The following is a 45077-nucleotide window of genomic DNA, read 5'->3' as shown; positions in this document are numbered from 1 at the left end:
GTCTTCACCCCGCTCGCCCGCCTGCTGCACTGGCTGATGGCGATCCTGATCCTGGCCATGCTGTTCATCGGTGCCGGCATGGTGGTGGAGATCAGCCCCTGGCACACCACCCTGGTGGCCGTGCACAAACCGCTGGGTGTCGCCCTGCTGGTGCTCGCCGTGCTGAGGCTGGGCGTACGCCTGCGCCGGCCGGCACCGCCACTGCCGACCGACATGCCGGCCTGGCAGCAACGCCTGGCCCACGCCTCCCATGTGCTGCTCTACGGCCTGATGCTGGCCATGCCCCTGGTGGGCTGGGGCATGCTCTCCGCCGGCGGTTACCCGGTGCAGCTGGGCAGCGCCCTGCAGTTGCCGGCCATCGCCCCGCACGACGTCCAGCTCTACGCAGTACTGCGCAGCGCCCACCGCTGGCTCGCCTACCTGTTGCTGGCCTGCGTCCTGGCGCACCTGGGCGCCGCGCTGTTCCACGGCCTGGTCCGTCGCGACGGCGTGCTCGGCAGCATGCTCGGGGGCCGCTGAACGGCGTGATCCAGCCCAAACCAATCCAGACGGCCGTGGTCTAGGAGTTGTACGCACCACCCATTCCCGACGCGGCAGGCCGGCAAGCGGCCTGTCGCGGAATGGGCGGTGCCTAGCCTTCACCCTGGAGAACCTCCGTGAGCCGCACCCCCTGCCTTCTGATCACCCTGCTGTGCTGCGCCGGCAACGCCCTGGCGTCCAGCGACGATGCCTGGAAACAGCACGACCGCCGCGTGCTGGCGGCCTGCACCGCCGTCAGCAAACTCAAGGATGCAAAGCCCGCCGGCCAGACCGTGGTGTTCGACGACCGCCTCGGCCTCACCGCGCTGATGATCACCGGGCGCTACCCCCAGCCGCACATGAAAGGGCGTAGCGGCAACGAGCTGTGCCTGTACGCCCGCAAGACCGGCAACGCCTACATCAGCGAAGCCGATCGCCTGGTGGGCAGCGGCACGCCCTGAGCCCAGGGTCGCCCTGGCGACGGGCGTGCTCTATCATCGCGGCCTTTTCACAGCACCCGAGCCGCACCATGAGCGAACCGACCACCCTCCTCGACACCCTCGGCAACAGCGACATGCTGGAGATCGACGGCCTGCATGCCTGGCAATTCGACCTGGTCGACGGGGCCCTGCGCATCGAATGCATCGACGGCCGCGACCGTCGCGTCTGGCAATTCAGTGCCGAGCAGGTGCAGCAGGCCCGCGCCGAGGCCGATGGCAGCTGGCGGATCGACAGCGACCAAGGCGAGCATCACCTGTTGTGCATGGAGGCTTTCAGCGGCAGCAATGACGACGATGAAGAAGACGAGGACGAGGCGCCCGAGCAGGCCTGAACAGGCCTGAACAGGCTCAGCTCACCACGTTGCGCAGGTAGCGCAGGGGCGCCGTGCCCAGGTTCGAGTAGGCATAGGGCTGGCTGCTGGCGAACACATGGAAGTCCCCGGCGAGGACCGTCACCGGCCCCTCCGGCAGTTCCAGCGTCAGCTCCCCCTCGATGACGTAGACCATCTCCCGCCAGCCCTCGGCATCCGCTTCCGAGGCGTAGCGCTCGCCCGGCTCCAGGGCCCAGGACCACAGCTCCACCTCGCGCCGCGCCGGGGCGCTGGCCAGCAGCACGGCGCGGCTGCGCGGGTCCTGGCCGACCCAGGCCACCGCTTCGATGCGCGAGCGATCCGGGCGGCTCGGCGCCTGCACCAGGTCGGGGAACAGCACCCCCAGGGCCTCGGCAATGCGGTCCAGGGTCGCCAGGCTGACGTTCACATCCCCGGCCTCGATGCCGACGATCATCCGCCGGCTCACCCCGGACTCCGAAGCGAGCGCATCCTGGCTCATGCCCAGCGCCTTGCGCAGACGGCGAACGTTCTCGGAGACGTGTTCCAGTACGTTGGGTCGGTCCATGGGCTTGGGCAATATATTGCTCATTGAGATGAATTTGCGCATTATGTTGCACATCCCGGCGCACCACAAGCACGCGCCCTTCCCTGCCTGATCCGGAAAACCATGACCCAGTCCCGCAACCTGGCCGCGACGCTCCTGCCCGTCGGCGTGCTGATCATCGCCATGACCTCCGTGCAGAGCGGCGCGTCCCTGGCCAAGAGCCTGTTCCCCCTCATCGGCGCCGAAGGCACCACCACCCTGCGCCTGGTGTTCGCCGCGATCTTCCTGATCCTGGTGCTGCGCCCGTGGCGCGCCCGCATCAACACCGGCGCCCTGGGCAGCGTGGTGGCCTATGGCGTGGCCCTGGGCTTCATGAACCTGCTGTTCTACATGTCCCTGCGCACGGTGCCCCTGGGCGTGGCGGTGGCACTGGAGTTCACCGGGCCGCTGGCGGTGGCGATCTTCTCCTCGCGGCGCCTGCTGGACTTCGTCTGGATCGCCCTGGCGGTGGCCGGCCTGCTGCTGCTCCTGCCGGTGGGCGCCAACGCCAGCGGCATCGACCCGCTGGGCGCGGCCTACGCCCTCGGCGCCGGCGTGTGCTGGGGGCTGTACATCATCTTCGGCCAGCGCGCCGGGGCCGACCACGGCATGCAGAGCGCCTGCCTGGGGGTGATCGTCGCCGCCTTCGCCGCCGCCCCCTTCGGCGTGGTCCATGCCGGCACCGACCTGCTCAACCTGGCCCTGATCCCCACCGCGCTGGGGGTGGCGCTGCTCTCCACGGCCATCCCCTACACCCTGGAGATGTACGCCCTGCAACGCATGCCGGCGCGGACCTTCGGCACCCTGATGAGCATCGAGCCGGCCCTGGGGGCGCTCTCCGGGCTGCTGTTCCTCGGTGAAAAGCTGACACTGCTGCAGTGGGCCGCCATCGGCGCCATCATCCTCGCCTCGGTGGGTACCACCGCGAGCATGAAGCGCAAGGAAGAAGTGCAGGGGCTGATTCCTGCCGACTGAGCGCAAACCCCTTGCCGAGCGAAGCCCTCCTGCGCAAGGCTATCGCCCTGCCTTGCGCCCTCACAGGATCGTCCATGAACAAGTTCCCCTACGTTTCCACCGGCTGCCGCCCGGTCAACTGGCAGCTGGACCAGATCGTCAGCGAGTTGCGCAGCGCCCGCGAAGAATGGCGCAGCCGCAACGGTCGCAGCCAGGATCGCGGCGGACGTGAGCTGCCCTCGCGCACCACCATCGGCCAGATCATCGAAGCCATCAGCGGCGCGCTCTTCCCCATGCGCCTCGGCCCGGCGGACCTGCGCGAGGAAAGCGAAGACTTCTACGTCGGCCACACCCTGGACGTGGCGCTCAACGCCCTGGCCGGCGAGGTACGCCGCGAGCTGGGCTACACCGCCCGGCAGAACAGCACCAGCGCCGCCGACATCGAGTGCGAGGCCATCACCATCGTCCAGGGTTTCGCCGCCGCCCTGCCGCAACTGCGCCGCCTGCTGGACAGCGACGTGCTGGCCGCCTTCCAGGGCGACCCGGCCGCCCGCAGCGTCGACGAAGTGCTGCTGTGCTACCCCGGCATCCACGCGGTCATCCACCACCGCCTGGCGCACTACTTCTACAAGAACGGCCTGCCGCTGGTGGCGCGCATCATCGCCGAGATCGCCCACTCGGCCACCGGCATCGACATCCACCCCGGCGCCACCATCGGCAAGAGCTTCTTCATCGACCACGGCACCGGCGTGGTGATCGGCGAAACGGCGATCATCGGCGAGCGCGTGCGCATCTACCAGGCGGTGACCCTGGGCGCCAAGCGCTTCCCCGCGGACGAATCGGGCAACCTGCAGAAGGGCCAGCCCCGCCATCCCATCGTCGAGGACGACGTGGTGATCTACGCCGGCGCCACCATCCTCGGGCGCATCACCATCGGCAAGGGTTCGGTCATCGGCGGCAACGTCTGGCTGACCCGCAGCGTGCCGGCCGACAGCAACATCACCCAGGCCAGCCTGCAGAGCGACTGCGGCGCCTGAGATGCCCAGCCCCGTAAGGAAAGAACCCCGCTTGCGCGGGGTTCTGCACATCAGGCCGAGGTTTCCCGCGGCACGAACAGGCGGCGAGTCAGCATCAGGTGGAGGATGAAGGCAATCAAAGCGGCCAGCGGGATCGCCATCAGCGCGCGGGTGATACTGGAGCCCAAATCGGCCTGTTTCTGTAATACCTCAAGGCGACCGAAACGGGACGGTTCGGCATTGGCGTAGGCAACCTTCACCGAGGCGCCCTCCTTGAGGTAAGGCGAGGCATTGGAGGCTGAGGTCTCGAAGATGCCGTCATAGGCCTTGCCGGCCACCTCGAAGACATAGTGGAAGTGGTAGGTCTCGCTGGTACGACCGCGACGATGACGCTCCTCGGTCACGGTATCCAGGTTCACCGGCGCCATCACCTCGGAATGGTCCTTGAGAATGGCGTTGGCATCGAAGTAGTTGAGGATCGCGGTAACGATGAGGTAGCCGGCGCCAATCAAGGCGGCGAAGCTTAGCAGGACCATCGAGACCTTGCTGAGGCCACGGTGGGTTTCGGGCGAAATCTTGAAGCTGATCATGGTGTTCCTTCCGGTTGGTTGCAGTGTCCTGGCATGCAACGGATGGAGTGACCAATGGACTTATCCACCCGAGGTAACCATGGAAAGATGCACGGCACCGGAGCAAGCAGCACGCACGCGCTGCAGCACGGCCCCATCCTTCCATGGAAAGTCAGTAGCACTAGGCTAGCATCCAGCTTCAAGGGAGTCCCTTGATTGAAGTCACATCCTGATACATTTGTTGCAAGGCCGATGGCAGGCCGCTGCGCGACAGGGATCGCACTGTCGTCAATGGGCCATGGACGGAACGCTGAGCCTCCACTTCATCCAGTTCAGATAGCCGTTCTAGAGGTACCGATGTGAGCACCACGGCTGACCGATTCTCTTCCCTGCTGCATCTGGTGCGCCTGCACTTCGGCGTTGGCGCCGTTGTGCTCATCGAGCCCGACGGTCCGCTCGCCTGCGACGGTATCGACCAGCAAAAGGCCACGCGCGCGCTGGTTTCCGGTACCCCGCAACTGGTAGGCCGCTGCCCCATCGCCGATGGCGGCGAACTGCTGCTGTTCGACGACCAACCCCGCGAGGTGAACCCGGTCGCACTGGCAGAATTCGCCAACCTGGCGAGCGAATTGCTCACCCGGCACCGCGAAGTATCGGATATGAGTGAATGCCTGCGGGTGCTGAAGGAAAACGAACAGCGCCTGGCCCTGGCCGTGGCCGGCAGCGGCACCGGCATCTGGGACCGCGACGTGGTCAACGGGCGCATCCACTACTCACCGGGCTGGAAGTCCATGCTCGGCTACGCCGTCGGGGAAATCAGCGACCGCATCGAGGACAGCTACGGCCGCATCCACCCCGATGACCTGGACTATGTGCGCCGCACCATGCTCGACCACTTCGAGCAGCGCACCCCCGACTACCAGGTGGAACACCGCCTGCAACGCAAGGACGGCAGCTATATCTGGGTCAGCAGCCGCGGCAAGGTGGTCGAGCGCGACGAACAGGGCCGTGCCCTGCGGATGATCGGCACCACCACCGACATCACCGAGATGAAGCGCATGGCCCGCCGGCTGGAACAGAACATCGAACTGCTGACGGACCTCACCAACGAGATCCCCGGCATGGTCTTCCAGTACCTGCGCCACCCCGACGGCAGCGGCGAATACCGCTACGTCAGCGCCGGCAGCCTGGACATCTACGGCCTCTCTCCCGAACAGGTGAAGGTCGGGCGCGAACGCATCCTCGCGCTGATCCACCCCGACGACCTGCCGGGCTACCTCAACGCCCTGGAAACCTCCGCCATGGCCCTCACCCCCTGGCACCGGGAATACCGCGTGTGCCTGGCCAGCGGCGAAGTGGGCTGGCGCCTGGGCAATGCCCACCCCAAGCGCCTGGGCGATGGCAGCGTGCTCTGGCACGGCTTCATCACCGACATCAGCGAGCAAAAGCGCATCGAGGCCGAGCTGCAGGCCCTGGCCATCACCGACTTCCTCACCCAACTGCCCAACCGCCGGCACTTCATGACCCGTCTGGAAGAGCAGCTGGCCCGCCTGCAACGGCCCGGCAACAGCGGCGCAGCACTGCTGATGTTCGACCTGGACCACTTCAAGGGCATCAACGACCGCTGGGGGCACAGCGCCGGCGACGAGGCCCTGCGCCACTTCGCCGCCCTGCTCAGCGAGCAGATGCGCCGGGTCGACTTCGCCGGGCGCATGGGCGGCGAAGAGTTCGCCGTGGTGCTCAACGACGCCGACCACCGCAGCGCCATGGTCTTCGCCCAACGCCTGCAGCAGCGCCTGGAAGACGTGCCGCTGCTGTACCAGGGCGAACGCATCCCCCTGACGGTGAGCATCGGCATCACCACCCTGGGCACCGACGACATCACCGCCGCCGGCGCCCTGTCCCGCAGCGACATGGCCCTGTACCGGGCCAAGGCGGAAGGCCGCAACCGCATCGAGGTGCACTGACGCACCATCCGTCCGGACGCCGCATGGCAGCTTGACCGCCTTCGGGGAGTGAAATTACTGTATTTATATACAGTAATTTCCGACACACCCTCCCATGTCCACCGTCGTCGCCCTCGACCGCCTGTTCAACGAGCGCCGCCTCTGGCGCGGCCAGGCCACGCCCGCTGCACCTGCCAGCCGCTACCCCAGCGGGCACGCCGCGCTGGACGCCGTACTGCCTGGCGGCGGCTGGCCGGAAGCGGCCCTGAGCGAGCTGCTGGTGGGCCTGCCCGGTGTCGGCGAACTGAGCCTGCTGCTGCCCACCCTTGCCCGCCTCAGCCAGGCCGGTGAGCGCATCGTGCTGGTGGGGCCGCCCCACCTGCCCTACCCGCCCGCCTGGCAGGCCGCCGGGGTGGACCTGGGTCAGCTCAGCCTGGTCCAGGCCCAGGGTCGGGATGCCCTGTGGGCCGCCGAGCAGTGCCTGCGCTCCGGCAGCTGCGGCGCCGTGCTGGCCTGGCCGGACCGGGCCGACGACCGCGCCCTGCGTCGCCTGCAGGTGGCCGCCGAAAGCGGCCAGACCCTGGCCTTCGCCTACCGCTCCCTGGGGGAAGCCCAGACCCCCTCGCCCGCCGCCCTGCGCCTGGCCATCGAAGCCAACCCGGCGCGCCTGCGGGTGATCAAGTGCCGGGGCGGCCAGCCCAGTGCCCGACCGATCCCGCTGGATGCGCGGGTGGGACCCTGACCGTGCGCTGGGCCTGCATCCTCTTGCCCCAGTTGGCGCTGGACGGCGTGCTGCGCGGCCGGGATGACCGCCAGACGCCGCTGGTGCTGCTCACCGGTCCCGCCCAGCGGCGCATCCTGCAGGCGGTCAGCGAGCCGGCGCGGGCCCTGGGGCTGCGCCCGGGGATGGCCCTGAGCGCCGCCCAGGCCCTGACCTCAGGCTTCGAACAGGCCGAGTACGACACCGAGGCCATCGAGCGCTGGCGCCTGTTCCTCGCCGCCTGGGCCTACGGCTTCAGCTCCCAGGTCAGCCTGCACTACCCACGCTGCCTGCTGCTGGAGGTGCACAGCAGCCTGGGTCTGTTCGGCCCCTGGCCACGCTTCGAGGCCCGCCTGCGGGCCGAGCTGCAAGCCCTGGGCTTTCGCCACCGCATCACCCTGGCGCCCAACCCGGCGGCTGCACGCGCCCTGGCCAACGTGCACGACGGCCTGGCCGTGGACGACCCGGCCCTGCCCTCGGCCATCGGCGCGCTGCCGCTCGCCCGCATCGGCCTGGAGCCGTCGCAGTCCACCGCCCTGGCCCGCATGGGCCTGCGCCAGGTGACACAGGTGCTGGCCCTGCCGCGCAACGAACTGGCACGACGCTTCCCGGACGGGGTGCTGCAGCACCTCGACACCCTGCTCGGCCGACAGCCCCAGGCGCTGGCCTTCTACCGCCCGGCGGACCGCTTCAGCACCCGCATCGAGCTGAACTTCGAGGTGGAGTCCGCTCAGGCTCTGCTCTTCCCCCTGCGCCGCATGACCGCCGACCTGGCTGCCTACCTGGCCAGCCGCGACCAGGGTGTGCAGCGCTTCAGCCTGTACCTGGAACACCGCACGGGCGCGCCGACCCTCGTCGAGGTGGGCCTGCTGAATGCCGAACGCGAGGCGGCCCTGCTGCTGGAGTTCGCCCGCGGCCGCCTGGAGGCCCTGCAGCTCCCCAGCCCGGTCATCGCCCTGCGCCTGGACGCGGAAGACCTGCCGGCTTTCGTGCCGGACCGTTACAGCCTGTTCGATGACCGCCCCCAGCAGAGCCTCGGCTGGGAGCAACTGCGCGAACGCCTGCGCGCGCGCCTGGGCGACGACGCCGTGCAGGGCCTGATGACCCAGGCCGACCACCGCCCCGAACGGGCCTGGCGCCCGGGCTTCGTGCCCCTGGCGACCCCGCTGCCGGCCACGGGGCCACGCCCGGCCTGGCTGCTGGCCGCGCCCCAGCCCCTGCCGGAGGGCTCGGTGCGCCTGCTGGGCGGGCCCGAGCGCATCGAGTCCGGCTGGTGGGACGGTGACGACATCCGCCGCGACTACTACCGCGTGCTGACCCACCGGGGCCAGCAGGGCTGGGCCTTTCGTCCGCTGGGTGAAACAGGCCCGCTGCAGTTGCAGGGCTGGTTCGCATGAACGCGCCGGACTACGCCGAGCTGCACTGCCTGTCCAACTTCAGCTTCCAGCGCGGTGCCTCCAGCGCAGCGGAACTCTTCGAGCGCGCCCGGCAACTGGGCTACCGCGCCCTGGCGATCACCGACGAATGCACCCTGGCCGGTGCCGTGCGGGCCTGGCAGGCCGCCAAGGCCACGGACGTGGCGCTGATCCTCGGCAGCGAGCTGCAAGGGCCCGACGGTGAGCGCCTGGTGCTGCTGGTGGAGGACATCGCCGGCTACCAGGCGCTGTGCCAGTTGATCACCCGCGCCCGCCGACGGGCGCAGAAAGGCGACTACCGCCTGCTGGACGCGGACTTCGAAGTGCCCCTGGAGGGATTGCTGGCGATCTGGTTGCCCACGCCGACCAGTTGCCCCGAGGCCGGCCAGCGCTGGCTGGCGCGCTTCCCCGGCCGGCTGTGGCTGGGCGTCGAGCTGCACCGGGGGGCGGACGACGACGTCCGGCTGCAACGTCACCTTCACCTGGCCCGCCAGCTGGCGATACCGGCGGTAGCCTGTGGCGACGTGCACATGCATGCCCGGGGCCGGCGCGCCCTGCAGGACTGCATGACCGCCATCCGCCATCACCTGCCTGTCGCCGAGGCCGGGGCACGCCTGTTTCCCAACGGGGAGCGGCACCTGCGCCGCCGCGAGGAGCTGGCCGCGCTCTACCCGCCCGAGCTGATGGCCGAGACCCTGCGCATCGCCGAACGCTGCCGCTTCGACCTGGGCCAATTGAAGTACCACTACCCCCGCGAGCTGGTGCCGGAGGGCCATACGCCCGCCACCTGGCTGCGCCAGCTGGTGGAAGACGGCGCGCGCTGGCGCTGGCCAGGCGGTGCCAGCGAGAAGGTCCGCACCCAGGTCGAGCATGAGCTGGCCCTGATCACCGAGCTGGGCTACGAAAGCTACTTCCTCACCGTCCACGACATCGTCCGCTTCGCCCGGGAGCAGGCCATCCTCTGCCAGGGCCGGGGCTCGGCGGCCAACTCGGTGGTGTGCTTCGTGCTCGGCATCACCGAACTGGACCCGGCCCACAGCCGCCTGCTGTTCGAGCGCTTTCTCTCCCGCGAGCGCAAGGAGCCGCCGGACATCGATGTCGACTTCGAGCACGAGCGCCGGGAAGAGGTCATCCAGTACGTGTTCCGCCGCTACGGCCGTGATCGGGCCGCGCTGACCGCCGTGGTCAACACCTACCACGCCGCCGGTGCGGTGCGTGACGTGGCCAAGGCCCTCGGGCTGCCGGCCGATGCCATCAACGCCCTGGCCACCTGCTGTGGCCGCTGGAGCGACCACCTGCCCACCGAGGCACGCCTGCGCGAGGCGGGCTTCGACCCGGGCAGCCCGCTGCTGCACCGCATCCTGGTGCTGTGCGGCGAGCTGATCGGCTTCCCCCGCCACCTGTCCCAGCACCCGGGAGGCTTCGTCATCTCCGAGCACCCGCTGCCGACGCTGGTGCCGGTGGAGAACGCCAGCATGGCCGAGCGCACGGTGATCCAGTGGGACAAGGACGACCTCGATGCCGTCGGCCTGCTCAAGGTGGACGTACTGGCCCTGGGCATGCTCAGCGCCCTGCGCCGCTGCTTCGACCTGCTGGCCGCCTACCGGGGCCAGCGCTGGACCCTGGCCAGCCTGCCCCGGGAAGACGCGGCCACCTACGCGATGATCAGCAAGGCCGACACCGTGGGGGTGTTCCAGATCGAGTCGCGCGCGCAGATGGCCATGTTGCCGCGCCTGCGGCCGCAGACCTTCTACGACCTGGTGATCCAGGTGGCCATCGTCCGCCCCGGCCCGATCCAGGGCGACATGGTCCACCCTTACCTGCGGCGGCGTAACGGCGAGGAAAAGGTGGAGTACCCCTCCAAGGAGCTGATCCCGGTCTTCGAGCGAACCCTGGGGGTGCCACTGTTCCAGGAGCAGGTCATGGAGCTGGCGGTGGTGGCGGCGGAATACACCCCCGGGGAAGCGGACCAGCTGCGCCGGGCGATGGCCGCCTGGAAGCGTCATGGCGGGCTGGAGCCACACCGCATCCGGCTGACCGAGCGGATGCTGAAGAAGGGCTACACCCCCGAGTTCACCGCGCGCATCTTCGAGCAGATCAAGGGCTTCGGCAGCTATGGCTTTCCCGAGTCCCACGCGGCCAGCTTCGCCCTGCTCACCTACGCCAGCTGCTGGCTCAAGTGCCACGAGCCGGCAGCCTACGCCTGCGCCCTGGTGAACAGCTGGCCGATGGGCTTCTACAGCCCCGACCAGGTGCTGCAGGACGCGCGCCGCCACGGCATCCGCGTGCGCCCGGTGGACGTGCGCTACAGCGACTGGGATTGCAGCCTGGAGGACGAGGGCGAGCCGCAGCCGGCCATCCGTCTTGGCCTGCGCTTGGTGAAAGGCTTCCGCCAGGACGACGCCGAGGCCATCGGACAGGCACGCCGGCAAGCCCCCTTCCAGGACGTGACCGACCTGTGCCTGCGCGCCCGCCTGGATGCCCGCGCCCGTGAGCGGCTGGCCGATGCCGGCGCCCTGCGGGCACTGGCCGGGCACCGCCACCGAGCGCGCTGGGCCATTGCCGCCGTGGAGCCGCAGCTGCCGCTGTTCGCCGCCCTGCCCGCTCCGGTCGAAGCGCCGGTGGCCCTGCCGCTGCCCAGCGTCGGCGAGAACCTGATGGCCGACTACGCCACCCTCGGCACCACCCTGGGGCCCCACCCGCTGACGCTGCTGCGCGGTGCCCTGCGTGCCCAGCGCTGCCGCAGTTCGCGGGAGCTGGCCGAGGTGGAATCGGGGCGCCCCATCAGCGTCGCGGGCCTGGTGGTCGGCCGGCAGCGCCCGCAAACCGCCAGCGGAGTGACCTTCGTCACCCTGGAGGACGAGTTCGGCATGATCAACGTGGTGGTCTGGCGCGACCTGGCCGAACGCCAACGCCAGGCCTTGCTGCGCTCGCAGCTGATGCGGGTGGACGGTCACTTCGAGTGTGCGGACGGGGTGCGCCACGTGATCGCCGGACGCCTGCGGGACCTGTCCGAGCTGTTGACCGGGCTGGATGTGCGCAGCCGGGACTTCCACTGAGCAGAAGCCCGGCTGGGGGGCTGGCGCCCCGTGAAGGGGCGCCGAACGGATCAGTCGGTGCCGTACTTCGGCGAACGCGGACCGTAGAGCAGGCCACCGTTGTAACCGGTGGAAAGCAGCCGGGCACTGGTGATGCCGGCGATGGGATAGGCGGCATCCTCGACGGAGCTGTTGATGATCTGCTTGACGGCTGCGGTGACCAGCATGCCGACCAGGCCGCCCCCGTTGTTGTTGTTGCCCTCTTCGCTGGAGGCACTGGCCGAGCCGGTCCACAGGGTGGTGCCGGTCTTCAGGTCCACCAGGCGGGCGCTGGCGGTGACGATGGCCGCGCTGCTGAACACCATGTACTGGGTGCCGTACTGGGTGACGGTGATGTACAGCGCCGCATCGGCCCCGTAGACCTCATGCAGCTTGGCCGGCGGCAGTTGGTGGATATCGCCCGGGGAAGTCAGGCCGTTCTGGCGGAAGGTCTCGTCCACCAGGGCCACCGGCAGCACGTAGTAACCGGCCTCGGCCAGCGGGTAGGTGACCTGGGACATCATGCCGTAGGTGGCCTTGACGTCCGGCGACTCGTTCAGCGGCGGCAGCACCAGGATCGAGCGCGGGCGGGCCTCCTTGTAGGCGGAGTAGTCGACGCTCTTCTGGGTCGAGGCGCAGCCGGTCACCAGGGCGCCGAGGACACAGCAGACCAGCAGTCGGGACAGGTGACGAAGGCTCATTGCGCACCTCCCTTGGCGTTCTTCAGCAGCATGTCCATGTAGGTGGCGGACTCGGGGAACAGCGCCTTCTCGGTCTCGAACTCACGCACCATCTGGTCATCCTTGCCGATGCTGGAATACAGCAGGCCGAGCTGGGCGTGGTAGCCCGGCGGTACGGCACCGTTCTTGGCCTTGATCTTCTGCAGGTCGGCTTCCAGCGCCTCCACCTGGGCTTCCTTGGACTCGCCCTTGAAGTACTGGTTGACCTGGGTCTGGTAACCCTCCCACTGGTAGAGGGTCTTGGGCCCGCTGCAGCCGGCCAGCATGGCGCTCGCCAGCAGCAGTGCGGCGAGCGAGGTGTTCATCGGTTTCATTGCATGACGTCCTTGTTTCAGTTCTGCGGTTTCCAGGCGCCGCTGTCGACGGCCGCGACCAGCTTGTTGACGGCTTCGCGCATGGCCAGATCGAGCACCTTGCCGTTGAGGGTGGAGTCGTAGCTGGCGGTGCCGCCGAAGCCGATCACTTCACGGTTGGACAGGGCATATTCGCCCGCACCCTGAGTGGAATAGACGACTTCGGAGGTGGAGATGTTGACGATGTTCAGCGCCACCTTGGCGTAGGCGATCTGGGTCTTGCCACGGCCAAGGATGCCGAACAGCTGGTGATCGCCCACTTCCTTGCGGCCGAACTCGGTGACATCACCGGTCACCACGTAGTCGGCACCCTTCAGGCGCTGGGCCTGGCCCTTGATGGCGGCTTCCTGCTGGATCTCGCTCATGTTGTCGCGGTCCAGCACGTTGAAGCGGTTGGTCTGCTGCAGGTGGGTGATGAGGATGGTCTTGGCCTGGCCACCGAGGCGGTCGACGCCGTCGGAGAAGATGCCGCGCATGTAGCTGGAGCGGTTGTCGAACTTGCCGACGGCGATGGGTGCGCGCGGGCCGCTGTAGGGACGGTTGACGCTTTCGACCTGCTGCACCGCGACGGCGGTGGAGGTTTCGGTGGCGCAGCCGGACAGGCCGGCCAGGGCCATGGCTGCCAGGACCGGCAGCAGGGCACGCTTCGAGACGATGCTCATGGAGACTCTCCTTGTTTTAAAAGCCAAGGCCTTCGCCACCGGCAGACCGGGCGAAGACCGAAATAATGAGGGGGAGCGGCCGCAACCGGCTCATCGGGCAGGACGCGCCAACGAGGGTGCGATCAATAACGGGGAAAGGCGTGAAAAACGACGACATCCGATGTCCTGCGACTGCGACAACTCCTGGATTCACCCCGCCGCCAATGGCTTGCGGGGCAAGGCCTGGGCCGGGCGCGCGGAGATTAATGGCATTTGGCTTTTACGCGCAGCACCTGCCGACGGACGGCTTGATAGCACGGCTTGCGGGGTGTTGTCGCGGGTGACGCGGCAGTGCTGTGACGGACTTGCCGGCGCGGCATCGCGTGGTCGGAAATCTCCGTGCTAGGATCGCGCGCCGCGCGCAATGCCTGTTGCGTTATCCGGAAAGATTCAGGGACGAATGCATGAAAATCGGAACGTTTATCAAAGTCGGTGCCTGGACAGCAGCCCTGTTCTTCGGCGTGAAGGAAATCCTGACCTTGCAAAGCTGGACCGAAACCAGTGCGACGGTCACGACCATTTCCTACTCGCGCCACTCCGACTCGAAGCGCCTGGGCGGCGGCTACTACACCGTCTTTATCGATGTGGCCTATGAAGTAAATGGCACCCGCTACACCGACCGCAGCAGCACCGACATCAGCCTTGCCAGCCTGCAGACCTATCTAAAACTGTACAAACCTGGGACCCGGATGAAACTCAAGTACGACCCCAAGGAGCCTTGGGAGTCGGAAGTCATCACGCCAGGCTGGCGGGGCTGAGCACCTCCTCCAGAGGCTTGGCGAAGCGGCTCGCTCCTTCCGACTCACCACCATCCCCACCCTTCACAGATCGATTGCCCAGTCTGCGACTATGCTTGCCGACGAGGTAATCCGCTGGACAACAAGGAGATGGAACGATGAGAAAGACAATGCATGTGCTGGCCGGAACCGCACTGATCCTGATGAGTGTCGGCGCATCGGCCAGTGATGTCGGCTTCGGGATCGGCATCAGCTACGTGTTTGGCGAAGGCCCTGCCCTGGGGATCAATGCCTTCTCGAACGACGAGGACAACGAAGCCATTGTCTCGGTAGGCCTCGATTACGTGTTCTCCAGTCAGTCGATCCGCCCGAACATCGGCGTCGGCTACCAGGGGGAAGGCTATTACGGCGATGCCAACGTGGGTTACTCGCTGGAGAAACAGACCGTGGACTTCGGACTGGGCGGTGGCTGGTCCAACTCCGACGACCACAAGAAACACCGGCCAGAACCGGCACCGCCCGTGATTATCTGACCAGCGCCCGGCACGTAGACTCTCCCTGGGCCCGGCGTCAAGCCCAGGGACACACCGAAAAGCCCGCCATTGCGGGCTTTGCATCAGCGCCAACTGCCAGGCTGCTGGACCAATGGCGAAGTGTTGGACGCATCCTTGCAGGCGTGGTAAGCAATGGCCTGGGATTTCTCGTCAGGCTTGACCGGAAATCCGGCCTCCTCTCCGTTGTATCCCCACTCGCCCAACGCGCAATCGACCCACAAAACCTCCGTGCCGCTGCTTCCATTGTCGAGTTCTATCACTGCCTGGGACTCCGCCAGCAGCTCGACCGAGACCACCTTCAGCCCGCCGCCGATCAGCTCCTCTGCAGACGCAGTGACAGGAATCAGAGCCGCCGCAACAGCCACCAAGAGCACAATACGCATCGATCACCCCTCCATGGTCTGGAGCAATGACTGTAGTAGAGCGCAGCCCATGCAGATGCTGCCTAACGAGATAAAGCGCGAATCGCGCTCTCACGACGAGAGGCTTGCTCCAAGAAGCTGCTTTCAATCGATGACTCGGGATTCTTGATAAACTGCGCGCCCTTCGCGCCAGACACGGATCTGAGCGGTGCAACCCACACTGCCGTCTTTCCGTTTCCGTGAGTGATCGTGCCCATTTCCCTATTTGCTACACGGCGAATTTGACTTGCTACCTGTAGCGAGCGCGGCCCGATAACAAGCGGAAACGGGGTAAAACGGGCAGAAATCAGACGTACCCAAATGCCCCTAGAATCAAGCTCTACGCCAGTAACCACGCGCCCTGCGCTGTCCCGCCGCTTCTCCGTGGCACCGATGATGGACTGGACCGACCGGCATTGCCGCTTCTTCCTCCGCCAACTGTCCCGGCACGCGCTGCTGTACACGGAGATGGTGACCACCGGCGCGATCCTGCATGGGGATCGCGCTCGCTTCCTCCGTCATGACGAGCAGGAGCATCCGCTGGCGCTGCAGCTGGGCGGTAGCGTGCCGGCCGACCTGGCAGCCTGCGCGCGGCTGGCGCAGGAAGCGGGTTACGACGAGGTGAACCTCAACGTCGGCTGCCCCAGCGACCGGGTGCAGAACAACATGATCGGCGCGTGCCTGATGGGGCATCCGGCGCTGGTGGCCGACTGCGTGAAGGCCATGCGCGATGCGGTGGAGATCCCGGTGACGGTCAAGCACCGCATCGGCATCAATGGCCGCGACAGCTACGAGGCGCTCTGCGATTTCGTCGGGCAGGTGCGGGAGGCCGGCTGCCGGAGCTTCACCGTGCATGCTCGCATCGCCATCCTCGAAGGCCTTTCACCAAAGGAGAACCGCGAGATCCCGCCGCTGCGCTACGACGTGGCCGCTCAGTTGAAACGGGACTTCCCGGACCTGGAGATCATCCTCAACGGCGGCATCAAGACCCTCGATGAGTGCGAGGCGCACCTGACTACCTTCGATGGAGTGATGCTGGGCCGCGAGGCCTACCACAACCCCTACCTGCTGGCGTCGGTGGACGGGCGCCTGTTCGGCTCGGAGGCCCAGCCGATCACCCGCGCCGCCGCACTGGAGGCCATGCGCCCCTACATCGAGCGGCACATCGCCGAGGGCGGGCAGATGCATCACATCACCCGCCACGTGCTGGGCCTGGCCCAGGGATTCCCGGGGGCACGGCGCTTCCGCCAACTGCTCTCGGTGGACGTGCACAAGACCCAGGCGCCGCTGGAACTGCTCGATCAGGCCATCGACCTGCTGCGCGGCCACTGAGCCGCGTTCTGCGGGGCCAGGGCATAGCCCTTGTGCCCCTCCGGCACCACCAGGCCGCTTTCCAGCATCCGCCCCAGTACCTGGCGCACGCTGACCAGGGAGAGCGGCTCGCCAGCGGCGTTCAGCCGCTGGTGCAGCAGGCGGGTGGAGATGCCGCCGTCTTCGTTCTGCGCATCGCAGAGTATCTCCAGCACCTTCAGGCGCGGCAGGCTGGCCTTCAGGCCGGCGTCCTGCAGCATCTGGCGCAATCGGGAATGGTCGCTGTGGGGCATGGCGAAGCTCCTTCTGGTCTGTTGCCTGTGGCGTGTCGGCACCGAGGCGGCCTTCCTGCGCCACCCCACCCGCTCAGCGGGCCCTCATCAATAAAGACGAACCAGCACGAAAAACCCGCAAGGAAATACGGAATTTTTTTCGCGGCCATGGTCTGACGAACGTGGCGGCAGCACCGCCATGAAATTCCCCTGGCCGCCCGTTGAGCCCGCCCGGGCTGCTCAGGTAAGGTCACGCAACCTGCAACGACAAGGCCTCGTCATGACTTCCAAGCTGGACCAACTGAAGCAGTTCACCACCGTGGTGGCCGACACCGGCGACCTGGATGCCATCGCCCGTCTCAAGCCGGTGGATGCCACCACCAACCCCTCGCTGCTGCTCAAGGCAGCAGCCCTGCCCCGCTACGCCGATCTGCTGGACCAGGCCGTGGCGGGAAGCGCTGGCGACCTGGGGCTGGCATGCGACCGTTTCGGGGTGGCCGTGGGCCAGGAGATCCTCAAGGTGATTCCGGGGCGTATCTCCACCGAAGTGGACGCGCGCCTGTCCTTCGATACCGAGGCGACCCTGCGCCGCGCCGAGCGTCTGGTGGAGCTGTATGACAAGGCCGGCATCGGCCGCGAACGCGTGCTGATCAAGATCGCCTCCACCTGGGAAGGCATTCGCGCCGCCGAGCGCCTGGAGCGCAGCGGCATCCAGACCAACCTGACCCTGCTGTTCAACTTCGCCCAGGCGGTCGCCTGCGCCGAGGCCGGGGTGTTCCTGATCTCCCCCTTCGTCGGGCGCATCTACGACTGGTACAAGAAGGCCGAAGGCCGCGACTACGCAGGCGCCGAGGACCCGGGCGTGCAGTCAGTCTCGCGCATCTACCGCTACTACAAGGCCCACGGCTACGAGACGGTGGTAATGGGTGCCAGCTTCCGCAACCTGGGGCAGATCGAGGCACTGGCTGGCTGCGACCGCCTGACCATCAGCCCGGACCTGCTGCAGAAGCTGGCCGAAGATGACGGCCAGGTGGTCCGCCAGCTGAGCGCCGAGGGCGCGGCAGAACCGCGCCAGACACTGGATCAGCCGGCCTTCCGCTGGCAGTTCAACGAAGACGCGATGGCCACCGAGAAGCTGGCCGAGGGCATCCGCCTGTTCGCCCGGGATCAGGAAAAGCTCGAAGCCCTGCTCAAGGCACGCGCCTGATACGAAAGCGCCTGGCTGCAACGGCCAGGCGCATCAGGTTCAAGCGGGGAAGGTTGAAAGGTCAGCTGCGCTCGAGCGCGCTGACCAGGTCATGGAAGGCTTCGCGGTTAGACTCGTTCAGCCCCATCAGGATGCGGTGTGCTTCGAGCACCTTGGTGCGCACCACGTCCTCGGTCTGGTCCTGGGGCGGCAGGTCCTCCAGGCACTCAGGGCACGGCAGCGGTTTGTCGACGATGTTGAACACCTGATCGAAGCCCATCGACTGCAACAGCCGGGTGATGTCCGGGTGGGTGGTGACGACGGTGGGCAAGAGCCCGACCTTCTGCCGGGAGAGGATCGACAGCTTGGCCAGCAGGCCCAGGGTGGTGCTGTCGATGCTGCGCGTTTCGGTCAGGTCGATGACGATCGCCGAAAAGTTAAGTGCGGAGAAGATCTTCTCGATAGTGGCGTCCAGGGCCGAACACAGGGTCAGGCGGATTTCACCGACGAACTTCAGGACAAAGGTGCCGTCCTGCTCGGCAAACTGGATTTTACCGGTACTCATGCAAGGTTCCTGCTCAACACCAGCAAGGCGATATCATCTGGCATATCCCCCAGGTTGGCCAGGCCAAAGGCCTTCTTGAGGCCATCCAGGGATCCACCGGCTGCCTGCACGATTTCCGGCAGGGCAGCTTCTTTCTCTTTGAGCGTGTCGCCCGGCAAAAGGTCCAGGATGCCGTCGGACATCAGCGTCAGGCTGAACGAGGCCGGCAGGTCCATCACCTGGTCCTCGTAGCTCGCTTCCTCGAACAGGCCGACGGGCAGGCCGCGCCCGGTGAGGTAATGCGCCTGGCCTGTGCTGTACAGCACAGGCAGGGGCAGGTGCCCGCCGATGCTGTAGGTCAGCTTGCCGCTCTCCTCGTCGATCACCCCGCCCAGCATGGTCACGTGCTTGCCCAGCTTGCAGTTGATCAGGCCACGGTTGATGTGGCCGAGCACCTCGGAGGGCTTGAACTCCGGCAAGGTACCGCCACGGCGCGACTCGTAGAGCAGCCGGGTGGTCATGAACTTGAGCAGGACGGTGACGAAGGCGGACGAGGCGCCATGGCCGGAGACATCCGCCAGGTAGAAGGCAATGCGCCGCTCGTCGACCCGGAAATAGTCGACGAAGTCCCCCGACAGGTAGAGGGACGGGATGATCTGGTGGGCGAAGTGCAACCCGTCCACCGTCCAGGGCGTGACCGGCAGCATGTTCATCTGCACCTGGCGCCCGGCGTTCTGGTCTTCCTGCAGCAGGTGCAGGCTGGCCTGGAGTTCGCGGTTGGCGGCTTCCAGCTCCTCGCGGTAGCGCTGGTTCTCCAGCCGCAGGGCGTGGCGATCCAGCGCGCGGCGTACGGAGTGCTCCAGCACCGCCAGGTCTTCCAGGGGCTTGATCAGGTAGTCCGCCGCCCCGAGGCGCAGGGCCTCGACGGCGTCGCTCATCACACCGGCCCCGGACACGACGATCACCGGCGTGTCGGTTTCCAGCTGGTTGATGCGGCGGATGAGTTCCAGCCCGTCGACCTGGGGCATGCGCAGGTCGCAGATGATCAGATCGGGATGTTCCTGCTCGAAGACCTGCAACCCCTGCAGACCATTACCTGCCTGCAGGACGTTGAAACCACTGTCTTCCAGATAGGCTGCGAGGCTGGTGCGGACAACCTCGTCGTCGTCGATGATCAGCAGCTTGGCACTGGTATTGTGCATGGAGTATCCAGGCAAACGGCGCCGGGGGTGGGCTGGTTGAGGCACCGACCTAGGCCGGATGCGGGTAAGGGGTTCGCTTCAAGGCGCAGACGGTACTCCCATCCGCAGGGCGATTCAAGCGTGCGCCGATTGTCGAAACCTGCCTTTACACATGAAAAGAGCGGGAGTTATAAGAGGCCGGGGTCAGTCCATCCAATACCAGAGGACAGCAGATAATGAGTCAGAACGATCATCGTTCTTACAGCGAGAAGCGCGACTTCATCCGCATGCAGGTCGAGGCGCAGGTCGTTCTGCACCATGGAGGCCGCGAGTACCCGGCCCTGTGCCGCGACCTGTCGAGCACCGGCATGCAACTGGAAGCCGATGCCCACCTGTCGATAGGTGACAAGGTGCGCGTCCACATCCCGTCCGACCACGCCGAGCTCAAGGGCCTGGACGCCGAAGCCGAGGTGGTTCGCATATCGGCCGGCGACGATGGGCGCATGTCCATCGGCCTCGCCATCACCTCGATGAGCTGATCGGCGCACATAGAAAGAAGGCGGCCCATTGGCCGCCTTTTTCATACCCGCAAAACGAGGGAGGCGATCAGAAATCGTCCTCAACCTCGCCGTCGCGCACCTTGAACTCGCGGTTCTGCAGGTAGGCGTTGCGGATGAACACGTACTTGTCGCCGGTGATCATCTTCTCGGCCGACAGCAGGCTGGAACGGGTGTCCACGGTATTCACCCCGAGGATCACGTTACGGGTCGGCACGTGGTCGATGTAGGGATAGGGCGTGGTGTAGCTGTCCACGAAGCGCGCAGGCGCATCGCGCAGGGTGCTCGGCCCCAACAGCGGCAGCACCACGTACGGGCCGCTGCCCACGCCCCAGGCGCCCAGGGTCTGACCGAAGTCCTCGTCGCTGCGCTGCAGCCCCATGCGGGTCGCCACGTCGAACACGCCAAGCACGCCGAAGGTGGTGTTGAAGATCAGCCGGCTGGTGTCCACGCCCGCCGCGTGCAGCTTGCCCTGCAGCAGGTCGTTGGCCAGGTTGCCGACGTCACCGACGTTGCGGAAGACGTTGTGCACGCCGTCTTCCACGAACTGCGGCGTCACGTACTGGTAGCCCTGGGCGATCGGCTTCAGGGCGTAGGTGTCGACCGTGTCGTTGAAGCTGAACACCGCGCGGTTGACGCCCTCCCACGGGTCTTCATCCGCAGCCTGGACCACCAGCGGCAGCGCCACCAGGCCGGCGACCGCCAGCAGGCGGCCCATTCGATCGAGCCAACCCGCACCGATCATTCGCATTGCAGTCTCTCCTAGGGAAAAGTAGTGTGGCGCCCCCAGCGGGCCGCCCGACAAGGCGCGCAGTATACGGCCATTGAATGGCCAATAGGCAGCATAGGTAACGCGACCAATGGCGGAAAAGAATTTACTCCATGTAGCGCACATCCCCGTGCGCTGGGGCGATATGGACAGCTACGGCCACGTCAACAACACCCTCTATATCCAGTACCTGGAAGAAGCCCGCGTCGCCTGGTTCGAGCGCCACGGCATCGCCATGAACCACGTGGCCCAGGGTCCGGTGGTGCTGCAGACCCTGCACACCTACCTGCGCCCCGTCGTGCACCCGGCCACCGTGGTGGTGGAGCTCTACGCCGGCACGCTGGGCAACTCCAGCCTGGTGGTCGAGCACCGCCTGGGCACCCTGGAGGCACCTGGCGTGGTCCATGGCGAAGGCCACTGCAAACTGGTCTGGGTCGACCACGCCAGCAACCGCCCGGTCCCTGTGCCGGAAGCCCTGCGGCGCATCTTCCAGGGCCCGCCGACCGTCACGGAACCGTAACCTGCGCGTCATCCCGGGCAGCTAGGCTGGAAGAGCCCACGTCAGGATGACCCACCMATGCCCAGCACCCCGCCGCCCCCTTTCACCGCCCTGCTCCTCGGCCTGACCGGCTGCCTGGTGGACTTCGGCTCCCGGACCCTGCCCCTGGCCCTGCAGCGCACCGTTGTGCGCCACACCGACGGGCAGCTGGATGAGGTTGCCCCCCTTGCCCCGACCGACCAGTTGGAAGCGCTGCTGAAGCGCCGCCCCCGCCCAGCAGAGCGGGCCCGGCTGCAGGATGCCCTGGTCGAGGCCGCCCATGAGCGTGCTGAACCGGCACCGGGCCTGGACGCCCTCCTCGACCGCCTGGCCAGTCAGAACATCCCCGCAGCCTGGCTGGACGAACTGCCCGAACACGTCACCACGGTGCTGGCCCAGTCGCTGCCCGACTCGCTCCCACCGGCCCAGGCCGGCACCGGGCGCCCCTGGCCAGCCCCGGACAGCTGCTGGAACGCCCTCACCGGCCTCGGCGTCGAACGCCTGGAAGGCTGCGTGCTGGTCAGCGGCGAACCCCGCCTGCTCCAGGCCGGCCTCAACGCCGGGCTGTGGACCGTCGGCCTCGCCGCCAGTGGCCGACTCTGCGGCCACGCCCTGGGGGACTGGCAGGCACTGCCGGCCAACGAGCGCGACGCCCGGCGCGCCCGCGCCACCCTGGAGCTGTATCGCCTCGGCGCCCATTCGGTGATCGACCACCTCGGCGAGCTGCCCGACTGCCTCGACGACCTGGCGAGCCGCCGGCAGAAGGGCGAGAAGCCCTGACCCCGTTTTGTAACGGCATTGATCACGATCAGGCAGCGCCGCCCCGCCTGGATTAATCTCACAGGCACCGGGACCTTTTGCCGTCAGACGGCGGTCCACTCCTGAGTCATGTCAAAAGGGAGAACACCATGTCCGAACGCCTGCAGCAGCAACTGAGCGAACTGCGCGACCAACTGGCCCAAGACACCCCGATGGATGCGGAAGAGCGCGCCCACCTCAACGGCCTGATCCGCGACATCGAACTGAAGCTGGCGAACGAGGCCCACACTCCGGAAGACAGCCTGGTGGACGGCGTCAACCTGGCCGTCGAGCGTTTCGAGCTGAGCCACCCGACCCTGGCCGGCACGTTGCGCAACATCATGCAGAGCCTGGTCAGCATGGGCATCTGACCCCCCACCCCGAATGCAGGAACCCCGGCCAGGTGCCGGGGTTCTTCGTTTCAGCTTGCCGCTGGGCGCAGCCCGGAATGAGTTACTGCCGCACCAGCCGACCGTTGTCCGGGCTGATGGGGTGCGTGCTGCGGTAGGGGTTGATGTCCAGCCCGCCGCGGCGCACATAGCGTGCCTGCACCGTCAGGTGCTCGGGCTCGAGCAGGCGCAGCAGGTCGAGGAAGACACGCTCGACGCACTGCTCATGGAAGTCGCAATGCTGGCGGAAGCTCACCAGGTAGGCCAGGAAGCTGGCGTGGTCCAGGCGAGCCCCCTTGTACTGCACCACCAGCGTGCCCCAGTCCGGCTGGCCAGTGACCGGGCAGTTGGATTTCAGCAGGTGGCTGTGCAGTGCCTCCTCCACCAACTCGGCGGCATCGGCGCGCAGCAGCTCCGGTTGCGGATGGTCGTAGTGGTCAATGCTCACATCCAGGTCATCGATGCAGGTGCCGGCGGCGCGGGCCACACCCTCGACCTCCACCTCCGCCAGGCTGCGCACGCGCACCTTCACCTCGGCCCCTGCCGCGGCCGACAGGTCCTTCTCCAGCACCGCCACCAGTTCCGCAGCCGTGGCAAAGGCGCTCTGGTTGAGGGAGTTGAGGTAAAGCTTGAAGGACTTCGACTCGATGATGTTCGGCGAATCGGCCGGGATGGCGAACTCGCCGATGGCCACCACCGGCTTGCCCGACGGGGTCAGCCACGACAGCTCGTAGCAGTTCCAGAAATCCACGCCCTTATAAGGAAGGGTCTCCGCCGTCAGCCCCAGCTCGTTCCACTTCGCCACGCGGGAAATGGGGAACAGCAGCTGCGGGCTGTAGGTGCTGATGTACTCACTGGACTTGCCCAGCGGCGAGTGTTCGGCGGGATGCTGCATGAGAGGCGACCTGGCGGGGGAGAAAACCGCGCAATTGTATACAGCCCGGGCCTGCCGCAAAACCTCGGCGACACGCCCGGCCCCTTACAGCCAGAAGCGCAGCCCCAGCACCCAGGCGCCCTCCTCGTCCGGCTCGCCGGCTGCGCGGAGCCAGTCCCCGCTGCGGCCTTGGGTACGCTCCCACTCATAACCCAGGTAAGGCGAGAACGCCGGCGTCACCCGCCAGTGCAGGCGCAACCCCGCCTCCAGCGTGCCGCTGCCGGCGCCGCGATCCAGGTCGCGGTCGTCCGCCAGGGCCAGGTCGTATTCCAGCCGGGGCTCCAGCACCAGCCGTTGGGTCAGCAGCACCTGGTATTCCGCCTCCAGGCGCAGCGAGGGATCACCCCGTTCGCTCACCAGCAGGTTGCCCTCCACCTCGAACCACTGCGGTGCCAGCCCCTTGATCCCCACCAGCGCATGGCTGCGCGCCGGCCCCGGCTGGTCGTCATGGGCCACGCCCGCCTGCCAGTCGAAGAAGTCGCTGAACATCCGCCGGTACAGCAGCTCGGTGTGGCTCGACGTGGTCGGCCCCCCGGCATCCCGGGCGCCTTCGTTCTTCAGCACCAGCTTGTGGGTGTCGGTGCCGTACCAGCCCTCCAGCTCCCAGGCCAGCTGGGTGTCGTTGCCGTGGAAGCGCTGCTCCAGGCGATCGAACCCCAGGTAGCCGACCGGCATGGCATCCATCTCCATCGCCCAGGACAACGGGCTGGCCAATGCCGCCAGCAACCCCCATTCAATGACCCGCATGAGCAGCCTCCTCCATCGGTTGCATGGCCTCGCCCAGGGAGCGGCTGCTGCCATCGGGCGCCTCGACGATCACCTTGCGGAACATGCCGCTGGCCATGTGGTAGATCAGGTGGCAGTGAAACGCCCACTGGCCGATGGCATCGGCCGGCACGTCCACTTCCAGCGTGCTGCCGGGCGCCACGTTGACCACGTGCTTGAGCGGGTTGAGCCGGCCGTTGCCCTTGTCCAGCTGCATCCACATGCCGTGCAGGTGCATCGGGTGGTTCATCATCGTCTGGTTGACGAAGCGGAAGCGCACCCGCTCACCGTAGCGCAGGCGGATGGGCTCAGCCTCGGAGTATTTCACCCCGTCGAAGGACCAGAAGTAGCGCTCCATGTTGCCGGTGAGCTTCAGTTCGATGGTGCGGTCCGGCGCGCGGTAGCGGGCATCCGGGCGCATCGCCTTGAGATCGCCGTAGACCAGCACCCGCCCGCCCTCCACCGGCTCGGGAGCGATGCCGCTGCCCGGCGCGTAATCCGGGTTGCCACCGGCGGCCGGCATCCCGTGGCCCATGGCGGCATGGTCCATCCCGGCCATTTCTGCATCGCCCATGCCCGCCATCGCACCGTGGTCCATCCCCGGCATGGCGTGATCCATGCCCATGTCGGCCATGCTCAGCAGGCGCGGTGGCCCCAGGGTAGGCACCTCGGCCACCATGCCCGGCCGGGGCGCCAGGGTGGCGCGGGCGTAGCCACGGCGGTCCATGGAGGCGGCGAACAGCGTATAGGCCCGATCCTCGCGGGGCTGCACGATCACGTCATAGGTCTCGGCCACCGCCAGTCGCACCTGGTCCACCGTCACCGGCAGCACGTCGTTGCCATCCGCCTGCACCACCGTCATCGGCAGGCCGGGGATGCGCAGGTCGTAGTAGCTCATACCCGAGGCGTTGATGATGCGCAGGCGCACCCGCTCGCCTTGCTTGAACAGCGCCGTCCAGTTCTGCTCCGCGTCGCGGCCGTTGACCAGGAAGCGAAACCCGCTGACATCGGCGATGTCCGTCGGCGACATGCGCATGTCGCCCCAGCTCCAGCGGTCCTTGAGGGTCGCCCAGACGCCATCGCGGGCGGCATCTGTGAAGAAGTCCCCCAGGGTGCGCTTGTGGTCGTTGTAGTACTCGGCGTCCTTCTTCAGGTTGGCGAGGGTGCGCTCGGGCTTTTCGTCCTGCCAGTCGAACAGCATCACCGTGTACTCGCGGTCGTAGCGGTACGGCTCGCGCCCGCTCGGCTCGATCACCAGCGGCCCGTACAGCCCCTCCTGCTCCTGAAAGTCACTGTGGGCGTGGTACCAGTAGGTGCCCGACTGCTGCACGCGGAAGCGGTAGGTGAAGGTCTGCCCGGGCTTGATGCCCGGGAAGCTGATGCCCGGCACGCCGTCCTGGTCGTAGGGCACGATCAGCCCGTGCCAGTGCAGCGAAGTGTCGCGGTCCAGGCGGTTGGTCACGCGGATCTGCACCTCCTCGCCTTCCTTGAAACGCAGCTCCGGCGCGGGCGACTGGCCGTTGATGGTCAACGCCGGCCGGCTGCCATCGCTCAAGGCCACGCGCCCCTCATCGATCACCAGCTCATAGGTGCCGGCCCCGGCGTCGGCTGCCAGGGCCAGCAAGCCGGCGCCCATCAGCGCACGCATCAGGGCTTGACCTCGACCTTGCCGACCATGCCGGCCTGGTAGTGGCCGGGAATGTTGCAGGCGAACTCCAGCCCGGTGGCCTGGGTGAAGGTCCAGGTCAGCTCGGCCGTCTTGCCCGGTTCCACCAGCACGCTGTTGGGGTCGTCGTGCTTCATCATCGCCCCGTGATCCATGCCAGCCATGTCCATGCCGGCCATGTCGTGCCCCATCTGGCTGTGATCCATGGCGCCCATGTCGTGCTTCATGTTCATGCCGGTGGGGGTGAGCATCCCCATCTGCTGCATCTTCAGCATTTCCTGCTGGTGGCGGGCATGCATGGCCGCATCGCCGAGGTTGAACTCGTGGAGCAGGCTGCCGGTGTTCTTCAGCACGAAGCGCACCGTCTCGCCCGCCTTCACCTGCAGGCTGGCGGGCTCGTAATACATGTCACCCAGGGTGATCTCCACGGTACGGCCGGCATCGGCCGCCTTGGCCGGGTGGCCGAACGCGAAGGTGGCGGCACCGTCGGCCAGCACGGGCAGGCTGAGGAACAGGCCGCAGGCGAGAACAAGGGCGGATCGTTTCATGACAGGGTCTCCTGATGGACAGGCCCCCATCCTGCCGCCCTGCCACTGGCGCCTGGCTTACCGGCACATTACAACTTTGTCAGCCAGGCCCACCGCACCGGCCCGGCACGGTATAAAGGAACCCCCACGACACAGGCCCGCCATGAAACTGCTCATCGTCGAAGACGAACCCAAGACCGGTCAGTACCTGCGCCAGGGGCTGGGCGAAGCCGGCTTCCTGGTCGACCTGGCCAGCGACGGCATCGCCGGCCAGCACCTGGCGCTGACCGGCGACCACGACCTGATCATCCTCGACGTGATGCTCCCCGGCCGCGACGGCTGGCAGGTGCTGCGCACCCTGCGCGAAGCCGGCCTGGAGACGCCCGTGCTGTTCCTCACCGCCCGCGATGCCGTCGAGGATCGCGTGCGCGGCCTGGAGCTGGGCGCCGACGACTACCTGGTCAAGCCCTTCGCCTTCGCCGAACTGCTGGCGCGGGTGCGCACCCTGTTGCGCCGGGGCACCACCGGCCAGCAGGACACCAGCCTGCAACTGGCGGACCTGCGCCTCGACCTGCTGCGCCGCCGGGTGGAGCGTGGCGGCCAGCGCATCGACCTCACCGCCAAGGAGTTCGCCCTGCTGGAACTGCTGCTGCGGCGCCAGGGCGAAGTGCTGCCCAAGTCGCTGATCGCCTCCCAGGTCTGGGACATGAACTTCGACAGCGACACCAACGTCATCGAAGTCGCCATCCGCCGCCTGCGGGCCAAGGTGGACGACGCCTGGCCCACCCGCCTGATCCACACCGTGCGCGGCATGGGCTACGTGCTCGAGGCGCGGGACGCCTGATGCGCCTTTCCCTCGGCGCCCGCCTCAGCCTGCTGTTCGCCGCAGCCACCGCCAGCGTCTCGCTCATCGCCGGCGCCCTGTTCGACCGGGCCAGCGAAGCGCACTTCCTCGAACTGGACAACCAGTTGCTGGCCAGCCGCGCCGAAGCCCTGCGCAGCCTGCTCGGCCCGGTGGGCAGCGCCGAAGCCCTCGCCGCGCGGGAAGACGACCTGCACGCCGAGCTGCAACGCCAGCCCGACCTCGCCCTGCGCATCCTCGGCCCCCAGGGCGAGCTGTGGTTCGACAGCCAGGCCGTCGCCGCCCACGCCCAGCATGGCGAGACCGCCTGGCGCGCCTACGGCACCGAACTGCTCCCCGGCCAAGCCGACAGCCCGCGCCTGGACCTGCGGCTGGACATCACCCACCACCAGCACTTCCTCGAACGCATGCAGCGGCTGATCTGGCTCACCGTCGGCCTCAGCGCCCTGGCCACCGCATTGCTCGGTGCCTGGGCCGTACGCAGCGGCCTGCGCCCCCTGCGGCAGATGGCCGAGGTGGCCGCCGGCATCTCCGCCCACTCCCTCACCACCCGCCTCGACCCGGCCAACGTGCCGGCCGAGCTGAGCGACCTGGTGAGCGCCTTCAACGCCATGCTGGCGCGCCTGGAAGACGCCTTCCAGCGGCTCTCCGCCTTCTCCGGCGACATCGCCCACGAGCTGCGCACCCCGCTGTCCAACCTGCTGACCCAGACCCAGGTCACCCTCGCCCAGCCCCGCGACCTGGCCACCTACCGCGAAGCCCTGCACTCCAACCTGGAGGAGCTGCAGCACCTGGCGCAAATGGTCAACGACATGCTGTTCCTGGCCAAGGCCGAGCACGGCCTGCTCACCACCCGCCGCGAGCCCCTGGTACTGGCCGACGAGCTGGAGGCACTGGCCGAGTTCTTCGCCCCCCTGGCCGAGGAAGGCGGCATCCGCCTCACCTGCTCCGGCAATGGCCGCCTGGAGGGCGACCGCGCCATGCTGCGCCGCGCCCTCTCCAACCTGCTGGACAACGCCCTGCGCTTCACCCCGGCCGGCGGCGCCATCGAACTCAGCGCCTGCCCCGCCGGCCCCTCGCTGCGCCTGGAGGTGGCCAACCAGGGCCCGGCCATCCCCGCCGAACTGCAACCGCGCCTGTTCGACCGCTTCTTCCGCGCCGACCCGGCCCGCCGCGAAGGCCAGGCCGAGCATGCCGGGCTCGGCCTGGCCATCACCCGCTCCATCGTCCGCGCCCACGGCGGCGAAGTCCGCTGCGTGAGCGCGGACGGCTGGACACGCTTCCAGATGGACTTCCCCGTCACAACCACGACCGCATCGCAGAACTGAGCAGTGCTACCCCTCGTAGCAGCGTCTACTCTGGGATAATCGCCGGTCGGCGAAGGACTGCCTGGCCCTGCCACACCCTGCCGAACCGTCACCTCCCGGCCATGTACCGGACGGGGCGATACCATGAGAACCGCGCCTGTCGGTGCTGCCACGAGCGGCACCGTCCAGCCGGCACTGTCCGCATGTCGCGGCCACCTACTGTCTGCCCAGAACAAAAAAGGCACACACCATGATCAAGAAGTACATCGCTGCCCTGACCTGCGCGCTTACCCTCGCCAGCGGCCACGCCCTCGCGGCGGAAACCGGCCCCATCACCATCCGCTTCTCCCATGTCGTCGCCGACGACACCCCGAAGGGCCAGGGCGCCTTGCTGTTCAAGCAGTTGGTGGAGAAACGCCTGCCCGGCCTGGTGAAGGTCGAGGTCTACCCCAACTCCACGTTGTTCGGCGATGCCGACGAGCTGCAGGCCCTGCAGGACGGCAAGGTGGACATGCTCGCCCCCTCCCTGGCCAAGTTCGACCAGTACACCAAGCAGCTGCAGCTGTTCGACCTGCCCTTCCTGTTCGATGACCAGGACGCGGTCAACCGCTTCCAGAAGCGTGCCAAGGGCCGCCAGCTGCTGCGCGCCATGGAAGACAAGAACATCATCGGCCTGGCTTTCTGGCACAACGGCATGAAGCAGCTTTCCGCCAACCGCCCGCTGCACACCCCGGCGGATGCCAAGGGCCTGGCCTTCCGCATCCAGGCATCCAACGTGCTGGAGTCGCAGTTCGCCCAGATCGGCGCCAAGGCCGTGCCCATGCCCTTCGCCCAGACCTTCGACGCGCTCAAGGGTGGCCAGGTACAGGGCACCGAGAACACCTGGTCGAACTTCGCCAGCCAGAACCTCGACACCGTGCAGCCCTACATCATCGAGACCAACCACGGCGCCCTGGACTACATGCTGGTGAGCAACTCGCGCTTCTGGTTCGCCATTCCGCACCAGACCCGCACCGAGCTGGAAGCCATCATCGACGAGGTCACCTTCGCCGTGAACAACGCCGCCGCCCAGCAGAACCAGGCGGACCGCCAGCGCATCCAGGCGGCCGGCAAGGCCCAGATCATCACCCTCACCCCCGAGGAGCGCGCGGCCTGGCGTGCCGCCATGAAGCCGGTCTGGGACCAGTACACCCCCGACATCGGCGAAGACATCGTCAAGGCCGCCCAGGTGGTCAACCGCAAGTCCCGCTGACCCCCTCGCCCGGCCGGCACTCGCCGCGCCGGGCCTACCCCGCTGCTGCCCAACCCTCGGCAGCGCTCGATCCGCCCCCGTCACCCACCAGACAGCATGCAGGCCGTAGGCTCTGTACGAAAAGTCGTCGAGCGAAGGTCAGGCAAGGCGAAAACGCTCGAAGAAGCGCAGTTTACGTGCTGTAAATGAGCATTCTGAGAGCGTTTTCAACGCAGCATCACCGATGCGCAGGCACTTGTCGTACAAAGCCTAGCGGGTCGGCAGGTCCTTATCATCCGCATCCACCTGCTCCAACCCGGCCCGATCCCAGCCACCGCCCATGGCGGCGATGAGCTGCACACTGGCGGTGAGGCGGCTGCCGGTGAGGGTGAGCACGCTGCGCTCGTTGGACAGCGCCGTGGCCTGGCTGCTGACCACGCTGCTGTAGTCCTGCGTGCCGGCCTTGTACTGGTTGCTGACCAGGCGCAGGGCCTCACGGGCGGCGTCCAGCGCCTGCTGCTGCACCCCGCTCTCCTCTTCCAGCACGGCCAGTTGCACCAGGTAGTCCTCCACCTCGCGGAAGCTGGTGAGCACGGTCTGCCGGTAGGTGGCGACGGTCTGGTCATAGCTGGCCTCGGCCTGCTCCACCTGGGAGCGGATGCGGCCGCCGTCGAACAGGTTGAGGGCGAACTCGGGGCCGATGGACCAGAAGCGGTTGGGCGTGGTGATCCAGTCGTGCAGGCTGCTGGTGCGGTAGCCGCCGCTGGCGGTGAGGTTGAGGCTCGGGTAGTACGCGGCCTTGGCCACGCCGATCTGGGCGTTGGCGGCCATGACCTTGCGCTCGGCCGAAGCCACGTCGGGGCGGCGCTCCAGCAACTGGCTCGGCACCAGGGCCGGAACCGCCGGCAGGCTGGGGATGCCCTCCACCTCCGCCAGGCTGAAGGCCGACGGCGGCTCGCCGATCAGCACAGCGATGGCGTTCTCCAGCTGCGCCCGCTGGTACTTCAGGTCGATGGCCTGGGCCTCGGTGCTTCTCAGCTGGGTGGTGGCCTGGGCTACGTCGGCACGGGTGACGATGCCGGCGCGGAACTGGTTCTCGGTGAGCTTCAGGGCACGCTTGTAGGCCTCGACGGTGGCGTCCAGCAGGCGCTTCTGGGCGTCGAGCACGCGCAACTGCAGGTAGCTCTGCGCCAGCTGCGACTGCTGGCTGAGACGCACGGCCGCCAGGTCGGCGGCGCTGGCCTGGAGGCTGGCGTCGTCCGCCTCCAGCTGGCGGCGCAGCTTGCCCCACAGGTCCAGCTCCCAGCTCACGCCCAGGGTGGCGCTGTAGCTGTTGGAGATGGCGCCGCTGCCCCCGCCGCTGCTGACGGTGGAGCCGTCGGACAGGCGCACGGTGCTGCTGCTGCCGCCCTGGCCGGAGCGGGTCTTGCTGGCGTTGGCGTTCACCGAGGGGAAGAACGAGGCACTCGCGCCACGGGCCAGCGCCTGGGCCTGGCGGTACTGGGCGACGGACTGGGCGAGGGTCTGGTTGGAACGCTCCAGGCGCTGCTGCAGGTCGTTCAGCACCGGGTCGTTGTACAGCTCCCACCAGGCGCCACGGGCCAGGGTGTCGGCCGGCGCGGCGGCCTTCCAGCCCTCCACGTGCTTGAACTGGGCAGCGCTGGCTGCGTCCGGGCGCTGGTAGTCGGGGCCCACGGCGCAGCCGGCCAGGGCGACCGCAAGGGCCAGGGCCGGGAACAGAAGGCGGGCATGGGGGTTCATAGCGGTGTCTCCAGCGAAGCGTCGGTGCGCACGCCGCGCCAGCGGTTGAAGCGATGGCGCAGGCGGTCGAGGTACAGGTAGACCACGGGGGTGGTGTAGAGGGTGAGGATCTGGCTCAGCACCAGGCCGCCGATGATGGTCACACCCAGCGGCTGGCGCATCTCCGCGCCCTCGGCGCCGCCGATCAGCAACGGCACGGCACCGAGGATGGCCGCCAGGGTGGTCATCAGGATCGGCCGCAGGCGCAGCAGGCAGGCGCGGTGGATGGATTCCGCCGGCGACAGGCCGTCGTTGCGCTCCAGTTGCAGCGCCAGGTCGATCATCAGGATGGCGTTCTTCTTGACGATGCCGATGAGCAGGAACAGCCCCAGCAGCGAGATCAGGCTGAACTCGCCGCCCAGCAGCTGGATGGTCAGCAGCGCGCCCACCCCCGCCGACGGCAGCGTCGAGAGGATGGTCAGCGGGTGGATGTAGCTCTCGTAGAGAATGCCCAGCACCAGGTACACCAGCAGCAGCGCGGCGAGGATCATCCACGGCTGGTTCTGCTGGCTGCTGGCGAAGGCGTCGGCGGTGCCGCCCAGGCGCGCGATCACGCTGCTGGGCATGCCGATGGCCGCCACCGCCCGTTCGATGGCCACGGTGGCCTGGTCCAGGCTCACCCCCGGCGCCAGGTCGAAGGAGATGCTCTCCGAGGCGAACTGGCCCTCGTGGTTGACCCGGTCGTTCTCCAGGCTGCGCTCGTAGCGGGCGATGGCCGAGAGCGGCACGCGCTGGCCGTCGGCGGTGATCACCTGTACCTGCTCCAGGGTCGACGGGTCCTGGGCGTACTTCGGGTTCACCTCCATCACCACCTGGTACTGGTTGAGGGTGTCGTAGATGGTGGAGATCTGCCGCTGGCTGTAGGCGTTGTTGAGCACCGTGGTGACCATCGCCATGTCGATGCCCAGGCGCTTGGCCGCGTCCCGGTCCACCTTCAGGGTCACCTGCTGGGCGCCCTCGCCTTCCCGCGCGTCAATGGCGGTCAGCTCAGGCAGGGATTTCAACGCGTCGGTCACCTTGGGCAGCCAGGTGCGCAGGTCGGCCAGCTCGCCGGCCTGCAGCACGTACTCGTACTGGGAGCTGCGCTGCTCGCGGGAGCCGCCGGTCATGATGTCCTGGTCGGCCATCAGCATCAGCCGGCCGCCGGGCACCTGGGGCATTTCCTTGCGCAGCCGCTCGATCACCTTCTGGGCAGAAAGCTGGCGCTCCTTGATCGGCTTCAGCCGCACGATCATGAAGGCGTTGTTGATGCCGCCGCTGCCACCGATGAAACCGGCCACGCTCTCCACCGCCGGGTCCTTGAGCACCGCGCGGCGGAAGGTTTCCATCTTCGGCTGCATCACGCTGAACGACAGGCCGTCATCACCCCGTATGAAGCCGATCAACTGGCCGGTGTCCTGCTGCGGCAGGAAGGTCTTGGGCACGATCACGTAGAGCGCGACGTTGAGGCCGATGGTCACCAGCAGGCTGGCCAGGGTCAGGCGTGGGTGGCGCAGGGCCCAGCCGAGGCTCACGTCATAGAGCCGCGTCATGCGCTGGTGGATGGCCTCGCTCCAGCGTTGCATGCGGCTGTCGGCATTCGGCACGTGGGGCTTGAGCCAGCGCGCGCAGAGCATCGGCGTGAGCGTCAGCGACACCAGCAGCGACACCAGGATGGCCGCCGTCAGGGTCAGCGAGAACTCGCGGAACATGCGGTCGATGATGCCGCCCATGAACAGGATGGAGACGAACACCACCACCAGCGACAGGTTCATCGACAGCAGGGTGAAGCCCACCTCGCGGGTGCCCTGCAGCGCCGCCTTGAACGGCGGCATGCCCTCGTTGATGTGCCGGGCGATGTTCTCCAGCACCACGATGGCGTCGTCCACCACCAGCCCGGCAGCGAGGATCAGCGCCATCAGCGACAGCACGTTGAGGGAGAAGCCGCACAGGTACATCACCGCGAAGGTGCCCACCAGCGACACCGGCACCGCCAGCGCCGGGATCAGCGAGGCGCGCAGGCTGCCGAGGAACAGGTAGACGACCAGTATCACCAGCGCCACGGCGATCAGCAGGGTGCGCTCGGCCTCGTGCAGGGTCGCGCGGATCACCGGTGAGCGGTCCATGGCCAGGTTCAGCTTGACGCTGGCCGGCAGCACCGCCTGCAACGCCGGCAACTGGGCCTTGATGCTTTCGATGGTCTCGATGATGTTGGCGCCGGCCTGGCGGTTGATCACCAGCAGCACCGCGTCCTGGTCATTGAAGAAGCCGCTGTTGTAACGGTCCTCCACGGCGTCGCGCACCTTGGCCACATCGCCCAGGCGCAGGGCCGCGCCGTCCTGGTAGCGGAGGATCAGCGGCGCATAGTCGGCGGCCTTCTCCAGCTGGTCGCTGGCGCCCACCTGCCAGTGGCGCTCGGCGTCTTCCACCGCGCCCTTGGGGCGGCGCTGGTTGGCGGCGGCGATGGTCTTGCGCACGTCATCCAGGGCGATGCCGTACTGGTTGAGCAACTGCGGCTCCAGCTCCACCCGCACCGCCGGCAGCGAACTGCCGCCGATCTGCACCTCGCCCACGCCCTTAACCTGGGACAGGCTCTGGGCCAGGATGGTCGAGGCCAGGTCGTACAGCTGGCCCTTCTCCAGCACGTCGGAGGTCAGCGACAGCACCATGATCGGCGCCTGGGAGGGGTTGACCTTCTTGTAGGTGGGCATGCTGCGCATGCCGCTGGGCAACAGGTTGCGCGAGGCGTTGATGGCCGCCTGCACGTCGCGGGCGGCGCCGTTGATGTCCCGGTCCAGGTCGAACTGGATGATGATCCGCGTCGAGCCCTGGCTGGTGCGGCTGGTCATCTGGGTGATGCCCGAGAGCGTGCCCAGGGAGCGTTCCAGCGGCGTGGTGACGCTGGAGGCCATGATCTCCGGGCTGGCGCCGGGCAGGCTGGCCTGCACGGTGATCACCGGGAAGTCCATCTGCGGCAGCGGGGAGACCGGCAACAGGCCGAAGCTCATGCCGCCCAGCAGCATGATCGCCAGGCTCAGCAGCAGGGTCGCCACCGGCCGGCGGATGAAGGGAGCGGACAGGTTCACGGCGCCGCTCCGGCCGGGGCAGCCGGCACGAGACGCATCATGCCGCCACCCCTGCCGCGCTGCGGCCGGTGAAGCGCCGTGAGAGGCGGTCGAAGAACAGGTAGATGACCGGCGTGGTGAACAGCGTCAGCACCTGGCTCACCAGCAGGCCGCCCACCATCACCAGGCCCAGGGGCTGGCGCAGCTCCGCGCCGGAGCCGCTGGCGAGCATCAGCGGCACGGCGCCGAACAGCGCGGCCAGGGTGGTCATCAGGATCGGCCGGAAACGCAGCAGCGCCGCCTGGTAGATGGCCTCCTCCGGCGCCATGCCCTGGTGGCGCTCGGCCTCCAGGGCGAAGTCGATCATCATGATCGCGTTCTTCTTGACGATGCCGATTAGCAGGATGATGCCGATGATGGCGATCAGCCCCAGGTCATTGCCCGACAGCAGCAGCGCCGCCAGGGCGCCGACCCCGGCCGAGGGCAGCGTGGAGAGGATGGTCACCGGGTGGATGTAGCTCTCGTAGAGCACGCCGAGGACGATGTACATGGTCACCACCGCCGCCAGGATCAGCAGCAGCGTGCTCGACAGCGAGGCCTCGAAGGCCGCCGCCGCGCCCTGGAAGCGGGTCTGGATGCCTTCCGGCAGGCCGATGTCCTGCTGCACCCGCTCGATCACCTGCACCGCCTCGCCCAGGGCCACGCCCGGCGCCAGGTTGAAAGAGAGGTTCACTGCCGGGAACTGGCTGATGTGGTTCACCACCAGGGACGACTGGCGCTCCTGAATGCGCGCCAGGGCCGCAAGCGGCACCTGCACGCCGTCGGTGCCGGCCACCCGCAGCTGCTCCAGGGCCTTGGGCCCGATGCGATCACCGGTGGCGGACTCCAGCACCACGCGGTACTGGCTGGCCTGGGTGAAGATGGTGGAGATCTGCCGCTGGCCGAAGGCGTCGTAGAGCGCATCGGTGATGGCCGAGACCTCCACCCCCAGGCGCCCGGCCATGTCGCGGTCGATGTCCAGGTACACCTGCAGGCCCTTGTCCTGCAGGTCGCTGGCCACGTCGGACAGCTCCGGCTGCTGGCGCAAGGCGTCCACCAGCTTGCCGGTCCACTCGCGCAGCAGCTCGGCGTCCGGGGACTCCATGCTGAACTGGAACTGGGTACGGCTGACCCGGTCCTCGATGGTCAGGTCCTGCACCGGCTGCAGGTACAGGCGGATACCCACCAGGCGCTCCAGCTGCGGCTGCAGGCGCTGGATCACTTCGCTGGCGGTGACGTCGCGCTCGCCGTGGGGCTTGAGGTTGATCAGCATGCGCCCGCTGTTGAGGGTGACGTTGTCGCCGTCGACGCCGATGTAGGAGGTCAGGCTGGCCACCGCCGGGTCCTTGAGGATCACCTCGGCCGCCTGCTGCTGGCGCTCGCCCATGGCGCGGAACGACACCGACTGCGGCGCCTCGGTGATGCCCTGGATGACGCCGGTGTCCTGCACCGGGAAGAAGCCCTTGGGCACCGCCAGGTACAGCACCACGGTCAGCGCCAGGGTGCCCAGGGCCACCAGCAGGGTCAGCACCTGGTGGCGCAGCACCCAGCGCAGGCCATGGGAATAGCGCTCGATCATGCCGTCGATGAAGGCGCCGCTGGCGCGGTAGAAACGGCCCTGCTCCTTCTCCTCCGGCTCGGGCTTGAGCAGCCGCGCGCACATCATCGGCGTCAGGGTCAGCGACACCACCAGGGAGATCAGGATGGCCACCGCCAGGGTGATGGCGAACTCGCGGAACAGCCGCCCCACCACGTCGGCCATGAACAGCAGCGGGATCAGCACCGCGATCAGCGAGAAGGTCAGGGAGATCAGGGTGAAGCCGATCTGCCGGGCGCCCTTGAGCGCAGCCTCCAGCGGCGTGGCGCCCTCCTCCAGGTGGCGGGCGATGTTCTCCAGCATGACGATGGCGTCGTCCACCACGAAGCCGGTGGCGATGGTCAGCGCCATCAGCGTCAGGTTGTTCACCGAGAAGCCGGCCAGGTACATCACCCCGAAGGTGCCCACCAGGGACAGCGGCACGGCAATGGACGGGATCAGCGTGGCGCTGAAGCGGCGCAGGAACAGGAAGGTCACCATCACCACCAGGGCGATGGCCAGCATCAGCTCATGCTGCACGTCGCGCACCGAGGCTCGGATGGTCTGGGTGCGGTCGGTCAGCACCATCACGTCCAGGCCCGCCGGCAGGTTGGCGGTCATCTTCGGCAGCAGCTCCTGGATGCGGTCCACCACCTCGATGACGTTGGCGCCGGGCTGGCGCTGGATGTTCAGCAGCACGGCCTGGTTCTGGTTGGCCCAGGCGGCCAGGCGCTCGTTCTCGGCGCCTTCGACGATGGTGGCCACGTCCTTCAGGCGCAGCGCCGCACCGTTCTTGTAGGCGAGGATCAGGTTGGCGTACTCGTCCGCCGACTTCAGCTGGTCGTTGGCATCCAGCATGGAGGTGCGCGTCGGGCCGTCGAAGTTGCCCTTGGGCTGGTTGACGTTGGATGCGGTGATCAGCGAACGCACGCTGGAGAGGTTCAGGCCGTTGGCCGCGAGCGCCTCCGGGTTGACCTTGATGCGCACCGCCTGGCGCTGGCCGCCGGCGATGCTGACCATGCCGACGCCGCTGATCTGCGACAGCTTCTGCGCCATGCGCGTGTCCACCAGGGTGTGCAGCTGCGGCAGCGGCAAGGTGCGCGACATCACCGCCACGGTCAGCACCGGGGTGTCGGCGGGGTTGACCTTGTTGTAGACCGGCGGTGCCGGCAGGTCATTGGGCAGCAGGTTGGTGGCGGCGTTGATGGCCGCCTGCACTTCCTGCTCGGCCACGTCCAGCTGCACGTCCAGGTTGAAGCGCAGGGTGATCACCGAGGCGCCGCCGGAACTGGTGGAGGACATCTGGTCCAGCCCCGGCATCTGCCCGAACTGGCGCTCCAGCGGCGCGGTCACGGCGCTGGTCATCACGTCCGGGCTGGCCCCCGGGTAGAGCGTCATCACGCGGATGGTCGGGTAGTCCACCTCCGGCAGCGCCGACACCGGCAGCAGGCGGTAGGCGATCAGGCCGGCCAGCAGGATCGCCAGCATGCTCAGCGTGGTGGCGACCGGCCGCAGGATGAACAGGCGGGAGATGTTCATACGCCTTGTTCAGCCTTGCCGCCCTGCTCGCCCTTGTCGGCGCCTTGCAGTTGCTCGCTCGGCGCGGCCGGCACGGCATCGCTGTCGTGCACCACTTCCACCTCGCTGCCGTCGCGCAGGCGGTCGGTACCTTCCAGCACCACCCGCTCGCCGGCCTTGAGGCCACTGCGGATCACCGTGCGCTCACCGTCGCTGGGGCCGGTTTCGAGCTTCTGCACGCGCACCTTCTTCTCGCCGTCCAGCACGTAGGCGAAGGTGCCCTGGCTGCCGAACTGCACCGCAGCCGAGGGCACCAGCACGGCCTGGGCCAGGGTGTCGGCCAGCAGGCGCACGTTGACGAACTGGTTGGGGAACAGGGTCTCGCTGTCGTTGGCGAAGCGCGCCTTGAACTTCAGCGTGCCGGTGGTGGTGTCGATCTGGTTGTCCAGGCTCTGCAGCACGCCCTCGGCCTGCTTCAGGGTGTCGCCCCGGTCCCAGGCCTCCACCGGCATCGCCTGGCCGCTGCGGAAGCGGCTGACCACGCCAGGCAACTGGTTCTCCGGCAGGGTGAAGGTGACGCTGATGGGGCGGTTCTGGGTGATCACCACCAGCGGCGTGGTGTCGCCGGTGCCGACCTGGTTGCCCAGGTCCACCTGGCGCAGGCCGACGCGGCCGGCCACCGGCGCGCGCACCTGGGTGAAGCTGAGGTTCAGCTTGGCCTCGGCGACGGCGGCCTGGTTGGCCTTGACCGTGCCCTTGTACTGGCCCACCAGCGCTTCCTGGGTGTCCAGGGTCTGCTTGGCGATGCTGTCCTCGGCGTACAGGCCACGGTAGCGGGCCAGGTCGATCTCGGCGTTCTTCAGCTGCGCCTGGCTCTGCAAGAGCGTGCCTTCGGCCTGCTGCAGGGCGACCTGGTAGGGGCGCGGGTCGATCACCGCCAGCAGGTCGCCGGCCTTGACCTGCTGCCCTTCCTCGAAGGCCAGCTTGACCACCTCGCCGCTGACGCGGGCCTTGACGTTCACTGTGTTCAGCGCGGTGACCGTGCCGAGGGCCTTGTAGTAGACGGGGAAGTCACCCTGGGTGGCGGCGGCCACGCGCACCGGCACCGGGCCGCTGAACGGGCCGAAGCCCGGGCGCGCCATGCCGGCCGCTCCCGGACGGGTGCGGGGCTCCTCGGCCTTGTGGCCGGAGGCGGCGGGCCACAGCCACCAGATCAGCGCCACCAGGGCGAACAGACAGACGAGGATGAGCGGCCAGCGCCGGGCGGGACGAGCGTGCGGGTCTTGGATCGAGGGCATGATTCTGCGGTCGGTTCGTGCGAGAGCGTGCACGATAAGCACTCGGCGGGGCCAGGCAAAGCCTCTTTACCGCCTATTTACCCATTCCTGACTCCAGCGAAGTCGCGCCCTTGAGCGATGACGGCCCTCGGCGACCCACCGTGCAAATGTCACAACACCTTTCCGCCCCCGTTCTTGTCCATCCGCGCGTGCCGCGCGACCATGCGCGCTCGCCTTTCCGCTTCCTGGGAGTGCCCCGTGTTCGAACGACTCAAGCAGCAGTTCTCCACCCTGCGCAGCCGCGCCGATTTCCACGCCCTGCGCATCGTCCGCCAGAGCGGCGAGCACTGCCAGGTACGGCGCAACGTCGCCGAGCCGCCGTTCTTCTCCAGCGACCTGGGCGCCATGCTCAGCGTGCGCATCGGCGGCGTCGAAGCCTACGCCGCCACCAGCGACCTGAGCACCGCCGGCCTGCAGCGCGCCCTCGACCTGGCCGAAGCGCGCGCCCGGCTGATCGCCCCGTACAACCTGGTCGACGCCCGCGTCGCGCCGCCCCAGGGCCGCGCCGACTACCGCTCCCCCGGCCTCGACCAGCCGCTGCCCGGCATCGCCGAGCGCATCGAACTGCTGCGCGAGGAATCCGCCGCGGTGCCCGCCGACCCGCGCCTGGTCAACTGGACCCTGCTGCTCAGCGTCGACCGCCACGAGCAGCTCTACCTCAACAGCGCCGGCGCCGAGCACTGGCAGGAGCTGCAATTCGTCTACCCCGGCGCCAGCGTCACCGCCTTCGACGGCCACGACAGCCAGACCCGCAGCTTCGGCGGCTACCACGGCGGCCAGCAGGGCGGTGCCGAGGTCATCCAGCGCCTGGGGCTGCGCGGCGCGGCCCCGCGCGTGGCCGACGAGGCGCTGCAGCTGCTGCTGGCGCCCAACACCCCGGAAGGTCCGCGCGACCTGCTGCTGATGCCCGAGCAGATGATGCTGCAGATCCACGAATCCATCGGCCACCCGCTGGAGCTGGACCGCATCCTCGGCGACGAGCGCAACTACGCCGGCACCAGCTTCATCCGCCAGGAAGACTGCGGCCACTACCAGTACGGCTCGGCGCTGCTCAACGTCAGCTTCGACCCGGGCATCCCCGAGGAGCTGGCCAGCTACGGCCATGACGACGACGGCAGCGCCGCCCGGAAGACCCTGCTGATCGAGAAGGGCCTGCTCCTGCGGCCCCTCGGCGGCGCCCTCTCGCAACAACGCAGCGGCCTGCCGGGCGTGGCCAACAGCCGCGCCTGCAGCTGGAACCGCGCGCCCATCGACCGCATGGCCAACCTCAACATCGAGCCCGGCGACCAGCGCCTGGAGCAGCTGATCGGCGGCATCGAGCGCGGCATCCTGATGACCACCAACCGCTCCTGGTCCATCGACGACGCCCGCAACAAGTTCCAGTTCGGCTGCGAATGGGGCCAGCTCATCGAAAACGGCGAGCTCAAGGGTGTGGTGAAGAACCCCAACTACCGGGGCATCTCCGCCAGCTTCTGGCGCAGCCTCGCGGCGGTGGGCGACGCCAGCACCTTCGAAGTGCTCGGCACCCCCTTCTGCGGCAAGGGCGAGCCCAACCAGGTGGTACGGGTGGGCCATGCCTCCCCCGCCTGCGTATTCAGCCAGGTCGACGTATTCGGAGGTGCCGCCTGATGAGCATCCAGATCGACGCCCGCGAAGCCGGCTTCGCCGCCCTCGCCGAATCCCTGCGCCAGGCCATGCGCCCCGGCGAGGACTTCACCCTGTGGTACAGCGCCGAGGCCTCCGACTTCATCCGCTTCAACCACGCCCGCGTGCGCCAGGCCGGCCACGTGTCCCAGGCCGGGGCCACCCTGCAGCTGATCGCCGCCGAGCGCCAGGCGCAGATGGCCGTCACCCTCTCCGGCCAGCCGGACGAAGACCGCCAGCGCCTGGCCGACGGCCTCGAACGCCTGCGCGCAGTGATCGGCCAGTTGCCGCCCGATCCCTACCTGATGCCCGACCGCACGCCCTGGCAGCGGCGCCACGTCGACACCCAGCCGCTGCCCGACCCGGCCGCCGTGCTGCCTTGCATCAGCGCCGCCGCCGAAGGCCTGGACCTGGTCGGCATCTACGCCGCCGGCCCGCTCTACCGGGGCTTCGCCAACAGCTGGGGCGCCTTCGGCTGGCACAGCGCCCATTGCTTCAACTTCGACTTCAGCCTGTTCCACGCCAACGGCCAGGCGGTGAAGGCCGACTACGCCGGCCAGGGCTGGAACGACGACGAATTCCATCGCCGCTTCGCCGCCGCCCGCGCCCAGCTGGAGCACCTGGGCAAGCCGCTGCGCGTGCTGGCACCCGGCGGCTACCGCGCCTACATCGCCCAGGCGGCGCTGGAGGAGATCACCGGCATGCTCTGCTGGGGCGGCTTCTCCGCCCGCGCCCTGGCGACCAAGGAAAGCCCGCTGCAACGCCTGGACGGCGACGGCGCCCGCTTCAGCCCGCTGCTGGGCCTGCACGAACAGGTGGCCGGTGCCCTGTCCCCGGCCTTCACCGCCGAAGGCTCGCCGCGCAGCGATGTCGCCCTCATCGAACAAGGGCGCCTCACCGGTCGCCTGGTGGGTTCGCGCAGCGCCCGTGAATACGGCCTGGCCGGCAACGGCGCCAGCGGCGACGAGAGCCCCCAGGCCCTGGTGATGGACGCCGGCACCCTGCCCGAGGCGGACGCCCTCGCCGCCCTCGGCACCGGCCTCTACATCGGCAACCTCTGGTACCTGAACTGGTCCGACCTGCCCGCCGCCCGCATCACCGGCATGACCCGCTTCGCCACCTTCTGGGTGGAGGACGGCCGCATCCAGGCGCCGGTCAGCACCATGCGCTTCGACGACAGCCTCTTCGACCTCTTCGGCGAGCAGCTCGAAGCCCTCACCGCCGAACGCCAGCTGCGCCTCTCCGCCAGCACCTACGGCGAACGCCAGACCCTCTCCTCCCTGCTCCCCGGCGCCCTGGTCAAGCGCCTGCAGCTCACCCTGTGAGCCCCCGCCCGGCCCAGGCGCCCTGGGCCGGGCCGGCTCAGTCGGCCGTACCCTTGGCCGGGCGCACGTGGCGCGGCAGCACGGCGAGGAAGTTGTCCCGTGCCACCTGGCGCGCCACCGCCTCGGGCAAGGCATCAAGGAAGGGGTCGTAGGCGCTCAGGTACTCGCCCAGGCCGTCGAAGCGGCCGACCACGTCGGAGCCGAGCATGAAGCGCTCGGGGTAGCGCTTCACCAGCGCCACCCACTGCGGGTCGGCGCGGCCGTCCCGGTCCAGCAGGTAGGGCTGCAGTACCGTCCAGGACAGGTCCACATAGAGGTTCGGGTAGCTCTCCAGCAGGCGCTCCAGGGTCGGCAGGAGGAAGTCCAGCTTCGTCTGGTGGCGGTGGATCTCCTTGCTGGTGCCGGCGTGGGCCCAGATGAAGCGCACGTGGGGGTGGTTGCGCAGCGGCTCTTCCAGCTCCGCCAGGTACAGCGGGTTACGCTCGCGCTTGGAGGTGATGTTGGAGTGCAGCATCACCGGCAGGTCGTATTCGGCGGCCAGGTGGTAGACGCGGGCCATGGCCTCGTTGTTGGCCCGTGGCGTGTCGCCGTCGATCAGGGCGGTGAGGTCGTCATGGCGGGTGAACACCTCGCCAATCCCCTGCCACAGCCCCGGGTCCAGCTCCAGCATCCGGCGGATGTGGGCATCGGCGTTCTTGTCGTTGGGGTTGAAGCCGCTGAGGAAGGGGTGGAAGCGCCCGCGTTGCGCCTCCGGCAGGCGCTTCACCGCATCGGCCACCAGCACGTCGGTGGCGCTGTACCAGTAGGCGCCGGCATCGTCGCCGGCGTAGTAGCGCGGGCGCTTGGGCTCGTCCTCGTGCCACTTCTTGGCCACCGGCACGCCGGCAATCATCACGTGGTCGATGGCGCCCTTGTCCATGGCCTCAAGCAGCGGGCGCATGCCGTCGCTTTCCTGGAAGAAGTCCACGTAATGCAGGTGCGCGTCGCTGTAGTGGTAGTCACGCGCCTGCGCCGCCAGCGCGCAGAACGCCAGCAGCGTGGCCAGGCAGGTTCGGGTCAGGGGCAAGGCAAAGTCCTCCAGGGTGCTTGCCGAGGTAGACCCGCGCTTCGCTTGCCGGGTTCAGAGAATGATCTGACCGGATTTACGGATTATGCTTGCCCAGCTGCCACGAGAGCCTTCGCCATGAAACGCTGCCTCCCGCTGCTTCTCGCCTGTGTTGCCTGCACCGTCGGCGCTGCCGAGCGCCTGGTCTACCCGATGCATTCCCACGGTGCCGACCCGGAGGCGTACGTGGTCGAGCTGCTGCGGCTGGCCCTGGACCACAGCGGCGGCGACTACCGCCTGGAGCCCAGCCTCGAACCGGTGCCGCAGTCCCGCGCCCAGTACTCCCTGGAGCAGAACGACGGCAACTTCCAGGTGATGTGGACCATGACCACCCGAGAGCGCGAGGCGGTGCTCGCGCCCATCCGCATCCCCATCTACAAGGGCCTGATCGGCTGGCGCGTCCCGCTGGTACGGGCAGACCAGGCCCAGCGCCTGGCCGCTGTCACCAGCCTGGACGCGCTCAAGGCGCTGCGCATCGGCCAGCGCCATGACTGGCCCGACACCGCCATCCTGCGTGCCAACGGCCTGACCGTGCTCACCTCGCCGAGCTACGAAGGCCTGTTCCGCATGCTCCAGGCCGGGCGCTTCGACCTCTTTCCCCGCGAGGTGGTGGTGGCCTGGGACGAAGAGAAACGGGCCCGCGAACAGGGCCTCGACCTCGCCGTCGACGAACACCTGGTGCTGCACTACCCCACCGCCTTCTACTTCTTCACCTCGAAGGCACGCCCCGACCTCGCGACCGCCATCGAGCGCGGGCTGGAAGGCGCGATCGCCGACGGCAGCTACGACGCACTCTTCCAGCGCACCCACGGCGAGAGCATCCGCCGCGCCCGCCTAGACCAGCGCCGGGTGATCGAGCTGCAGAACCCCGACCTGCCCGACACGGTGCCCCTCGGCCGCGCGGAGCTCTGGTACGACCCGCTGGCGCGCCCGGCCAGCGCCCGCAACGCCAGGGCGGACGGAAAATCCCGGGAACACCCGGCCCGCTTGCAGGCTCCAAACACCAAGGCCCCCGTGCACACGCCGGGAGCCCCATGAACCCACGACCCGAGGACTGCCGATGACCATCACCGTCACCACCGAATCCGCCGACGGCTACCGCCACGCCATCCGCGTCGACGAAACCCACGCGTTGTTCACCGACATGCCCAAGACCCTGGGCGGCGAAGGCAGCGCGCCCGAACCCCATGACTACTTCGACACCGCCCTCGGCGCCTGCAAGGCGCTGACCGTCACCTACTACGCGCGCCAGCACGACATCCCGCTGACCGGCGTGGGCGTGGAAGTGGTCCACGACAGCAGCCGCGAGAAGGAGGGCCACTACGGCGTGAGCGTGAAGTTGACCCTGCGCGGCGCCCTCACAGACGAGCAGCGCGCCACCCTGCTGCGCATCGCCGACAAGTGCCCGATCCACAAGCTGATGACCACCACCGAGGTGAAGATCGAAACGCGCCTGGCCGAAGGCAACTTCAGCCAGTGACGCCACCGGCTCCGGCGCGGCGCTATGCTTGCCGCTCAGCCCGCCGGAGCCGGTGGCGTCACTGGCTGAAGTTGCCTTCGGCCAGGCGCGTTTCGATCTTCACCTCGGTGGTGGTCATCAGCTTGTGGATCGGGCACTTGTCGGCGATGCGCAGCAGGGTGGCGCGCTGCTCGTCTGTGAGGGCGCCGCGCAGGGTCAACTTCACGCTCACGCCG

General features: G+C 68.0%; 43 protein-coding genes and 1 pseudogene. 24 read left to right on the top strand and 20 right to left on the bottom strand.

Annotation, left to right across the window (positions count from 1 at the left end):
• From SZ55_RS08670 to SZ55_RS08660, 3 genes are all read left to right on the top strand, one after another.
• Positions 1-519, top strand: a 519-nt coding sequence (locus SZ55_RS08670; RefSeq protein ID WP_082078179.1) for a cytochrome b, incomplete at its 5' end; no start/stop codon positions are given.
• Positions 520-656: 137 nt separating this feature from the next.
• Positions 657-980 carry a hypothetical protein gene (locus SZ55_RS08665; RefSeq protein WP_044404231.1) on the top strand — a complete coding sequence of 108 codons (324 nt, stop codon included), beginning with the start codon at positions 657-659 and terminating at the stop codon, positions 978-980.
• Positions 981-1048: 68 nt separating this feature from the next.
• Entirely contained in the window at positions 1049-1351 is a 303-nt protein-coding gene (locus SZ55_RS08660; protein ID WP_044404229.1) for a DUF5629 family protein, read from the top strand.
• 16 nt (positions 1352-1367) lie between these two features.
• Here SZ55_RS08660 and SZ55_RS08655 read toward each other — a convergent pair whose 3' ends face one another.
• Complete coding sequence (locus SZ55_RS08655) at positions 1368-1958, bottom strand: helix-turn-helix domain-containing protein (protein WP_044404227.1); 591 nt, start codon at positions 1956-1958, stop codon at positions 1368-1370.
• Between the two features lie 60 nt (positions 1959-2018).
• Between SZ55_RS08655 and rhtA the strand changes: the two genes are divergently transcribed.
• Complete coding sequence (rhtA, locus tag SZ55_RS08650; RefSeq protein ID WP_044404225.1) at positions 2019-2909, top strand: threonine/homoserine exporter RhtA; 891 nt, start codon at positions 2019-2021, stop codon at positions 2907-2909.
• Positions 2910-2983: 74 nt separating this feature from the next.
• Entirely contained in the window at positions 2984-3925 is a 942-nt protein-coding gene (gene epsC, locus SZ55_RS08645; RefSeq protein WP_044404223.1) for a serine O-acetyltransferase EpsC, read from the top strand.
• Between the two features lie 50 nt (positions 3926-3975).
• On the opposite strand, the gene SZ55_RS08640 is transcribed toward epsC, so the two are convergent.
• Positions 3976-4494 carry a DUF3592 domain-containing protein gene (locus tag SZ55_RS08640; RefSeq protein ID WP_052807563.1) on the bottom strand — a complete coding sequence of 173 codons (519 nt, stop codon included), beginning with the start codon at positions 4492-4494 and terminating at the stop codon, positions 3976-3978.
• A gap of 338 nt (positions 4495-4832) precedes the next feature.
• Between SZ55_RS08640 and SZ55_RS08635 the strand changes: the two genes are divergently transcribed.
• The 4 genes from SZ55_RS08635 to SZ55_RS08620 all read left to right on the top strand — a co-directional run bounded on the left by SZ55_RS08635 (position 4833) and on the right by SZ55_RS08620 (position 11653).
• Positions 4833-6440, top strand: coding sequence for a sensor domain-containing diguanylate cyclase (locus SZ55_RS08635; RefSeq protein WP_044404221.1), 1608 nt, complete (start codon positions 4833-4835; stop codon positions 6438-6440).
• Positions 6441-6534: 94 nt separating this feature from the next.
• Positions 6535-7161 (top strand): translesion DNA synthesis-associated protein ImuA, encoded by a 627-nt coding sequence (imuA, locus tag SZ55_RS08630; protein WP_044404219.1) that lies wholly within the window; start codon positions 6535-6537, stop codon positions 7159-7161.
• Between the two features lie 2 nt (positions 7162-7163).
• Positions 7164-8576 (top strand): Y-family DNA polymerase, encoded by a 1413-nt coding sequence (locus tag SZ55_RS08625; protein WP_044404216.1) that lies wholly within the window; start codon positions 7164-7166, stop codon positions 8574-8576.
• Positions 8573-11653 carry an error-prone DNA polymerase gene (locus tag SZ55_RS08620; protein ID WP_044404213.1) on the top strand — a complete coding sequence of 1027 codons (3081 nt, stop codon included), beginning with the start codon at positions 8573-8575 and terminating at the stop codon, positions 11651-11653. The genes SZ55_RS08625 and SZ55_RS08620 overlap by 4 nt, the downstream gene beginning before the upstream one ends.
• 50 nt (positions 11654-11703) lie before the next feature.
• Here the strand turns inward: SZ55_RS08620 and SZ55_RS08615 are convergent, their stop codons facing one another.
• Genes SZ55_RS08615 through SZ55_RS08605 form a run of 3 tightly spaced genes read right to left on the bottom strand, consistent with a single transcriptional unit; the run spans position 11704 to position 13426 of the window.
• Positions 11704-12372: a DUF799 domain-containing protein gene (locus SZ55_RS08615; RefSeq protein WP_044404210.1), complete on the bottom strand. Its 669-nt coding sequence runs from the start codon at positions 12370-12372 to the stop codon at positions 11704-11706.
• Complete coding sequence (locus tag SZ55_RS08610) at positions 12369-12716, bottom strand: DUF4810 domain-containing protein (protein WP_044404236.1); 348 nt, start codon at positions 12714-12716, stop codon at positions 12369-12371. The genes SZ55_RS08615 and SZ55_RS08610 overlap by 4 nt, the downstream gene beginning before the upstream one ends.
• A gap of 26 nt (positions 12717-12742) precedes the next feature.
• Positions 12743-13426, bottom strand: a complete 684-nt coding sequence (locus tag SZ55_RS08605; RefSeq protein ID WP_044404206.1) for a CsgG/HfaB family protein — start codon at positions 13424-13426, stop codon at positions 12743-12745.
• A gap of 443 nt (positions 13427-13869) precedes the next feature.
• On the opposite strand from SZ55_RS08605, the gene SZ55_RS08600 reads away from it, so the two are divergent.
• On the top strand, positions 13870-14223 hold the full coding sequence (locus SZ55_RS08600) for a DUF3592 domain-containing protein (RefSeq protein WP_044404204.1): 354 nt from the start codon (positions 13870-13872) through the stop codon (positions 14221-14223).
• A gap of 137 nt (positions 14224-14360) precedes the next feature.
• Entirely contained in the window at positions 14361-14735 is a 375-nt protein-coding gene (locus SZ55_RS08595) for a hypothetical protein (protein WP_152644457.1), read from the top strand.
• 83 nt (positions 14736-14818) lie between these two features.
• Here SZ55_RS08595 and SZ55_RS27080 read toward each other — a convergent pair whose 3' ends face one another.
• Positions 14819-15139: a hypothetical protein gene (locus SZ55_RS27080; RefSeq protein ID WP_052807562.1), complete on the bottom strand. Its 321-nt coding sequence runs from the start codon at positions 15137-15139 to the stop codon at positions 14819-14821.
• 339 nt (positions 15140-15478) lie between these two features.
• Between SZ55_RS27080 and dusA the strand changes: the two genes are divergently transcribed.
• On the top strand, positions 15479-16489 hold the full coding sequence (gene dusA, locus SZ55_RS08585; RefSeq protein ID WP_082078178.1) for a tRNA dihydrouridine(20/20a) synthase DusA: 1011 nt from the start codon (positions 15479-15481) through the stop codon (positions 16487-16489).
• Here dusA and SZ55_RS08580 read toward each other — a convergent pair.
• Entirely contained in the window at positions 16459-16761 is a 303-nt protein-coding gene (locus tag SZ55_RS08580) for a hypothetical protein (RefSeq protein WP_044404196.1), read from the bottom strand. The genes dusA and SZ55_RS08580 overlap by 31 nt on opposite strands.
• Before the next feature lie 259 nt (positions 16762-17020).
• On the opposite strand from SZ55_RS08580, the gene tal reads away from it, so the two are divergent.
• On the top strand, positions 17021-17947 hold the full coding sequence (tal, locus tag SZ55_RS08575; protein WP_044404194.1) for a transaldolase: 927 nt from the start codon (positions 17021-17023) through the stop codon (positions 17945-17947).
• A 61-nt stretch (positions 17948-18008) separates the two neighbouring features.
• Here tal and rssC read toward each other — a convergent pair whose 3' ends face one another.
• Both rssC and rssB read right to left on the bottom strand, forming a co-directional pair.
• Entirely contained in the window at positions 18009-18491 is a 483-nt protein-coding gene (gene rssC, locus SZ55_RS08570; RefSeq protein WP_044404192.1) for an anti-sigma factor antagonist RssC, read from the bottom strand.
• A complete protein-coding gene (rssB, locus tag SZ55_RS08565; RefSeq protein WP_044404190.1) occupies positions 18488-19672 on the bottom strand; it encodes a two-component system response regulator RssB in 1185 nt (394 codons plus the stop codon). Before rssB ends, rssC begins: the two co-directional genes overlap by 4 nt.
• Before the next feature lie 215 nt (positions 19673-19887).
• Here rssB and SZ55_RS08560 point away from each other — a divergent pair, with 215 nt between their 5' ends.
• A complete protein-coding gene (locus SZ55_RS08560; protein ID WP_044404188.1) occupies positions 19888-20190 on the top strand; it encodes a PilZ domain-containing protein in 303 nt (100 codons plus the stop codon).
• 67 nt (positions 20191-20257) lie between these two features.
• On the opposite strand, the gene SZ55_RS08555 is transcribed toward SZ55_RS08560, so the two are convergent.
• Positions 20258-20959: an MlaA family lipoprotein gene (locus SZ55_RS08555; protein ID WP_044404186.1), complete on the bottom strand. Its 702-nt coding sequence runs from the start codon at positions 20957-20959 to the stop codon at positions 20258-20260.
• Positions 20960-21068: 109 nt separating this feature from the next.
• Between SZ55_RS08555 and SZ55_RS08550 the strand changes: the two genes are divergently transcribed.
• The 3 genes from SZ55_RS08550 (at position 21069) to SZ55_RS08540 (ending at position 22684) form a co-directional block, all read left to right on the top strand.
• A complete protein-coding gene (locus SZ55_RS08550; RefSeq protein WP_044404185.1) occupies positions 21069-21497 on the top strand; it encodes an acyl-CoA thioesterase in 429 nt (142 codons plus the stop codon).
• Between the two features lie 57 nt (positions 21498-21554).
• A complete protein-coding gene (locus SZ55_RS08545; RefSeq protein ID WP_044404183.1) occupies positions 21555-22295 on the top strand; it encodes a phosphatase in 741 nt (246 codons plus the stop codon).
• Between the two features lie 128 nt (positions 22296-22423).
• A complete protein-coding gene (locus SZ55_RS08540; RefSeq protein ID WP_044404181.1) occupies positions 22424-22684 on the top strand; it encodes a DUF4404 family protein in 261 nt (86 codons plus the stop codon).
• An 82-nt stretch (positions 22685-22766) separates the two neighbouring features.
• Here the strand turns inward: SZ55_RS08540 and queF are convergent, their stop codons facing one another.
• The 4 genes from queF to copI form a co-directional block, all read right to left on the bottom strand.
• On the bottom strand, positions 22767-23597 hold the full coding sequence (gene queF, locus SZ55_RS08535) for an NADPH-dependent 7-cyano-7-deazaguanine reductase QueF (RefSeq protein ID WP_044404179.1): 831 nt from the start codon (positions 23595-23597) through the stop codon (positions 22767-22769).
• 84 nt (positions 23598-23681) lie between these two features.
• Positions 23682-24383 carry a copper resistance protein B gene (locus SZ55_RS08530; protein ID WP_044404177.1) on the bottom strand — a complete coding sequence of 234 codons (702 nt, stop codon included), beginning with the start codon at positions 24381-24383 and terminating at the stop codon, positions 23682-23684.
• Positions 24370-26049: a copper resistance system multicopper oxidase gene (locus SZ55_RS08525; protein ID WP_044404175.1), complete on the bottom strand. Its 1680-nt coding sequence runs from the start codon at positions 26047-26049 to the stop codon at positions 24370-24372. The genes SZ55_RS08530 and SZ55_RS08525 overlap by 14 nt, the downstream gene beginning before the upstream one ends.
• Entirely contained in the window at positions 26049-26615 is a 567-nt protein-coding gene (gene copI / locus SZ55_RS08520; RefSeq protein ID WP_044404173.1) for a copper-resistant cuproprotein CopI, read from the bottom strand. Before copI ends, SZ55_RS08525 begins: the two co-directional genes overlap by 1 nt.
• A gap of 142 nt (positions 26616-26757) precedes the next feature.
• Here copI and SZ55_RS08515 point away from each other — a divergent pair, with 142 nt between their 5' ends.
• The 3 genes from SZ55_RS08515 to SZ55_RS08505 all read left to right on the top strand — a co-directional run bounded on the left by SZ55_RS08515 (position 26758) and on the right by SZ55_RS08505 (position 30015).
• Complete coding sequence (locus tag SZ55_RS08515; protein ID WP_044404171.1) at positions 26758-27438, top strand: heavy metal response regulator transcription factor; 681 nt, start codon at positions 26758-26760, stop codon at positions 27436-27438.
• The gene (locus SZ55_RS08510) at positions 27435-28784 is read left to right on the top strand and encodes a heavy metal sensor histidine kinase (RefSeq protein ID WP_044404169.1); all 1350 of its coding nucleotides are present in this window, start codon (positions 27435-27437) and stop codon (positions 28782-28784) included. Before SZ55_RS08515 ends, SZ55_RS08510 begins: the two co-directional genes overlap by 4 nt.
• Positions 28785-29013: 229 nt before the next feature.
• Positions 29014-30015 carry a DctP family TRAP transporter solute-binding subunit gene (locus SZ55_RS08505; protein ID WP_052807561.1) on the top strand — a complete coding sequence of 334 codons (1002 nt, stop codon included), beginning with the start codon at positions 29014-29016 and terminating at the stop codon, positions 30013-30015.
• 249 nt (positions 30016-30264) lie between these two features.
• On the opposite strand, the gene SZ55_RS08500 is transcribed toward SZ55_RS08505, so the two are convergent.
• From SZ55_RS08500 to SZ55_RS08485, 4 genes are read right to left on the bottom strand one after another with little or no spacing between them, the layout of a single operon-like run.
• Entirely contained in the window at positions 30265-31755 is a 1491-nt protein-coding gene (locus SZ55_RS08500; RefSeq protein ID WP_044404167.1) for an efflux transporter outer membrane subunit, read from the bottom strand.
• Positions 31752-34859, bottom strand: coding sequence for an efflux RND transporter permease subunit (locus SZ55_RS08495; protein ID WP_044404165.1), 3108 nt, complete (start codon positions 34857-34859; stop codon positions 31752-31754). The genes SZ55_RS08500 and SZ55_RS08495 overlap by 4 nt, the downstream gene beginning before the upstream one ends.
• Positions 34860-34896: 37 nt before the next feature.
• Entirely contained in the window at positions 34897-37992 is a 3096-nt protein-coding gene (locus SZ55_RS08490; RefSeq protein WP_044404163.1) for an MdtB/MuxB family multidrug efflux RND transporter permease subunit, read from the bottom strand.
• Positions 37989-39269: an MdtA/MuxA family multidrug efflux RND transporter periplasmic adaptor subunit gene (locus tag SZ55_RS08485; RefSeq protein WP_044404161.1), complete on the bottom strand. Its 1281-nt coding sequence runs from the start codon at positions 39267-39269 to the stop codon at positions 37989-37991. The genes SZ55_RS08490 and SZ55_RS08485 overlap by 4 nt, the downstream gene beginning before the upstream one ends.
• 237 nt (positions 39270-39506) lie before the next feature.
• Here SZ55_RS08485 and SZ55_RS08480 point away from each other — a divergent pair, with 237 nt between their 5' ends.
• Both SZ55_RS08480 and SZ55_RS08475 read left to right on the top strand, forming a co-directional pair.
• Positions 39507-40937, top strand: a complete 1431-nt coding sequence (locus tag SZ55_RS08480; protein ID WP_044404159.1) for a TldD/PmbA family protein — start codon at positions 39507-39509, stop codon at positions 40935-40937.
• Positions 40937-42277, top strand: coding sequence for a TldD/PmbA family protein (locus SZ55_RS08475; RefSeq protein ID WP_044404158.1), 1341 nt, complete (start codon positions 40937-40939; stop codon positions 42275-42277). Before SZ55_RS08480 ends, SZ55_RS08475 begins: the two co-directional genes overlap by 1 nt.
• 37 nt (positions 42278-42314) lie before the next feature.
• Here the strand turns inward: SZ55_RS08475 and SZ55_RS08470 are convergent, their stop codons facing one another.
• Positions 42315-43358, bottom strand: a complete 1044-nt coding sequence (locus SZ55_RS08470; RefSeq protein WP_394340254.1) for an amidohydrolase family protein — start codon at positions 43356-43358, stop codon at positions 42315-42317.
• A 102-nt stretch (positions 43359-43460) separates the two neighbouring features.
• Between SZ55_RS08470 and SZ55_RS08465 the strand changes: the two genes are divergently transcribed.
• Positions 43461-44420 (top strand): substrate-binding periplasmic protein, encoded by a 960-nt coding sequence (locus tag SZ55_RS08465; protein ID WP_052807560.1) that lies wholly within the window; start codon positions 43461-43463, stop codon positions 44418-44420.
• Between the two features lie 22 nt (positions 44421-44442).
• Positions 44443-44862, top strand: a complete 420-nt coding sequence (locus SZ55_RS08460) for an OsmC family protein (protein WP_044404154.1) — start codon at positions 44443-44445, stop codon at positions 44860-44862.
• A 58-nt stretch (positions 44863-44920) separates the two neighbouring features.
• On the opposite strand, the pseudogene SZ55_RS08455 reads toward SZ55_RS08460, so the two are convergent.
• Positions 44921-45077 (bottom strand): annotated as a pseudogene (locus SZ55_RS08455) (OsmC family protein); the annotation flags it as partial.

The sequence above is a fragment of the Pseudomonas sp. FeS53a genome (assembly GCF_000931385.1).
In the GTDB taxonomy this organism is placed as follows: Bacteria; Pseudomonadota; Gammaproteobacteria; order Pseudomonadales; family Pseudomonadaceae; genus Metapseudomonas; species Metapseudomonas otitidis.
The sequence above is the reverse complement of the archived record's forward strand: the minus strand, read 5'-3'. Positions and strand labels throughout refer to the sequence as shown.

Bases quoted from the DNA above. Each gene is read 5' to 3' on its own strand.
- SZ55_RS08660 (WP_044404229.1), top strand. From the start codon at position 1,049: ATGAGCGAACCGACCACCCTCCTCGACACCCTCGGCAACAGCGACATG.
- SZ55_RS08655 (WP_044404227.1), bottom strand. From the start codon at position 1,958: ATGCGCAAATTCATCTCAATGAGCAATATATTGCCCAAGCCCATGGAC.
- rhtA (WP_044404225.1), top strand. From the start codon at position 2,019: ATGACCCAGTCCCGCAACCTGGCCGCGACGCTCCTGCCCGTCGGCGTG.
- epsC (WP_044404223.1), top strand. From the start codon at position 2,984: ATGAACAAGTTCCCCTACGTTTCCACCGGCTGCCGCCCGGTCAACTGG.
- SZ55_RS08640 (WP_052807563.1), bottom strand. From the start codon at position 4,494: ATGATCAGCTTCAAGATTTCGCCCGAAACCCACCGTGGCCTCAGCAAG.
- imuA (WP_044404219.1), top strand. From the start codon at position 6,535: ATGTCCACCGTCGTCGCCCTCGACCGCCTGTTCAACGAGCGCCGCCTC.
- SZ55_RS08620 (WP_044404213.1), top strand. From the start codon at position 8,573: ATGAACGCGCCGGACTACGCCGAGCTGCACTGCCTGTCCAACTTCAGC.
- SZ55_RS08615 (WP_044404210.1), bottom strand. From the start codon at position 12,372: ATGAGCCTTCGTCACCTGTCCCGACTGCTGGTCTGCTGTGTCCTCGGC.
- SZ55_RS08610 (WP_044404236.1), bottom strand. From the start codon at position 12,716: ATGAACACCTCGCTCGCCGCACTGCTGCTGGCGAGCGCCATGCTGGCC.
- SZ55_RS08605 (WP_044404206.1), bottom strand. From the start codon at position 13,426: ATGAGCATCGTCTCGAAGCGTGCCCTGCTGCCGGTCCTGGCAGCCATG.
- SZ55_RS08600 (WP_044404204.1), top strand. From the start codon at position 13,870: ATGAAAATCGGAACGTTTATCAAAGTCGGTGCCTGGACAGCAGCCCTG.
- SZ55_RS08595 (WP_152644457.1), top strand. From the start codon at position 14,361: ATGAGAAAGACAATGCATGTGCTGGCCGGAACCGCACTGATCCTGATG.
- SZ55_RS27080 (WP_052807562.1), bottom strand. From the start codon at position 15,139: ATGCGTATTGTGCTCTTGGTGGCTGTTGCGGCGGCTCTGATTCCTGTC.
- dusA (WP_082078178.1), top strand. From the start codon at position 15,479: ATGCCCCTAGAATCAAGCTCTACGCCAGTAACCACGCGCCCTGCGCTG.
- SZ55_RS08580 (WP_044404196.1), bottom strand. From the start codon at position 16,761: ATGCCCCACAGCGACCATTCCCGATTGCGCCAGATGCTGCAGGACGCC.
- tal (WP_044404194.1), top strand. From the start codon at position 17,021: ATGACTTCCAAGCTGGACCAACTGAAGCAGTTCACCACCGTGGTGGCC.
- rssC (WP_044404192.1), bottom strand. From the start codon at position 18,491: ATGAGTACCGGTAAAATCCAGTTTGCCGAGCAGGACGGCACCTTTGTC.
- rssB (WP_044404190.1), bottom strand. From the start codon at position 19,672: ATGCACAATACCAGTGCCAAGCTGCTGATCATCGACGACGACGAGGTT.
- SZ55_RS08560 (WP_044404188.1), top strand. From the start codon at position 19,888: ATGAGTCAGAACGATCATCGTTCTTACAGCGAGAAGCGCGACTTCATC.
- SZ55_RS08555 (WP_044404186.1), bottom strand. From the start codon at position 20,959: ATGCGAATGATCGGTGCGGGTTGGCTCGATCGAATGGGCCGCCTGCTG.
- SZ55_RS08550 (WP_044404185.1), top strand. From the start codon at position 21,069: ATGGCGGAAAAGAATTTACTCCATGTAGCGCACATCCCCGTGCGCTGG.
- SZ55_RS08545 (WP_044404183.1), top strand. From the start codon at position 21,555: ATGCCCAGCACCCCGCCGCCCCCTTTCACCGCCCTGCTCCTCGGCCTG.
- SZ55_RS08540 (WP_044404181.1), top strand. From the start codon at position 22,424: ATGTCCGAACGCCTGCAGCAGCAACTGAGCGAACTGCGCGACCAACTG.
- queF (WP_044404179.1), bottom strand. From the start codon at position 23,597: ATGCAGCATCCCGCCGAACACTCGCCGCTGGGCAAGTCCAGTGAGTAC.
- SZ55_RS08530 (WP_044404177.1), bottom strand. From the start codon at position 24,383: ATGCGGGTCATTGAATGGGGGTTGCTGGCGGCATTGGCCAGCCCGTTG.
- SZ55_RS08525 (WP_044404175.1), bottom strand. From the start codon at position 26,049: ATGCGTGCGCTGATGGGCGCCGGCTTGCTGGCCCTGGCAGCCGACGCC.
- copI (WP_044404173.1), bottom strand. From the start codon at position 26,615: ATGAAACGATCCGCCCTTGTTCTCGCCTGCGGCCTGTTCCTCAGCCTG.
- SZ55_RS08515 (WP_044404171.1), top strand. From the start codon at position 26,758: ATGAAACTGCTCATCGTCGAAGACGAACCCAAGACCGGTCAGTACCTG.
- SZ55_RS08505 (WP_052807561.1), top strand. From the start codon at position 29,014: ATGATCAAGAAGTACATCGCTGCCCTGACCTGCGCGCTTACCCTCGCC.
- SZ55_RS08500 (WP_044404167.1), bottom strand. From the start codon at position 31,755: ATGAACCCCCATGCCCGCCTTCTGTTCCCGGCCCTGGCCCTTGCGGTC.
- SZ55_RS08490 (WP_044404163.1), bottom strand. From the start codon at position 37,992: ATGAACATCTCCCGCCTGTTCATCCTGCGGCCGGTCGCCACCACGCTG.
- SZ55_RS08485 (WP_044404161.1), bottom strand. From the start codon at position 39,269: ATGCCCTCGATCCAAGACCCGCACGCTCGTCCCGCCCGGCGCTGGCCG.
- SZ55_RS08475 (WP_044404158.1), top strand. From the start codon at position 40,937: ATGAGCATCCAGATCGACGCCCGCGAAGCCGGCTTCGCCGCCCTCGCC.
- SZ55_RS08465 (WP_052807560.1), top strand. From the start codon at position 43,461: ATGAAACGCTGCCTCCCGCTGCTTCTCGCCTGTGTTGCCTGCACCGTC.
- SZ55_RS08460 (WP_044404154.1), top strand. From the start codon at position 44,443: ATGACCATCACCGTCACCACCGAATCCGCCGACGGCTACCGCCACGCC.